This window comes from Shewanella sp. SP2S2-6, from assembly GCF_031931965.1.
In the GTDB taxonomy this organism is placed as follows: Bacteria; Pseudomonadota; Gammaproteobacteria; order Enterobacterales; family Shewanellaceae; genus Shewanella; species Shewanella baltica.
In genome coordinates this window covers 1-57,671 of the sequence record NZ_JAUOEQ010000023.1, presented here as the reverse complement: position 1 = coordinate 57,671, position 57,671 = coordinate 1, and the positions used below count along the sequence as shown (strand labels likewise).

Annotated in this window: 55 protein-coding genes and 1 rRNA gene (1 of these 56 running past the window's edge); 25 read left to right on the top strand and 31 right to left on the bottom strand. The window is 45.9% G+C overall.

All coding sequences use genetic code 11. The annotated features are described in order from the left end of the window. From atpE to mioC, 8 genes are all read right to left on the bottom strand, one after another. Positions 1–173, bottom strand: partial view of a F0F1 ATP synthase subunit C gene (gene atpE, locus Q4Q57_RS15325; protein WP_006083840.1) — the 5' portion only. 79 nt of this gene lie to the left of the window's left edge; only the first 173 of its 252 coding nucleotides appear in the window; the start codon lies at positions 171–173; the stop codon falls past the left edge of the window. Positions 174–237: 64 nt separating this feature from the next. Continuing rightward, positions 238–1,032, bottom strand: a complete 795-nt coding sequence (gene atpB, locus Q4Q57_RS15320) for a F0F1 ATP synthase subunit A (RefSeq protein ID WP_106648792.1) — start codon at positions 1,030–1,032, stop codon at positions 238–240. 12 nt (positions 1,033–1,044) lie between these two features. Beyond that, positions 1,045–1,428, bottom strand: a complete 384-nt coding sequence (locus Q4Q57_RS15315; protein ID WP_126493379.1) for an ATP synthase subunit I — start codon at positions 1,426–1,428, stop codon at positions 1,045–1,047. 225 nt (positions 1,429–1,653) lie between these two features. After that, the gene (locus Q4Q57_RS15310; RefSeq protein ID WP_006084765.1) at positions 1,654–2,532 is read right to left on the bottom strand and encodes a ParB/RepB/Spo0J family partition protein; all 879 of its coding nucleotides are present in this window, start codon (positions 2,530–2,532) and stop codon (positions 1,654–1,656) included. Positions 2,533–2,541: 9 nt separating this feature from the next. Continuing rightward, positions 2,542–3,330 carry a ParA family protein gene (locus tag Q4Q57_RS15305; protein ID WP_006083836.1) on the bottom strand — a complete coding sequence of 263 codons (789 nt, stop codon included), beginning with the start codon at positions 3,328–3,330 and terminating at the stop codon, positions 2,542–2,544. A 73-nt stretch (positions 3,331–3,403) separates the two neighbouring features. Continuing rightward, positions 3,404–4,024 carry a 16S rRNA (guanine(527)-N(7))-methyltransferase RsmG gene (gene rsmG / locus Q4Q57_RS15300; RefSeq protein ID WP_006083835.1) on the bottom strand — a complete coding sequence of 207 codons (621 nt, stop codon included), beginning with the start codon at positions 4,022–4,024 and terminating at the stop codon, positions 3,404–3,406. A gap of 117 nt (positions 4,025–4,141) precedes the next feature. Continuing rightward, positions 4,142–6,031 (bottom strand): tRNA uridine-5-carboxymethylaminomethyl(34) synthesis enzyme MnmG, encoded by a 1,890-nt coding sequence (mnmG, locus tag Q4Q57_RS15295; protein WP_311891288.1) that lies wholly within the window; start codon positions 6,029–6,031, stop codon positions 4,142–4,144. A gap of 439 nt (positions 6,032–6,470) precedes the next feature. After that, positions 6,471–6,911 (bottom strand): FMN-binding protein MioC, encoded by a 441-nt coding sequence (mioC, locus tag Q4Q57_RS15290; RefSeq protein ID WP_006083832.1) that lies wholly within the window; start codon positions 6,909–6,911, stop codon positions 6,471–6,473. Positions 6,912–7,161: 250 nt separating this feature from the next. On the opposite strand from mioC, the gene Q4Q57_RS15285 reads away from it, so the two are divergent. Next, positions 7,162–8,715 carry an oligopeptide:H+ symporter gene (locus tag Q4Q57_RS15285; protein WP_311891287.1) on the top strand — a complete coding sequence of 518 codons (1,554 nt, stop codon included), beginning with the start codon at positions 7,162–7,164 and terminating at the stop codon, positions 8,713–8,715. 81 nt (positions 8,716–8,796) lie between these two features. On the opposite strand, the gene mnmE is transcribed toward Q4Q57_RS15285, so the two are convergent. From mnmE to rpmH, 5 genes are all read right to left on the bottom strand, one after another. After that, on the bottom strand, positions 8,797–10,158 hold the full coding sequence (gene mnmE, locus Q4Q57_RS15280) for a tRNA uridine-5-carboxymethylaminomethyl(34) synthesis GTPase MnmE (protein WP_311891286.1): 1,362 nt from the start codon (positions 10,156–10,158) through the stop codon (positions 8,797–8,799). A 127-nt stretch (positions 10,159–10,285) separates the two neighbouring features. After that, the gene (yidC, locus tag Q4Q57_RS15275) at positions 10,286–11,911 is read right to left on the bottom strand and encodes a membrane protein insertase YidC (protein WP_311891285.1); all 1,626 of its coding nucleotides are present in this window, start codon (positions 11,909–11,911) and stop codon (positions 10,286–10,288) included. A 3-nt stretch (positions 11,912–11,914) separates the two neighbouring features. Then, positions 11,915–12,169 carry a membrane protein insertion efficiency factor YidD gene (yidD, locus tag Q4Q57_RS15270; RefSeq protein ID WP_006083829.1) on the bottom strand — a complete coding sequence of 85 codons (255 nt, stop codon included), beginning with the start codon at positions 12,167–12,169 and terminating at the stop codon, positions 11,915–11,917. Then, a complete protein-coding gene (rnpA, locus tag Q4Q57_RS15265) occupies positions 12,136–12,492 on the bottom strand; it encodes a ribonuclease P protein component (protein ID WP_006083828.1) in 357 nt (118 codons plus the stop codon). Before rnpA ends, yidD begins: the two co-directional genes overlap by 34 nt. 15 nt (positions 12,493–12,507) lie before the next feature. Beyond that, positions 12,508–12,645, bottom strand: a complete 138-nt coding sequence (rpmH, locus tag Q4Q57_RS15260; RefSeq protein ID WP_006083827.1) for a 50S ribosomal protein L34 — start codon at positions 12,643–12,645, stop codon at positions 12,508–12,510. A 446-nt stretch (positions 12,646–13,091) separates the two neighbouring features. Between rpmH and dnaA the strand changes: the two genes are divergently transcribed. The 4 genes from dnaA to gyrB all read left to right on the top strand — a co-directional run bounded on the left by dnaA (position 13,092) and on the right by gyrB (position 19,318). Continuing rightward, complete coding sequence (gene dnaA / locus Q4Q57_RS15255) at positions 13,092–14,480, top strand: chromosomal replication initiator protein DnaA (RefSeq protein ID WP_006083826.1); 1,389 nt, start codon at positions 13,092–13,094, stop codon at positions 14,478–14,480. Positions 14,481–14,499: 19 nt separating this feature from the next. Next, on the top strand, positions 14,500–15,600 hold the full coding sequence (dnaN, locus tag Q4Q57_RS15250) for a DNA polymerase III subunit beta (protein ID WP_311891284.1): 1,101 nt from the start codon (positions 14,500–14,502) through the stop codon (positions 15,598–15,600). A 201-nt stretch (positions 15,601–15,801) separates the two neighbouring features. Continuing rightward, complete coding sequence (gene recF / locus Q4Q57_RS15245) at positions 15,802–16,884, top strand: DNA replication/repair protein RecF (RefSeq protein WP_311891283.1); 1,083 nt, start codon at positions 15,802–15,804, stop codon at positions 16,882–16,884. A 16-nt stretch (positions 16,885–16,900) separates the two neighbouring features. Next, positions 16,901–19,318, top strand: coding sequence for a DNA topoisomerase (ATP-hydrolyzing) subunit B (gene gyrB / locus Q4Q57_RS15240; protein WP_311891282.1), 2,418 nt, complete (start codon positions 16,901–16,903; stop codon positions 19,316–19,318). An 81-nt stretch (positions 19,319–19,399) separates the two neighbouring features. Here the strand turns inward: gyrB and Q4Q57_RS15235 are convergent, their stop codons facing one another. Then, a complete protein-coding gene (locus Q4Q57_RS15235; protein ID WP_311891281.1) occupies positions 19,400–20,062 on the bottom strand; it encodes a glutathione S-transferase family protein in 663 nt (220 codons plus the stop codon). Positions 20,063–20,303: 241 nt separating this feature from the next. On the opposite strand from Q4Q57_RS15235, the gene Q4Q57_RS15230 reads away from it, so the two are divergent. From Q4Q57_RS15230 to Q4Q57_RS15215, 4 genes are read left to right on the top strand one after another with little or no spacing between them, the layout of a single operon-like run. Next, positions 20,304–20,606 carry a cytochrome C gene (locus tag Q4Q57_RS15230; RefSeq protein WP_220592983.1) on the top strand — a complete coding sequence of 101 codons (303 nt, stop codon included), beginning with the start codon at positions 20,304–20,306 and terminating at the stop codon, positions 20,604–20,606. Between the two features lies 1 nt (position 20,607). Further along, on the top strand, positions 20,608–21,834 hold the full coding sequence (locus Q4Q57_RS15225; protein ID WP_311891280.1) for a sulfite oxidase: 1,227 nt from the start codon (positions 20,608–20,610) through the stop codon (positions 21,832–21,834). Next, positions 21,834–22,217, top strand: coding sequence for a cytochrome C (locus Q4Q57_RS15220; protein WP_261273072.1), 384 nt, complete (start codon positions 21,834–21,836; stop codon positions 22,215–22,217). Before Q4Q57_RS15225 ends, Q4Q57_RS15220 begins: the two co-directional genes overlap by 1 nt. Next, on the top strand, positions 22,214–22,546 hold the full coding sequence (locus tag Q4Q57_RS15215) for a c-type cytochrome (RefSeq protein WP_311891279.1): 333 nt from the start codon (positions 22,214–22,216) through the stop codon (positions 22,544–22,546). The genes Q4Q57_RS15220 and Q4Q57_RS15215 overlap by 4 nt, the downstream gene beginning before the upstream one ends. A 91-nt stretch (positions 22,547–22,637) precedes the next feature. Here Q4Q57_RS15215 and Q4Q57_RS15210 read toward each other — a convergent pair whose 3' ends face one another. After that, the gene (locus Q4Q57_RS15210; RefSeq protein ID WP_006084778.1) at positions 22,638–23,558 is read right to left on the bottom strand and encodes a biotin-dependent carboxyltransferase family protein; all 921 of its coding nucleotides are present in this window, start codon (positions 23,556–23,558) and stop codon (positions 22,638–22,640) included. A gap of 334 nt (positions 23,559–23,892) precedes the next feature. Between Q4Q57_RS15210 and Q4Q57_RS15205 the strand changes: the two genes are divergently transcribed. Next, positions 23,893–24,933 carry an HDOD domain-containing protein gene (locus Q4Q57_RS15205; protein ID WP_311891278.1) on the top strand — a complete coding sequence of 347 codons (1,041 nt, stop codon included), beginning with the start codon at positions 23,893–23,895 and terminating at the stop codon, positions 24,931–24,933. Positions 24,934–25,033: 100 nt separating this feature from the next. Here the strand turns inward: Q4Q57_RS15205 and glyS are convergent, their stop codons facing one another. Next, positions 25,034–27,103, bottom strand: a complete 2,070-nt coding sequence (gene glyS / locus Q4Q57_RS15200; RefSeq protein ID WP_311891277.1) for a glycine--tRNA ligase subunit beta — start codon at positions 27,101–27,103, stop codon at positions 25,034–25,036. Positions 27,104–27,113: 10 nt separating this feature from the next. Next, positions 27,114–28,019, bottom strand: coding sequence for a glycine--tRNA ligase subunit alpha (gene glyQ, locus Q4Q57_RS15195; protein WP_006083814.1), 906 nt, complete (start codon positions 28,017–28,019; stop codon positions 27,114–27,116). A gap of 117 nt (positions 28,020–28,136) precedes the next feature. Between glyQ and Q4Q57_RS15190 the strand changes: the two genes are divergently transcribed. Beyond that, a complete protein-coding gene (locus tag Q4Q57_RS15190; protein ID WP_311891276.1) occupies positions 28,137–28,739 on the top strand; it encodes a DNA-3-methyladenine glycosylase I in 603 nt (200 codons plus the stop codon). 201 nt (positions 28,740–28,940) lie between these two features. Here the strand turns inward: Q4Q57_RS15190 and Q4Q57_RS15185 are convergent, their stop codons facing one another. The 6 genes from Q4Q57_RS15185 to fadB all read right to left on the bottom strand — a co-directional run bounded on the left by Q4Q57_RS15185 (position 28,941) and on the right by fadB (position 38,044). Beyond that, the gene (locus tag Q4Q57_RS15185; RefSeq protein ID WP_311891275.1) at positions 28,941–32,129 is read right to left on the bottom strand and encodes an amidohydrolase family protein; all 3,189 of its coding nucleotides are present in this window, start codon (positions 32,127–32,129) and stop codon (positions 28,941–28,943) included. Positions 32,130–32,390: 261 nt separating this feature from the next. Beyond that, positions 32,391–32,837, bottom strand: a complete 447-nt coding sequence (locus tag Q4Q57_RS15180; RefSeq protein ID WP_311891274.1) for an MOSC domain-containing protein — start codon at positions 32,835–32,837, stop codon at positions 32,391–32,393. Positions 32,838–32,884: 47 nt separating this feature from the next. After that, positions 32,885–33,130: a sulfurtransferase TusA gene (tusA, locus tag Q4Q57_RS15175; protein WP_006083810.1), complete on the bottom strand. Its 246-nt coding sequence runs from the start codon at positions 33,128–33,130 to the stop codon at positions 32,885–32,887. A gap of 171 nt (positions 33,131–33,301) precedes the next feature. Further along, positions 33,302–34,465, bottom strand: coding sequence for a diguanylate cyclase domain-containing protein (locus Q4Q57_RS15170; RefSeq protein WP_311891273.1), 1,164 nt, complete (start codon positions 34,463–34,465; stop codon positions 33,302–33,304). A gap of 242 nt (positions 34,466–34,707) precedes the next feature. Then, positions 34,708–35,871, bottom strand: coding sequence for an acetyl-CoA C-acyltransferase FadA (gene fadA / locus Q4Q57_RS15165; RefSeq protein ID WP_311891272.1), 1,164 nt, complete (start codon positions 35,869–35,871; stop codon positions 34,708–34,710). A gap of 22 nt (positions 35,872–35,893) precedes the next feature. Further along, on the bottom strand, positions 35,894–38,044 hold the full coding sequence (fadB, locus tag Q4Q57_RS15160; protein WP_311891271.1) for a fatty acid oxidation complex subunit alpha FadB: 2,151 nt from the start codon (positions 38,042–38,044) through the stop codon (positions 35,894–35,896). Between the two features lie 490 nt (positions 38,045–38,534). Here fadB and pepQ point away from each other — a divergent pair, with 490 nt between their 5' ends. The 4 genes from pepQ (at position 38,535) to hemG (Q4Q57_RS15140) (ending at position 42,561) form a co-directional block, all read left to right on the top strand. Then, complete coding sequence (pepQ, locus tag Q4Q57_RS15155; protein WP_006083806.1) at positions 38,535–39,857, top strand: Xaa-Pro dipeptidase; 1,323 nt, start codon at positions 38,535–38,537, stop codon at positions 39,855–39,857. Positions 39,858–39,884: 27 nt separating this feature from the next. Further along, positions 39,885–40,499, top strand: a complete 615-nt coding sequence (locus tag Q4Q57_RS15150; protein WP_311891270.1) for a YigZ family protein — start codon at positions 39,885–39,887, stop codon at positions 40,497–40,499. A 77-nt stretch (positions 40,500–40,576) separates the two neighbouring features. Next, positions 40,577–42,034 (top strand): TrkH family potassium uptake protein, encoded by a 1,458-nt coding sequence (locus Q4Q57_RS15145; RefSeq protein ID WP_006083804.1) that lies wholly within the window; start codon positions 40,577–40,579, stop codon positions 42,032–42,034. Positions 42,035–42,036: 2 nt separating this feature from the next. Further along, positions 42,037–42,561, top strand: coding sequence for a menaquinone-dependent protoporphyrinogen IX dehydrogenase (hemG, locus tag Q4Q57_RS15140; protein WP_063883869.1), 525 nt, complete (start codon positions 42,037–42,039; stop codon positions 42,559–42,561). A 63-nt stretch (positions 42,562–42,624) separates the two neighbouring features. On the opposite strand, the gene Q4Q57_RS15135 is transcribed toward hemG (Q4Q57_RS15140), so the two are convergent. Beyond that, positions 42,625–42,933, bottom strand: a complete 309-nt coding sequence (locus tag Q4Q57_RS15135) for an ArsR/SmtB family transcription factor (protein ID WP_006083802.1) — start codon at positions 42,931–42,933, stop codon at positions 42,625–42,627. A 200-nt stretch (positions 42,934–43,133) separates the two neighbouring features. On the opposite strand from Q4Q57_RS15135, the gene hemG (Q4Q57_RS15130) reads away from it, so the two are divergent. Continuing rightward, positions 43,134–43,685 (top strand): menaquinone-dependent protoporphyrinogen IX dehydrogenase, encoded by a 552-nt coding sequence (gene hemG / locus Q4Q57_RS15130; protein ID WP_071939880.1) that lies wholly within the window; start codon positions 43,134–43,136, stop codon positions 43,683–43,685. A 70-nt stretch (positions 43,686–43,755) separates the two neighbouring features. Here hemG (Q4Q57_RS15130) and Q4Q57_RS15125 read toward each other — a convergent pair whose 3' ends face one another. From Q4Q57_RS15125 to def, 5 genes are read right to left on the bottom strand one after another with little or no spacing between them, the layout of a single operon-like run. Then, positions 43,756–45,198, bottom strand: a complete 1,443-nt coding sequence (locus Q4Q57_RS15125) for a TrkH family potassium uptake protein (protein WP_006084792.1) — start codon at positions 45,196–45,198, stop codon at positions 43,756–43,758. Between the two features lie 20 nt (positions 45,199–45,218). Further along, positions 45,219–46,628: a Trk system potassium transporter TrkA gene (trkA, locus tag Q4Q57_RS15120; protein ID WP_006083799.1), complete on the bottom strand. Its 1,410-nt coding sequence runs from the start codon at positions 46,626–46,628 to the stop codon at positions 45,219–45,221. A 15-nt stretch (positions 46,629–46,643) separates the two neighbouring features. Beyond that, positions 46,644–47,930 (bottom strand): 16S rRNA (cytosine(967)-C(5))-methyltransferase RsmB, encoded by a 1,287-nt coding sequence (rsmB, locus tag Q4Q57_RS15115; protein WP_311891269.1) that lies wholly within the window; start codon positions 47,928–47,930, stop codon positions 46,644–46,646. A gap of 1 nt (position 47,931) precedes the next feature. Then, on the bottom strand, positions 47,932–48,888 hold the full coding sequence (fmt, locus tag Q4Q57_RS15110) for a methionyl-tRNA formyltransferase (protein ID WP_107403103.1): 957 nt from the start codon (positions 48,886–48,888) through the stop codon (positions 47,932–47,934). A gap of 8 nt (positions 48,889–48,896) precedes the next feature. Next, positions 48,897–49,409: a peptide deformylase gene (gene def / locus Q4Q57_RS15105; protein ID WP_259214423.1), complete on the bottom strand. Its 513-nt coding sequence runs from the start codon at positions 49,407–49,409 to the stop codon at positions 48,897–48,899. Between the two features lie 125 nt (positions 49,410–49,534). Between def and Q4Q57_RS15100 the strand changes: the two genes are divergently transcribed. The 6 genes from Q4Q57_RS15100 to hemF all read left to right on the top strand — a co-directional run bounded on the left by Q4Q57_RS15100 (position 49,535) and on the right by hemF (position 54,551). Continuing rightward, positions 49,535–50,665: a LysM peptidoglycan-binding domain-containing protein gene (locus Q4Q57_RS15100; protein WP_006084796.1), complete on the top strand. Its 1,131-nt coding sequence runs from the start codon at positions 49,535–49,537 to the stop codon at positions 50,663–50,665. A gap of 83 nt (positions 50,666–50,748) precedes the next feature. Continuing rightward, positions 50,749–51,765 carry a DNA-processing protein DprA gene (gene dprA / locus Q4Q57_RS15095; RefSeq protein WP_259214425.1) on the top strand — a complete coding sequence of 339 codons (1,017 nt, stop codon included), beginning with the start codon at positions 50,749–50,751 and terminating at the stop codon, positions 51,763–51,765. Between the two features lie 2 nt (positions 51,766–51,767). Beyond that, a complete protein-coding gene (locus tag Q4Q57_RS15090) occupies positions 51,768–52,241 on the top strand; it encodes a DUF494 family protein (protein ID WP_006083793.1) in 474 nt (157 codons plus the stop codon). Positions 52,242–52,360: 119 nt separating this feature from the next. After that, positions 52,361–52,924 carry a type I DNA topoisomerase gene (locus Q4Q57_RS15085; protein WP_259528478.1) on the top strand — a complete coding sequence of 188 codons (564 nt, stop codon included), beginning with the start codon at positions 52,361–52,363 and terminating at the stop codon, positions 52,922–52,924. A 126-nt stretch (positions 52,925–53,050) separates the two neighbouring features. Further along, complete coding sequence (locus tag Q4Q57_RS15080) at positions 53,051–53,617, top strand: L-threonylcarbamoyladenylate synthase (RefSeq protein ID WP_011845357.1); 567 nt, start codon at positions 53,051–53,053, stop codon at positions 53,615–53,617. A 25-nt stretch (positions 53,618–53,642) separates the two neighbouring features. Beyond that, entirely contained in the window at positions 53,643–54,551 is a 909-nt protein-coding gene (gene hemF, locus Q4Q57_RS15075) for an oxygen-dependent coproporphyrinogen oxidase (RefSeq protein WP_311891268.1), read from the top strand. 34 nt (positions 54,552–54,585) lie between these two features. Here hemF and Q4Q57_RS15070 read toward each other — a convergent pair whose 3' ends face one another. After that, a complete protein-coding gene (locus tag Q4Q57_RS15070) occupies positions 54,586–55,023 on the bottom strand; it encodes a group II truncated hemoglobin (protein ID WP_311891267.1) in 438 nt (145 codons plus the stop codon). Positions 55,024–55,176: 153 nt separating this feature from the next. Here Q4Q57_RS15070 and aroE point away from each other — a divergent pair, with 153 nt between their 5' ends. Then, a complete protein-coding gene (gene aroE / locus Q4Q57_RS15065) occupies positions 55,177–56,025 on the top strand; it encodes a shikimate dehydrogenase (protein ID WP_311891293.1) in 849 nt (282 codons plus the stop codon). A gap of 5 nt (positions 56,026–56,030) precedes the next feature. Next, positions 56,031–56,306, top strand: coding sequence for a DUF1488 domain-containing protein (locus Q4Q57_RS15060; protein ID WP_006083787.1), 276 nt, complete (start codon positions 56,031–56,033; stop codon positions 56,304–56,306). Positions 56,307–56,425: 119 nt separating this feature from the next. Here Q4Q57_RS15060 and Q4Q57_RS15055 read toward each other — a convergent pair whose 3' ends face one another. Beyond that, positions 56,426–56,974: a gamma carbonic anhydrase family protein gene (locus Q4Q57_RS15055; protein ID WP_006083786.1), complete on the bottom strand. Its 549-nt coding sequence runs from the start codon at positions 56,972–56,974 to the stop codon at positions 56,426–56,428. 587 nt (positions 56,975–57,561) lie between these two features. Here Q4Q57_RS15055 and Q4Q57_RS15050 point away from each other — a divergent pair. Further along, positions 57,562–57,671, top strand: a 16S ribosomal RNA gene (locus Q4Q57_RS15050); the annotation flags it as partial.

Genomic DNA, 57,671 nt, shown 5'->3' with positions numbered 1-57,671 from the left:
AGACCCGCTACGATGAACATTTTAACTTGTAGCATAGGAGCCATTTCTGGTTGACGCGCAGCGCCTTCCAAGAACTTGCCGCCTAATAAGCCGAAACCGATTGCAGTACCAAGAGCACCCATACCAATCAGCAGAGCAACAGCGATAGCTGTCATGCCTAAAATCGTTTCCATCTGTATCTCCAGTATCTAAATCTGTATTAGTTGATGATTTAGTTTAAAATTTCTTCAGCAATCCTTAATGATCTTCATGCGCCATGCTTAAATAAACAATGGTCAACATCATGAAGATAAACGCTTGCAGTGTGATAACCAAAATGTGGAATATTAACCAACCCAGTTGTAGAGTCACACCTAGGGAAGATAATAACAAGTTGGTACCATACATCAGCGCAATAAGGATGAAGATCAACTCACCTGCGTACAAATTACCAAAGAGTCGCAATGCCAATGAAATTGGCTTAGCTATCAAAGTAACTGTCTCTAATAGGAGGTTGACGGGTATCATTGCCTTATGGTTAAAGGGCTGTAGTGTCAGTTCTTTAACAAACCCAGACACACCTTTGACCTTAATGCTGTAGAAAATAATCAGCACGAACACACCAATAGCTAAGCTAAAGGTAATGTTAACGTCAGTCGTCGGAACCGCTTTAAGATATGGAATACCCATTAAACTTGCTGCGTGAGGCAGCCAATCTACCGGGATCATATCCATGAAGTTCATCATGAATACCCATACAAAAATGGTCAGAGCTAAAGGTGCGATCAGAGCATTGCGACCATGAAAACTTTCTTTCACGCTGTTATTTACGAACTCAACGATCATCTCAACAAAACATTGCAGTTTGCCAGGAACACCGGAAGTCGCTTTTTTACCAACGCTGCGGAAAATCCACAGGAACAGAACACCAAGACCAACCGAAAAGAACAACGAATCAATGTGCCATGTCCAAAAGCCTTCACCAACACTTAAGTTGGTAAGGTGATGTTGGATATAGCCCTGCGGTGTTAACGCTTCACCAGTTGCAGCCATGATTCATCCCACTTAACTTTGCTTGAAGTATAAAGGAGCTGTCCAATGCACGATTAGCGTCAGCACATAACAAACAAAAAGCGGCATAAAAGCGACCTTAATATTGATAAATACAAACGAAAACATTGCGATGGTTAACAGCAACTTTACCGCTTCCCCCCAGTAAAAAGTCTTTATGACTTTTGCAGCTGAACTTGCTCCCGTGTGGGAGAAAGCGAGGGTTGCGAATACAAAATTAGGGAGCACAGCGATTGAACCACCTGCTAACGCAGAATAGCCAAACTGAACTCCCCACACGGCGAAAAAGAGAATTGAAGCACCCCCAGCGACCGCCGCCTGCATCATCACCAATTTATAGGCTGACCACCGGCCACGACGCGCTAAAACCTTACTCAATTCATCCTCTCCGCATTCATACTTTTTGTTTCGATGACCGGATGACAAATACCCGTATTTATGTCGATGCACAAAAAGCTTGCGAAAGTATACCTTTTCACGCCTTCATTGCAACTTTGAGATAAGGAAAAACAACACTTTTAACGTGATCTAGCGCCAAACGAGTTAAAATGTAAGATTAGCATCTGTCACAAATTTACATTAAAAACTGTTAATCTACAGACATTAATGAATTTTACTAAGAATTCCGTCTAATTCAGCCAGATTCTGATAGTTAATTACAATTTTACCTGTGCCCTTACTGCTATGAGCGATAGAAACCTTGGCACCTAATCTTTCAATTAACTGCTGCTCTAAACGACAAACATCTTGATCTTTAGTCGTAGTTTCGGCTTGTTTAGGCGGATTTAAGGTTTGATTAATTAATCGTTCAGTTTCGCGAACGGTTAATTCCTTAGCGGCCACTAATCTCGCAAGATTTGTTTGTTCTTCTCCCTCAATTGCTAACAAAGCGCGAGCATGACCCATATCGATGTCGCCATACTCGAGTAGACGTTTTACTGGCTCATTTAAGCCGTTTAAACGTAACAAGTTAGATACACTCGCTCTGGATTTTCCCACAACATCGGCAACCTGTTGGTGAGTCAGTTCAAATTCTTGCATTAAACGTTGTAATGCTATGGCTTCTTCCATGGCATTTAAATCTTCACGCTGGATGTTTTCAATCAAAGCGATAGCAACGGCGGCCTCATCGGGTACTTGTTTGACTATGCAGGGAATTTTATTTAAGCCAGCAAGTTGAGAAGCACGCCAGCGACGTTCACCCGCAATGATCTCATACATGTCGTTTGCCACTTGTCTTACAACGATGGGCTGAATAATGCCTTGGTTGCGGATAGAATGCGCCAGTTCTTCCAACGCTTCGGGAGACATGTCTTTACGAGGTTGATACTTACCCGGTTGTAATAAGTCTAAATCGAGATGGATAAGCTCTTCTTTTTTATCGACAACATTAGCTTCGTCAGTGTGTTTTTTACTGGCGGCATGGCTGTTACTCAGTAGGGCATCTAACCCTTTGCCTAATCCTCTTTTCTTTAACGTCATGGTGATCCTTTACGCTTGCTTAGCCTGAGTTTGTTGTTCTGAACGACGGATCATTTCACCCGCAAGCGCTAGATACGCCTTAGCGCCGGCACTCGATTTATCGTAATACATAGCAGGCGCACCAAAACTTGGCGCCTCAGCCAGCCTCACATTACGTGGGATCACAGTACGATATACCTTGTCACCAAAATGCTGTTTTAGCTGATCGGACACATCATTAGATAAACGATTACGCGGATCGTACATAGTGCGTAAAATGCCTTCAATGCCAAGCCCTGGGTTAACCATAGCGGCAAGTTTAGTGATGGTATCAATCAGCGCCGTTAAGCCTTCTAGGGCATAGTATTCGCACTGCATAGGCACGAGCACAGAGTCAGCCGCTGACATAGCGTTCACAGTCAACATGTTCAATGAAGGAGGGCAGTCGATAAAGATATAATCATATTGATCTTTTATCGGTGCGAGCGCGTTACGCAAACGGATCTCACGCGCAAAAAACTCCATCAGTTTGATCTCTGCCGCTGTCACATCACCGTTACTGGCGATCAGATCATACTTACCCGCAGTGTTTTTAATGACGATCTCGTCGAAGGTTTTTTCTTCGACCAATAATTCGTAGGCCGTATTTTCGACCTCGTATTTATCGACACCACTACCCATAGTGGCATTACCTTGGGGATCGAGATCGATCAATAATACTTTACGTTTTGTTGCTGCTAACGAAGCGGCGAGGTTAACGCAAGTAGTTGTTTTTCCTACGCCACCTTTCTGGTTAGCCACGGCAATCACTTTACCCACAATATCACCCTGTATGTAAATGCTGGTTTATTGCCCTTACTTAAAAATGATTTATTCATCACTTTTAAGCCTGTTATTCTTTGATTATTTTCAATAAATGTCTTTGTTCATCGAGTTTAGGTACCTTAAGTTCGATGACTTCTTTCACTGCAAATCCACTTGGAATATGTTGCATTTCTTCATCATTTAACTGGCCTTTAAGCGCATAAAACTGCCCATGTTCGGCGGGTAAATGATGGCACCAAGTGAGCATATCTTGGATTGAAGCAAATGCACGACTTAATACGCCGTCGAATTTTTGCTCAGGTTGATAAGCTTCTACGCGGCTTTCAACTGAGCTGATGTTATGAATGCCTAATTCAAAGGACACTTGTTTTTGAAAACGAATGCGTTTACCTAAGCTGTCCAATAACACAAATTGTTTATCGGGATTCATAATCGCTAACGGGATCCCAGGTAAACCGGGTCCTGTGCCTACATCGATAAAACGTTCACCTTGTAGATGTTTTGAAACTACTAAGCTGTCCATGATATGGCGGATCAACATGGCTTCGGGATCTCTCACCGATGTCAGGTTATAGGCTTTATTCCATTTGTTGAGCATGCCAACAAAATCAATTAGTTGTTTTTTTTGCTCGGCGGTTGCGGGCAAATTAATTTCGGCTAAATAAGCCTCTAACTGGGCAGATAACACTGAGCAACCTCAACAAAGATACGATTATGAACGCGAAGGCTATTATGAAGCCCGAAAACGATGAAGGGAAGCCTGAATGCTTCCCTTCTATGACCTAAGCAGCGATTAAGCTAGCTTTTACGCACTCTTACGTAATAAGCCACGCTTTTTAAGGTGAACCAACAAAATTGAAATAGCCGCAGGGGTAATACCAGAGATCCGTGACGCTTGGCCTATAGTTTCTGGTTTGTGGTTATTTAACTTAGCAATCACTTCGTTCGACAAGCCCGGTACTTCTTTGTAATCGAGCGTCAAAGGTAAACCTGTGTTCTCATTACGCACGGCTTTGTTGATCTCTTCCTGCTGGCGTTGAATATAACCAGAGTACTTCACTTGGATCTGAACTTGTTCAGCTGCTTGTGGATCTTCAAGCCCAGGACCAAAACCTTCAATCTGCATTAACTTGCTGTAATCCATTTCTGGACGACGCAGTAACTCTTCAAATGACGCTTCGCGCGAGATCGGCGTATTCAAATGTGGATTCAACGCATGGATCAAAGGTGAATTTGGATGCACCCATTGGCCACGCAGTCTTTGCAGTTCAAGTTCAATGGATTCTAACTTCTCACTAAATGCTGCCCAGCGAGCGTCGTCGACTAAACCGAGTTCGCGACCTTTTGCCGTTAAGCGAATGTCGGCGTTATCTTCACGGAGTAACAAACGGTATTCGGCACGGCTAGTAAACATGCGGTACGGTTCTTTGGTACCCAGAGTCGACAGATCGTCAACCAGTACTCCAAGATACGCTTCATCGCGACGTGGACACCAAGCTTCTTTGCCTTGCACTTGCAAAGACGCATTCATGCCCGCTAATAAACCTTGAGCACCGGCTTCTTCATAACCTGTAGTACCGTTTATTTGGCCAGCAAAGAATAACCCGTTGATCGTTTTGGTTTCTAGTGAGTTTTTCAGATCCCTTGGATCGAAATAATCATATTCGATCGCATAACCTGGACGCATGATTTCTGCGTTTTCCATGCCCTTGATCGAACGTACTAAATTCAGCTGTACATCGAAAGGTAAGCTGGTCGAGATCCCGTTAGGGTAGATCTCATTGGTATTTAACCCTTCTGGTTCGATAAAGATCTGATGCGAAGATTTATCTGCAAAGCGATGGATCTTGTCTTCAATCGATGGGCAATAACGCGGGCCAATACCCTCGATTACGCCTGAATACATTGGGCTTCTGTCTAAACCACCCCGAATAATTTCATGGGTTTTTTCATTGGTATGAGTGATCCAGCAAGAAATTTGTTTTGGATGATGACTGACATCGCCCATAAACGACATCACAGGTAACGGAGAATCACCTTTTTGTTCAGCCATTTGAGAAAAATCGATCGTGTTTGCATCGATACGTGGCGGGGTACCGGTTTTTAAACGGCCAACACGGATCGGTAACTCACGTAAACGATTGGCTAAGGCAATGGCTGGTGGATCGCCTGCACGGCCACCGCTGTAGTTCTCTAACCCTATGTGGATTTTGCCGCTTAAGAATGTGCCTGTTGTTAACACAACGGCTGGAGATTCAAAGGCTAATCCCATTTGAGTCACTACGCCAACGACTTGATGATTTTCAACAATTAAGTCATCAACTGCCTGCTGGAAAATACGTAAATTAGGTTGGTTTTGTAATATGTTTTGGATCTTTTGACGATACAAGGCACGGTCAGCTTGTGCACGTGTTGCTCGTACGGCTGGGCCTTTGCTTGAATTCAAGGTTCTAAATTGGATCCCTGCATAATCGGTTGCGATCGCCATTGAACCACCTAAGGCGTCAATTTCTTTCACTAGGTGGCCTTTGCCTATGCCACCGATCGCTGGATTACATGACATTTGTCCTAACGTATCGATATTGTGCGTTAGTAATAATGTTTTTGATCCCATTCTTGCTGCTGCCAACGCGGCTTCAGTTCCGGCATGACCACCACCAACAACAATTACATCAAACCGTTCATGAAAATGCATGCCACTACCTTCAATTGCTAAGAGACTCAGTACGAGCCGAGTATTTTAGCATTTGCTTTGCCCTAGGTGAATGATCATTTTACGCTGTTCGATCGAGATGATCCGGACTAATAGATCTTAAGATCTTTATATAGATCTTCTTATTATGTTTACTATTATGATCGCGTTTTTCTGTGCATAACCCAAATTCAGTATATAAATCATTAATTAGCGCGATCCTGATCCTGTGATCTGATCGCGATCTAACGCCATTAAACATGGGGATAGATCGCCTACTTATCCACAGGGTGGATCATTAAGCAGATCGGAGTGTGAATAGTACAGAGGTTGATCAGATCTAAATAATAGCTTATCCACATGTTTATACTTTAAATAAGTAAAGTGTGGATAAATAGGATCTAAACTGTACATAGATCGCGACCTTATCCCATATGCGATCTTAAATCTCCTGTTGCCATTGTGCTAACCATGCAAGGGCTGGGTCTTCTGGCACGGGATCAAGCTGTACATCGATCTGGATCTTATCCACAAAGGCTTTAGCATCGCAGTCTTGAATGGCTGAAATTAATTTTTCAGGGCCTTGGCAAAAGGTGTCGTAACTTGAGTCGCCAATTGCACATAAGGCAAAGTTCACTTGGCTGAGATCCGGTTTTTGCTCGGTAATTTCATTGAAAAAGGGCTGGATATTATCTGGAAGATCACCTGCGCCGTGGGTAGATGACACGATAATCCACAGTGCATGGGTGTCGATTTCACACAGAGTTGGGGTTAAATGCACTTGAACTTGGTGCCCTTGATCCGTTAATTGCGCCATCATTTCGTCGGCGACATACTCTGCACTGCCCAATGTTGTGCCGACTATTACTTCAATCTTTGCCATTATGATTTCTCAGTGTGTTGTTGTTTTTAAAACAAATTTCAATTAAATAGATAGCTCAATGGCTATTATTATGTTCATCATAAAGGAAATGTGGATCGGACCACAGAAGCAATACGTGATTTTTGCAGTTTTTGCATCCTTTATATAATGTTGGTTTGGCTTACATGTTACCTTTAGCTTCTTGATACAAAATTAATATATTTACCAATTTAATTTCATTTTAAATCAAATAATTATAATAGGATGTTCTATGACAACACCCGTAAATGCGCCCCAGTGGCCACGGCAAATTCCTTACATCATCGCCAGTGAAGCTTGTGAACGTTTTAGCTTTTACGGTATGCGGAATATTCTTACCCCATTCTTGATGACAGCACTTTTGTTGTCTATTCCAGAAGAACTACGTGGAACTATGGCTAAGGATGTGTTCCATTCCTTTGTCATTGGAGTGTACTTTTTCCCATTACTCGGTGGTTGGATTGCTGATCGTTTTTTCGGTAAATACAATACTATCTTATGGTTAAGCTTAATTTACTGTGCTGGTCATGCGTTTCTCGCTATTTTTGAACACAGTATTCAAGGGTTTTATACGGGATTATTTTTAATTGCACTTGGATCGGGTGGTATTAAGCCCTTGGTTTCTTCCTTTATGGGAGATCAATTTGATCAAACCAATAAAACATTGGCGCAGAAAGCGTTTGATCTGTTTTATTTTACGATTAATTTTGGCTCCTTCTTTGCCTCGTTATCTATGCCATTACTATTGAAATATTATGGTGCTGCGGTCGCATTTGGGATCCCTGGTGTCTTGATGTTTATTGCAACTGTGTTCTTCTGGTTAGGTCGCAAACGTTATGTGCATATGCCACCCGAGCCGAAAAATCCCCATGGTTTTTTACCCGTTATTCGTACCGCATTGCTCACTAAAATCGCTGGCCAAGCCAACATAGGTTTAGTGTTAGCTTTAGTTGGGATCATTTCTGCAGCGTATGCCTTAGTCAATATTCCAACCTTAGGTATCGTTGCTGGTTTGTGCTGTGCGTTAGTGCTTGTGATGGGATTTGTTGGCGCTGGGGCTTCATTGCAACTCGAACGGGCTAGGGGGATCCATCCGGATATCGCCGTTGATGGGGTGCGTTCAGTACTACGGATCTTAATCTTATTTGCGTTAGTGACTCCCTTTTGGTCTTTGTTCGATCAGAAAGCGTCCACTTGGATATTGCAAGCCAATGACATGTCAAAACCGGCATGGTTTGAACCTGCCATGATGCAAGCGTTAAACCCATTATTAGTTATGTTACTGATCCCATTTAATAACTTTGTGTTATATCCGGCGATTGAGCGCATGGGGGTAAAGTTAACTGCTTTGCGTAAAATGGGGGCTGGGATTGCCATCACGGGAGTGAGTTGGATTGTCGTTGGTAGCATTCAATTGGTGATGGATGGCGGCTCAGCATTATCAATATTTTGGCAGATTGTGCCCTATGCTTTGCTCACCTTTGGTGAAGTATTAGTTTCAGCCACAGGGCTAGAGTTTGCCTACAGTCAAGCGCCTAAAGCTATGAAAGGCACTATCATGAGTTTTTGGACCTTATCTGTGACTGTCGGTAACTTATGGGTGTTATTGGCGAACGTCAGTGTGAAAAGTCCAGCGGTGACCGAACAAATTGCCCAGACAGGGATCAGCATTACCGCATTTCAGATGTTTTTCTTCGCAGGTTTTGCCATCTTGGCTGCATTGATATTTGCGCTTTATGCAAGGTCCTATCAAATGCAAGATCATTACCGCCACGTCGAATCATGAAGATGGATGGAAATATTCGGTTGTAGATAAAAAATCAGCCCATATTGTATGGGCTGATTTATATGGAACTAATAAGGTTAGTTATTTCCCGATACAGAAAGAGCTGAAAATCTTGCCGAGTAAATCGTCAGAAGTGAAGCGGCCAGTGATCTCAGATAGTGCTAATTGGCACATACGTAGCTCTTCTGCCAGTAGTTCTCCTGCAAGGTAAACCTCTAACTGCTCTTTACCTAATTGCAGGTGTCCTGCGGCTAATTCAAGGGCTTCTAAGTGACGACGACGGGCGATAAAGCCACCTTCGAGATTACTCTGATAACCCATAAGTGACTTCAAGTGTTGCTTTAATTCTTCAACACCTAAGCCTGTTTTTGCTGAGATCCGGTAGACGCTATAACCTTGTTCTTCGGTCATCATTAAGTCTTCGCCAGTGAGATCGGCTTTATTACGGATCACTGTCACGCCTAAATTGGAGGGCAGGCGATCGACAAAGTCAGGCCAAATAGCATGGGGATCGACGGCGGCGGTTGTCGTGCCGTCCACCATAAATAGCACGCGATCGGCGCTATTTATCTCATTCCATGCGCGTTCAATGCCAATTTGTTCTACCGTATCTGTGGTATCACGCAGGCCTGCGGTATCAATAATGTGCAGCGGCATACCATCTAAATGGATATGTTCACGTAATACGTCGCGTGTTGTACCAGCTATTTCAGTCACAATGGCCGACTCTTTACCCGCTAACGCATTTAATAAGCTTGATTTTCCGGCATTGGGGCGACCGGCAATTACCACTTTCATCCCTTCACGAATGATAGAACCTTGTTTAGCGCTGGCTTGCACTAGGTCAAGTTTGTCGATGATTTTATAGAGTGCATTGGCAATTTTGCCGTCACTTAAAAAGTCGACTTCTTCATCGGGGAAATCAATTGCGGCTTCAACGTATAAACGCAGGTTAGTGACTTGGTCCACCAGCTCATGGACTTCCTTAGAAAACTCACCTTGTAGCGATTGTAGTGCGCTTTTAGCGGCTTGCTCACTGGTTGCGTCGATAAGGTCGGCAATCGCTTCGGCTTGGGTTAAGTCGAGTTTATCGTTCATAAAGGCTTGTTCGCTAAATTCACCCGGTTTAGCGATACGAATGCCACCGACTTCCATTACCCGTTTGATCAGCATATCGAGGACGATTTGGCCGCCGTGGCCTTGAAGTTCCAGTACATCTTCGCCAGTAAAGGAATTAGGTCCTTTAAAGAATAGCGCTATGCCTTGGTCTATCACTTGGCCCGATGCACTTTTAAAATCGCAATAATCGGCATATCGGGTTTTAGGAAGATGACCTAATACGGCCATAGCGACATCACTGGCTTTGTCGCCTGAAATTCGAATGATGCCTACGCCGCCACATCCGGGCGCGGTGGCTTGAGCCACAATAGTGTCAGTTGTCATGGAAATACCCACCAAACTAATATCTACTAAATCATGTAAAGGAAAAGGCGGCCAATTAAGCCGCCTTTTAGTGTCATGCGTTCACATTAATCTGTAACGATGCGCTAGAGTCTTGGAAATCTTAGGCTTATTTTAAGCCTTTTTTCTCAAGACCTGCATAAATAATCTTCTGCTGCGTGATAGCAACTATGTTACCCACTAACCAGTACAGTACTAGACCTGCTGGGAACCAGAGGAAGAATACGGTAAAGATTACTGGCATCCACTGCATCATTTTCACTTGCATAGGGTCCATAGTCGGTGCAATAGGCTGCATCTTCTGCATCACAAACATAGATACGCCCATCAATAATGGCAGAATGTAGTAAGGATCTTGTACCGATAAATCGTGGATCCATAACATAAATGGGGCGTGACGTAATTCGAAGCTTTCTAACAATACCCAGTACAAGGCAATGAAGATTGGCATCTGTAAAATAATAGGTAAACAGCCACCCATAGGGTTAACTTTTTCTTTCTTATACAGTTCCATCATGGCCTGACCCATCTTTTGACGGTCATCACCAAAGCGTTCTTTCAAGTCAGTCAGTTTAGGTTGCAGGTTACGCATTTTCGCCATTGAGGTGTACTGCGCTTTTGTTAGCGGGAACAGTAAACCACGAACGGTTAAGGTGATCAGAATAATCGCCACACCCCAGTTACCGACGAATGATTGATAGAACATCAATAACCAGTGGATTGGTACGGCTAACCACCATAGGAAGCCGTAATCGACCACTAGGTTTAAGGTATCAGAGATGGCTGACAGTGCTTTTTGATCCTTAGGACCAACGTAGAACTGTGAGCTAATTTCTTGGGTCGCACCAGGTGCAATATCATATACCGCACCGCGGAAACCAATATTGGCTAAACCGCCCGCACTGACACTAGAGAAAATAGTGTTGCTGTCGGTAGCCGGTGGGATCCACGCCGAAACGAAGTAATGTTGTAGCATGGCAGCCCAACCACCCAACGTTGCTTGGTTCAGGTTGCTTTTCGCCATGTCATCAAATTTGTATTTCTCATAACGCACATCTTGCGTAGAGAATGCGCCGCCACGATAGGTAGGCATCATCATGCTGCTTTCAGATGGTTTAATCGTTTGTTTAATTTGACCGTACATCTGAACTTGCAGCGGAGCCGCTGAAGTGTTGTTGATTTTATAGTCAACATCGACGTTGAACTTACCGCGATGGAATACAAACACTTTAGTGTATGTCACGCCATTGTCGGCTACATAAGTTAACGGCACTTCTAAAGTGTCTTGACCTTCGGCTAAGGTATATTCAGTCGCTGCAGAGCTAAATGCGGCACGGCCTTTGGCGCTACTGTCGATACCATCGCGACCTATAAGACCGCTCTGGGCTATATAAGTGAAATCTTTCGTTTGCTCAAGCAACACGAAGGGTTGATCTTTATCCTGTTCCATTTTGTGCGAAACTAACGCAGCAAAAACAATGTCGCCACCGATTGGATTAATTTGAACATCCAACTGGTCGGTTTTCACGGTAATCAGTTTGCTGGTTGCTGTCACTGCTGCAGGAACACCTGTATCAGCTTCTGGAACATCGGCACTGTGTGAGTTTGCCGCGTTCGCCACTAAGGACGATTCGGTTGCAACTGGTTTAGGAGCTTTGTCTGCTTGCCACTGTTGCCACAGCAAAAAGCTGACAAACAGTAGTCCTATGAGCAATATATTGCGTTGAGATTCCATAGCCTATTTATTACACCTGTCATTTTTAGGGGGGACGGGATCACTACCGCCGGGATGTAAAGGGTGACATTTTAATATGCGTTTCAATGCAAACCAACAACCTTTCGCGGTTCCATGCACTTTTATTGCTTCAATAGCGTAGTGAGAGCAGGTGGGATTGAAACGGCATCGAGGGCCCAGTATAGGGCTTATGAATACTTGATAGCCACGAATTAACGTGGTCGCTAGCCATTGTAGCGGCGACTGAGTTTGCGCCATAGCTTTTCTATCAATTTGTTGATTTCAGCGTTTTCCATTTCCATCACGCCATTTCTGACAAGCACAACAATATCAAGATGAGGAATGTCGTGTTGATTTAAGCGAAAACTATCTCTGATCACACGCTTAATACGGTTACGTTGATTGGCGCGTTTTACAAAGCGTTTGGCAACAGTAAGGCCCATACGCGGATGTTGTTCCGTGTTAGGAATAGCGAGCAAGGTAATTTCAGCAGAAGATGCTTTGATGGGATTGGAAAATACAGATTTAAATTGCGCGGGAGTTAACAAACGTAACTCCCGCGAAAAGGTATAGCTAGTCAACTAGTTACCCACTTATTAAGCAGATAAACGAGCGCGACCTTTCGCACGACGACGTGCAAGCACCTTACGGCCGCCTACAGTAGCCATACGAGCGCGGAAGCCGTGAGAACGCTTGCGCTTCAGGTTGCTAGGTTGAAAAGTACGTTTACTCATGATGGCAATCCGTCTTTGTTAATTAGTGAACATATCCTTATCTCTAGGATAGAGGTAAGGGCAAAAAAGAGGCCGAATTGTAATCACAATACTTAGTCACGTCAACAACGAAAGTAAGTAAGTGCTTTATTTCTGCCAGCGTATCCTTTGATCAATCCCCAGAATACACCATAAGATGTGGATAACTCTGTGTACGGACACTACATATAGTAGTGCAGGGGATCTTCGAACCGATCGAAGGGGCGCCATTATAGATCAATGTGGATCGCTTAATAAAGCAGGATTTGCGGATAGTGCAGAATAAAAGGATCGTTTTGGATCTTTGATGATCGAGGATATCCACACAGAATGATCTCGCTGGGGATAAATATTTTTTAAGGATAGCGATCCTTGAGATCTCGCTATAGAATACACCTCTTTTTTGATGATCTTTTGGGGATAACTAAGTGGCTGTTTCACTTTGGCAACAATGTATCGGACGATTGCAAGATGAGCTTTCTGCTCAGCAGTTCAGTATGTGGATCAGACCGTTACAAGCCGAAATGGATGGAGATACTCTGGTGCTTTATGCGCCCAACCGCTTCGTGCTTGATTGGGTCAGAGATAAGTACATCAATATCATTAATCAGTTCTTTACTGAGCAGATGGGCAGCGATGCACCTAAATTGCGTTTCGATATTGGTAGTCGTCCTTCGGCGAAAAAGCCAAGTGTGCCAGCACCTATAGCGCCAACTCGTGTAGCAAATACCCAAACTAAAGCGACAGTAGGCACGACGTTTAACGTCCAAGCCGAGCCGATGGCGAACGCGAATCACCGCAGTAACATCAATCCTAGCTACCAGTTTGATAACTTCGTAGAAGGTAAGTCGAACCAATTAGGTAAGGCTGCTGCGTTGCAAGTGGCTGAAAATCCAGGTGGTGCTTATAACCCATTATTCTTATATGGCGGAACAGGTCTAGGTAAGACTCACTTGTTGCACGCTGTCGGTAACGGGATCATTAAAAATAATCCGAATGCCAAAGTGGTTTACATGCATTCCGAGCGTTTTGTTCAAGACATGGTTAAAGCGCTACAAAACAATGCGATCGAAGAATTTAAACGTTACTACCGTAGCGTCGATGCCTTGTTTATCGATGATATTCAATTTTTTGCTAATAAAGACAGATCCCAAGAAGAATTCTTCCATACCTTCAACGCCTTGCTGGAGGGGAATCATCAAATTATTTTGACTTCAGATCGTTATCCAAAAGAGATCGACGGTGTTGAAGACAGATTGAAATCGCGTTTTGGTTGGGGTTTAACTGTGGCTATTGAGCCACCAGAGTTAGAAACCCGCGTGGCGATTTTGATGCGTAAAGCCCAAGAGAGCGGCATTAACTTGCCCGATGAAGTGGCCTTCTTTATTGCTAAACGTTTACGTTCAAACGTGCGTGAGCTAGAAGGGGCGTTAAACCGCGTTATCGCTAACGCTAACTTTACTGGTCGACCAATTACCATTGATTTTGTTCGTGAAGCTTTACGTGACCTCTTGGCACTTCAAGAAAAATTAGTCACTATAGACAATATTCAGAAAACCGTAGCTGAATACTACAAGATCAAGATGGCTGATATGTTGTCTAAGCGCCGTTCACGCAGTGTCGCGCGGCCTAGACAAGTGGCAATGGCGTTATCCAAAGAATTAACTAACCAAAGCTTGCCGGAAATTGGTGATGCTTTTGGTGGTAGAGATCACACCACAGTGTTGCATGCCTGTCGTAAGATTGCTCAGCTACGGGAAGAGAGCCACGACATTAAAGAAGATTATGCTAATTTGATTAGAACCTTATCTTCTTAGAACAAGGAATTTGGACACTATGAAATTCTCCATTGATAGGGATGCCCTATTAAAGCCGTTGCAATTGGTGTGTGGTGCGGTAGAAAGACGCCATAATTTGCCCATTTTGTCTAACCTCCTTGTAGAAGTAAGTGGTCACTCACTTAAGCTGACTGGTACAGATTTAGAAGTTGAACTGGTGGGCCAAGCTGTGGTTCACGGTGATATTGAAGAAGGTCGTACTACGGTTCCGGCTAAAAAGCTGCTCGATATTGTTAAATCTTTGCCAGAACAAAGCGAACTGAAAGTCGAACAACAAGATAATAAATGGTTGCTGCGTTCGGGCCGTAGCCGTTTTTCCTTAGCGACCTTGCCCGCAGAAGAATATCCTAACGTTGAAGCCTTCCAAGCTGAGATTGAATTTAGCTTAAAGCAGGGCGTATTGAAGTCGATTATCGACTCAACGCAATTTTCGATGGCTAACCAAGATGTGCGTTATTACCTCAACGGTTTATTGTTTGAAACTGAAGGTAACGTATTGCGCGCTATTGCGACCGACGGCCACCGTTTAGCCTTAAGCCACCGCACGATTGAAGCACTATTACCTGAAAAACAAGTCATTGTTCCGCGCAAAGGCGTAATGGAAATGGCGCGTTTATTGGAGTCGGACGATCTCGATATTGCGATTGCCATTGGTGATAATGCCATTCGTGCCACTACGGCTAACACTGTATTTACCAGTAAATTAGTTGATGGCCGCTTCCCTGATTATCGCCGTGTATTGCCAAAGGGCGGTGATAAAATCGTGATTGCGAGTCGTAATCACCTGAAGCAAGCGCTGACCCGTGCATCGATTTTATCGAACGAAAAATTCCGTGGTGTGCGTATTCAACTCGAAAATGGTTTGCTCAAGATCACCGCTAACAATCCTGAACAGGAGGAGGCGGAAGAGATCATCGATGTGGAATATAACAACCAAGCCTTAGAAATTGGTTTTAACGTCAGTTATTTGCTCGACGTGCTCAACAACCTAAAGTCCGATGATGTGCGTATTACGCTCATTGATGGTAACTCCAGCGCCTTAATCGAAAACCATTTGGAAGAAGATTCCATGTATGTGGTTATGCCGATGCGCTTATAAACCATCGACTTTTACGTTACCCGTGTCTGTAGCTCAGTCTCCGATAGCTATGCCGCTTAATTGCGGCACAGTGTTTAATACGCAGCATTGGCCATTCCTTCACTCATTTACCGATAGCCTTAGCCTGTGGCAGCGATTGAGTTGCCTGTTAAGTGTTATGAATCCTTGCCTTCGCCGTTTACGCGGCTTAATGAGTAATGCATGAGCCTGACCCGTCTCAATATCGAAGCGTTTCGCAACATTCAGTCCGCACAGTTAATCCCTGCACCTGGGATTAACTTGATTTATGGCCAAAATGGCAGTGGCAAAACCAGTATTCTTGAGGCGATATATTTCCTCGGTATGGGGCGTTCGTTTCGCAGCCATTTATCCCAGCGAGTGATTAATAACGACGACGATAATTTAACCCTGTTTGCGACCTTAAATTTAGCGCGCGGTGACAGTAAAATCGGTTTACGCCGATTTCGCAGTGGTGAGACTGAAGTAAGAATCGATGGTGAAAAAGTCAAACGTCTGTCGACTTTAGCCGAAACCTTACCTATCCAAGTGATCACGCCTGAAAGCTTTTCGCTGCTGTTTGAAGGTCCAAAATCCCGCCGACAATTTATCGATTGGGGCGCATTTCATGCTGACCCACAGTTTTATGGCGCTTGGACGAATGTTCGCCGCGTTCTTAAACAAAGAAATCAATTACTTAGAAATGGCTCAGCCTACAGTAATATTCAATTTTGGGACCAAGAGTTTGTGCGTTATGCCGAGCAGGTTACAGAAATACGAAACCATTATGTAGACTCGTTAAATGAGCTACTTAAGGGTATAATCGGGGAGTTTTTACCGAGTGTAGATGTGAAGGTTTCATTTACGCGCGGCTGGGATAGTAAAACGGATTTTGCAGAACTACTCGAAAACCAATATTCCAGAGATTTGGCCACAGGTCATACCGTCAGCGGTCCCCATAAAGCTGACCTTAGACTTCGTGTAGGCACTTTGCCGGCGCAGGATGCCCTGTCCCGTGGTCAATTAAAATTATTAGTCTGTGCACTGCGTATTGCACAGGGAAAGTTGCTCAAACAACAAATAGATAAACACAGTATTTATCTTGTGGATGATCTTCCATCCGAGTTGGATGCACAGCATAGGCAGCTATTGCTAAAGCAGTTAGTGGATACAGGTGCACAAGTGTTTGTCACTGCCATTGAGCCTGCAGCAATAGTCGATTCGTTACACACACCTCCCAGTAGGATGTTTCATGTGGAACAGGGACGTGTAACGGTAATTGAATAACCATTGAGAGAATAATATGTCAGAGAATAGTTACGATTCTTCGAGTATTAAGGTCCTTAAGGGCCTTGATGCAGTACGTAAGAGACCTGGGATGTATATTGGTGACACCGACGACGGTACGGGTCTACATCATATGGTGTTCGAAGTAGTCGATAACTCTATCGATGAAGCCTTAGCCGGCCACTGCAGCGATATTACCATTACTATCCATGTCGATGGTTCGGTTTCTGTTAAAGATGACGGCCGTGGTATTCCGGTTTCTATCCATGAGGAAGAAGGCGTATCGGCTGCTGAAGTTATCATGACGGTATTGCATGCCGGTGGTAAGTTCGACGATAACTCTTATAAAGTGTCTGGCGGCCTCCACGGCGTGGGGGTCTCGGTTGTAAACGCTTTATCTAAAAAGCTGCAAATGACTATTCGCCGTGCGGGCAAAGTGTACGAGCAGTTTTATACCCACGGTGTGCCTGATGCGCCAATCAAAGAGATTGGTGATGCGACTAAAACCGGTACTGAAATCCGTTTTTGGCCAAGTGAAGATACCTTCAGCGATGTTGAGTTTCACTTTGAAATTTTGGCAAAACGCGTACGTGAACTGTCATTCCTGAACTCAGGCGTCGGTATTCGTTTAGTTGATGAACGTGACAACAAGAATGAATTCTTCAAATACGAAGGCGGTATTAGCGCATTCGTTGATTATTTGAACCGTAATAAAACTCCCGTCAATAAAGACGTATTCCACTTTATGCAAGAGCGTGAGGATGGTATTACCGTTGAAGTGGCGATGCAGTGGAATGATGGTTATCAAGAAAATATTTTCTGTTTTACCAACAATATTCCACAGCGTGATGGTGGTACTCACCTAGCGGGTTTCCGTGGCGCCTTAACGCGTAACTTAAACAACTACATGGAAAACGAAGGCTATAACAAGAAAGGCAAAACTAACGCGACAGGCGATGACGCCCGTGAAGGTTTGACCGCCGTTATCTCTGTTAAAGTGCCCGATCCTAAGTTCAGCTCACAAACTAAAGATAAGTTAGTTTCGAGTGAAGTGAAATCTGCGGTTGAACAAACCATGGGTGAGAAGCTGAACGATTATCTGCTGGAAAACCCAGCCGATGCTAAGTTGATTGTCGGTAAAATTGTCGATGCGGCCCGTGCCCGTGAAGCGGCGCGTAAAGCCCGTGAAATGACTCGTCGAAAAGGCGCGCTCGATTTAGGTGGTTTGCCAGGTAAGCTGGCCGATTGCCAAGAGAAGGACCCTGGTCTTTCCGAAATTTACATAGTGGAAGGTGACTCTGCTGGCGGTAGCGCTAAGCAGGGACGTAACCGTAAGAACCAAGCGATTCTGCCACTGAAAGGTAAAATTCTAAACGTTGAGAAGGCCCGCTTCGATAAGATGTTGTCTTCTCAAGAAGTGGCCACACTGATCACCGCTCTTGGCTGTGGTATTGGTCGTGACGAATACAATCCAGATAAGACGCGTTATCACAACATCATCATCATGACGGATGCTGACGTCGACGGCTCGCACATTCGTACCTTGCTGTTGACCTTCTTCTTCCGTCAAATGCCTGAATTGATTGAACGTGGTTATGTGTATATTGCTCAGCCACCACTATTTAAAGTGAAAAAGGGCAAGCAAGAACAGTATTTGAAAGACGAGCCTGCATTGACTCAATATCTTACGACTCAAGCGTTGGATGGCACTATTGTGTACCCAACGCAAGGTGCGATTGGTATGTCAGGTGAGCCGTTAGAGCGTTTAGTGACTCAGTATCGTGAAGTGGAAGCGATTGTTGCCCGTTTAGAGCAACGCTACCCAACGCACATTACTAACCGTATGCTTTACCACCCAATGATCACCAACGAGATGTTGGCCGATGAAGGCAAGATGAAGGACTGGATCGATGCCTTTATCCATGAGCTGGTGGAAATGGAAAGCAGTGGCGTACTGTATTCTGCTGAGCCGATTCTCGATCCTGAACGTAAAGTGTATTTGCCTAAGATCACTATTCGTAAACACGGTATCGATACTAACTATCTGTTTACTTATGACTTCTTCCAATCAAGTGACTATCAACGCATCGGTAAGTTAGGTGCGGCGTTAGATGGCATGATTGAAGAAGGCGGTTATGTGCAACGCGGTGAACGTGTGAAAGAAGTCGGCAGCTTCCTTGAAGCGCTAGATTGGACGATTTCTGAAGCCAAACGCGGCTTATACATTCAACGTTATAAAGGATTGGGTGAGATGAACCCTGAGCAATTGTGGGAAACTACAATGGATCCTGAATCACGCCGTATGTTGCAAGTCACGATTGATGATGCCGTGGGTGCCGATCAGTTGTTCACTTGTTTGATGGGTGATCAAGTTGAACCTCGTCGTGAGTTCATCGAAGCGAACGCATTGAACGTGGCTAACTTAGACGTTTAATGCGCGTTAAGTGATTAGCAGTACGTAAATGATTAAGGGAAAGCCAAGGCTTTCCCTTTTTTATTTCTATGATTTATCCCTTTATCGATCAATACCCGCTTCATCCGCTGCAACAATTTCAGTCTCAGCTTTAGCCGCACTTATCCACGCCTGCATTTCCGGACAGCTGATCACATGCTGCATATAGGCACGGCTTGCCTGCGAGACTTCAACACCGTAGGTGATAAAGCGCATGACCACAGGGGCAAACATCATGTCGGCAATCGACCACTCGCCAAATAACCAAGTACCTTCGGCATTTGATGGGGCAAACTCGGCCATTTGTGCTGACCAAATCGCATCAATGCGCTCAATGTCTTTGCGGACTGCATCAGTGAGCTCAACATAACGGCTCGCGCGTATGTTCATTGGTAGAGCGTTACGCACGGCATTAAAGCCAGAATGCATTTCACTGGCTATCGATCTAGCCTTGGCTTTTTGTTTAGGATCTTGCGGCCATGCGCTACCGGCAAGATAGGTGTCGTTGAGGTATTCACAAATTGAGAGTGAATCCCATACCGTGATATCGCCATCGACTAATGTCGGTACTTTTAACGTCGGCGAAATGGCTTTGAGTTGCTGATAAAAGCTGTCGGTATCGAGTTGCAGTAATATTTCGTTGAACTGCACGCCAGATTTCGCGGCCATTAACCAAGCCCGTAGTGACCAGCTAGAGTAGTTTTTATTGCCAATATAAAGATCCATTGTTTGTCCTTGAGTGAAATGCCGAGTGTTTCTGCAAAGCTACTATATGGGCTCATTTCACCTATGACTAATGAATATTTTACCCATTCTATATCCGCTAATACGCGTCATTTCTCTTGAGCTTTCGAATCACTTTTATTGAATTTAAATCACTAACCGCATTGAGATAATTTAACCATATCTTAATTACTTCGTTCGATGGGAACTCGTCGGGATGAAGACTAACTGGCGAGATAAATGGATGTGGCAGCGAGTGATCTATCCGGTGAGCGTGCTGATGTTAATGTTACCAGCGGTGGCAAACGCCGATGAAGCTAATAAGTTATTGAATATGTGTAAGGCCTGTCATGGCGAGTCCGGTGTGAGTCGTTTTGAGCATATCCCTAATATCGGATGGCAAAACTCGGATTACCTGTTGAAACAACTGCGAGCCTTTAAGGCGGAAAATCGCCAAGATCCCACAATGACTAAAGTCGCTCAATTGTTGAGTGAGGCTGATATGCAGCTGATGGCGGATTACTTTTACCTCGGAAAGGATAAATAACATGGATCTTAATCGTCGGGTTTTTATTAAAGGGGCGGTAGCGACGTCTGTGTTATCTGCCTTACCCGTTAAGTGGGTATTTGCCGATCAGCTTCCCGCAGCCGTCACTCCTCTGGATATATCAGCATTAACTTGGACTAAGGCTGAGGATTTACCGAGTTACTTCAACGTGCTAAACACTCATCCACTGAATGCGTTTCCGCCGGAGCATAAACTCGCTCCTGCCGTGACGCCTGCTGATGCCTCATTTATCCGCTGGAATGGCATAGTGCCTGATTTTAAGGCGCTAGATGCTAAGACTTGGACTTTTAAAGTGGATGGCGAATCTGTTATTACTCCAAAAACCTACACAATCGATGAACTTAAGCGCCGTTTTAAGCATTACACATTACAGTTACTGATTGAATGTGGTGGCAATAGCCGTTCAGGCTTCTTTCCTAGCACCAAAGGCAATCAATGGAATAATGCTGGGGTATTTTGTTCCGAGTGGACGGGTGTGTTAGTGAGTGACGTGCTTAAGGATTGCGGTATTAAAGCCGATGCTGTTTATACGGGTCATCACGGTGTTGATCGGCATTTGAGCGGTAAAGGTGAGGCGATTTCACGCGGTGTGCCAATAAAGGCGGCGCTCGAAGAACTGGGACTCATTGCATGGTCGATGAACGGCGAGGACATTCCTTATCTACATGGATATCCCTTGCGTATTGTGTTTGGTGGACGGCCGGGCTCCGTTTCGCAAAAAGCCGCTACGGGGATCAGTGTGCGCAATAAAGTGCATGATGGACATAAAATGGCAGCGCCAGCGTATCAACTCCCTAAATATCCGATAGCGCCAGGTGAGTCCGTTGATGATAAAGACTATAAAATCATAGAAGAAATGATAGTGAAGTCCTTGATTACCGATCCTCAATCGGGAACAGAATTAGCCGTGGGCCAGAAGATAGCCATCGCAGGCCATGCTTGGGCGGGATTGCGGGAAGTCGTTAAAGTGGAAGTGAGTTATGACTATGGAACCCGCTGGTTTACCGCTGAGTTAGAAAAACCTAAAAACGTAGCGGCATGGCAGCAGTGGAAGATTGAATTGCAATTACCGTCGCAGGGATATTATGAAATCTGGGCAAAAGCGACTGATAGTAAAGGTGATAGTCAGCCTGTCGTACAACCGCAATGGAATCCTAAGGGATATATGTTTAATGGTTGCCATCGTATTGCCGTTAGAGTGGTGTAATGAGAGTACTGAACAAGCTATTTATTTTTCTTGGGCTAGTGGCATCCAGTATTTCGCTAGCCGCTGAGTATCCAGTGGACCCTAAATCGGGTTTGATCATGGCTCCTGGTTGGGAGTTAGTGAATTATCAGTGTAATGCTTGCCATACCAGCATGATAGTCGTGCAAAATCATGGCGATAAAGCCTTTTGGAAAGAGACTCTGCAGTGGATGGTAGACACTCAAGGCCTGTGGGACTTGTCGGATACTTGGGAGCCAACCTTGAGTTATCTAAGCACTTATTATGGCCAAGTTGAAATGGATATGGCGCTTTTTAGGCGTCTTCCCTTAGAACCTAGCCTGCAGCCTGCGCTAGTTAAACCTTTCCCTAAGGAGCCAAAATGAATGCGATTATCATAATGATTGCGCTATGTGGCTTATCCGCAGAGGTCTTTGGAGCGGTTTATCAAGCAGATAGTGAACGTGGTCAGGCGTTGGCTACGGCTCAGTGTGAGTCGTGTCATGGTAATGCAGTGATCGCTATGGCCAAGCAATTCCCAAACTTAAAGGGACAGAAATTAGCTTATCTCAATAAACAGCTTGTCGATTTTAAAGCAGGTTTACGACTCGATCCTTTGATGCGGTCGCAAGTCAGCGCGTTAAGCTCTGAGCAATTACAAGATGTGGCGCTGTTTTATAGCCAGCAAGTTACACCAAACTTAAGTGCGAATTAGCATTATTGTGGGGGGACTATTTGAATGAAGTCGAATGCGGCTTGCTAGGAATGCGGGATGAGTTTTTTGGCCGCTATGATTAAGCGGCTCGTTAACCTAGACTGCGTTGTAAGCGATAGAAGTAGTCATGCCATTCCGCTTGTGCCGTTGCCGCTTGTTCATCGTCAACTAATTCGAATTTAACTGTTTGTCCTGGGCGAGTTTGCGCGAGTTTCCACAGATCGGCTTCAATAATCACGGCGATTTGAGGATGACTGCTGGTGGTTTGCGCATCGGCAAGGAGCACGAGTGGTTGCCCTGAAGCGGACACTTGAACCACTCCGGGCGTGACTGTGTGTGATTGCACAGGGAATGGCTTCGCCAATGTTAACGTATCACCTTTGAGTATTGCACTCGCACGATCACTTTCAGCTGAAAGTTGCCACTGTGTTTGCCAGAATGTTTGCTGAGATTTCAATGAGAAGGCTTGAGTGTGCTTGGTCGCGAGTGCGCGAATATGCCCATCCCAACTTTTTTGAATTGCGCCAACTTGCCTTCTTAGTGGATGAGCTGAACCTAAGGTCAGTCGATCGCCCGCTTCTAATGCGCGGCCATGAAATCCACCGATACCTGAGGTTAAATCGGTAGCGGCAGAATTCATCACTAGCGGTACTTTAACGCCGCCATCAACGGCAATATAAGCACGCATGCCTTTATTTCCCCCTCTAAGACTGAGTTTTTGCCCTGCCTTAATGGAGTAACGCCAGCCGCAAACTATGGGCTTATTGTCTATACGAGCATCGAAATCGGCACCGGTTAAGGCAATCCAAGCGTCGCGTTTAAACAAAAAAATCGATTGGCCAAAGGTTAATTCCAATACGGGTGTATTGTCTGGGTTTGATAATAGGCGGTTTGCTAAACACAGGGCTGGTCTATCTAAGGCGCCAGCTTGGGTTACACCTAAATGTCTATATCCCATGCGTCCGAGATCTTGAACTGTGGTTAGTGCACCCGCTTTTATTACCTCGATCATCAAATATTCCGTCGTTAGCTGGCGAGTATGTCGTGAATGACTTAAAGGGAGACGAAATACGTATCACTTTATGAAGGGTGGACATATTGTCAGCTAAATGCTGCAAGAATGTAAGTTTTTTGAGGTTTCAAGTTGTAACCAAGATTGTCTTTATAAAGGCAGCAATAGCGGGATTGTAGACATCAGAAATGAATTGAATATGTTACACTTAAGCGAGCCATTAGCATGTCTGTAACGTGTTTATGTATCGCTTAAGCTTGATCAAAATGGATTTGAGATGGGCAATATTTAACTGACTTTTTAACAATTATCTATAATGACAGGTTGATGCTTCTTGATTAAATCACTTTTTAATAAGCTGTTTAATATTCGTGATTCGGCGACGGTAGAGAGACCCAAAAGTTTTTCAACGACGGACTTAGGTAAGTCGTTTGAACCTGCGCGAAAGCCAGCTAAACCTCTCGAAGATATTAGCGTGGTATCTGTTGATTTATCTGCTCTCTTTTATAGTTTGTTATTTCCGACACGGGTTAAGGACACTGGCGGCGTAGCCAATAATCTTGAACGTCGAGTCATGGCGGAGATAGAGCAGGCCTTGGCATCACCACAAGTGATCGCCGAGAAAGTGTTAAAGCTACCGTCAAAAGTATTGGAATTAGATCGTAAACTGGCCGATCCACAATTTGATATTAAGGACCTATTAGCGCTCATCGAGCAAGATCCTTTACTGAGTATTGAGGTGCTTAAGTTATGTAATTCCCCTGCATTTAAACGTAGCGATAGGGATATCACCAGTTTGCAGCAGGCTTTGGTACAGCTTGGTCGTGAACAGTTGAGAAAGTTTGTTACCACTTGTCTAGTGCGTGAAATGTTGGATATCAAGCCAATCTATTTCCGTCGTTTTGGGGCTGAAATTTGGCGCCATTCGATGCAGGTTGCTTTTCTTGCCAGTGAGTTAAGCGATGAAGATCAAGATACGGCTTTTTTATTGGGCTTATTACACGATGTCGGCAAGTTGGCCATTTTTAAAATGCTTCTCGATGCATTTGTACAGGCAGAGCCGGGAGAACAGCCTAATTCTGGTTTATTTAGACAAGTGATGACGACGAAATCGTTAGCCTTAAGTTCATTGCTCGCTAAGCATTGGCAGTTACCCAATACCTTTGAAACAGAATTAGACAAGCTTGCCAGTGTGAACTCGCGCCCGCAAGCTGGGCTAGCTGCTGTGGTATGGCGGGCGAATGTGATCAGCGAGATTTCTATGCTGCATCAAGCAGGGCAATTGTCCCCTGAGATTCTGGCGAATTTACTGCAGCAAGTTAACTTAGATCAAACACAATTTGATGGCTTACATCAAAAACTACTGCAGTTTTGATTAGGCCATGTAATACGTTGGATATAAGAAATCAGGGCAATAAAAAACGCGCTAATGAGCGCGTTTTTTATAAAGCGATAATTTAAAAACGTTAGTATCGTTATTGCAGTAGTGAGATATCCGCGACGTGCAGGAACTGCTCGCGTAGATTATTCAACAATGCCAACCGATTGTTTTTCAACGCTTCATCATCCGCCATTACCATCACATCTTCGAAGAACTGATCCACGCTTTCACGTAGGCCAGCTAACAAGGTTAAGGCTTGTTGGTAATCGGCATTGGCAAACAAAGGCGCCAACTTCGGCTGTAGCTCGTTCAACTTGGCCGCTAATGCTTGCTCTGCGGCTTCGGTCAACAAACTTGCATTGATCGTTGTCGGTAAAGCGCCTTCAACCTTAGCCAGAATATTAGATACACGTTTGTTCGCTGCTGCAAGGGCGCCAGAAGCTTCTAGGCTTCTAAAGTGTGATACCGCATTGATACGACTATCAAAATCAGCAGGGCGTGTTGGGCGACGTGCTAGCACGGCTAAGATCACATCAACACCAATGCCTTTATCTTGATACCAAGCGCGGAAACGAGCCATTAAGAATTCAAGTACTTCCTCTGCAGCGTTTGCGTTGCTTAAGTTAGTACCATGGAGTTCCTGAGCTTTAGCTATCAGCGTTACTAAATCCAGTGGCAGTTTGTTCTCAACGATAATACGCAGCACGCCAATGGCTGCGCGGCGTAGGGCAAAGGGATCGGCTGCGCCTTTAGGTGCTTGGCCAATACCAAAGATGCCGACTAAGGTGTCGAGCTTGTCTGCTAATGCGACAGCGCAAGATACACCGGCACTAGGCACTGTATCGCCAGAGAACTTAGGCTTGTATTGCTCTTCCATCGCAACCGCAACGGCTTCGGTTTCACCATCGAGGCGGGCGTAGTGCATGCCCATAGTGCCTTGAGTGTCGGTAAACTCCATCACCATATTGGTCATCAAATCGGTTTTAGATAACAAACCTGCACGGGCTGCATCAACCGCATTCGCGCCAGTTTGCTCGGCAATAAAGGCGGCGAGGGCAGAGATACGATTTACTTTGTCTTTTAATGTACCCAGCTGCTGTTGGAACAATACTGTTTCTAAGCTAGGTAAACGTGATTCCAGCGTATGTTTTTTATCGGTATTAAAGAAGAATTCGGCGTCGGCAAGACGTGGACGAACGACTTTCTCGTTACCAGAGATAATTTGCGCAGGATCTTTAGATTCTATGTTGGTCACAAAGATAAAGTTTGGCAGTAACTTGCCCGCGTCATCAAAGACGGGGAAGTATTTTTGATCGCCCTTCATGGTGTAGACCAAAGCTTCAGACGGTACGGCTAGGAATTTTTCTTCGAAGCTGGCGGTCAATACCACTGGCCATTCAACTAAAGAGGCGACCTCTTCAAGTAGGCTATCTTCGATATCGGCTGTACCACCAATCTTAGCGGCGGCTTTTTCGGCATCGGCTTTGATCAATGCTTTACGGCTTTCGTAATCGGCGATGACTTTGCCTTTTTCTTTCAGGTCGGCAAGGTAGTGATCAGCATGGGCTAATTCAAACTGCTTGAGTCCCATAAAGCGGTGACCGCGAACAGTGCGTGCCGATTTGATACCCAGCAATTCCCCTTCAATCAACTCACTGCCTAACAACATAGTCGCGGTGTGCACAGGGCGAATAAATTGGGTTTTATTATTACCCCAACGCATTGGCTTAGGAATGGGCAATTTATCGAGTGCACGTTGAGCCATAGCAGCGATCAAACTTTTGGTTTCGACGCCTTCAACTTTAGCGTTATGGACTAACCATTCGCCTTTATCAGTGACTAAACGTTCGGCTTGTTCAACTGTAATACCATTACCACGTGCCCAACCTTCGGCGGCTTTAGTTGGCTTACCTTCAGCATCAAAGGCTGAGCTCACGGCAGGACCGCGTTTCTCAACCACTTTGTCGGCTTGTGCAAGCGCAAGTTCAGTGACGTTAATCGCCAGACGACGTGGCGCTGCGTACCAAACTGCTGAGCTAAATGCTAAATCGGCTTTGGTGAGTTCTTCGGTAAAGTTAGCTAAAAAGGATTCAGCCAGTTTACGCAGTGACTTAGGTGGTAACTCTTCTGTGCCTAACTCTATGAGTAAGTTTTCAAAATTCATGTTTTTACCTCTACTTACACATTGGGAAGCCAAGCGCTTCGCGTGCCTGATAATAAGATTCAGCGACCGCTTTCGCCATAGTACGAACGCGTAAGATGTAGCGTTGGCGCTCGGTCACTGAAATTGCATGGCGGGCATCGAGTAAGTTGAAGGCGTGCGAGGCTTTCATCACTTGCTCGTAGGCGGGCAGAGGTAAAGGTTTTTCCAGTGACAATAAATGCTGACACATTTTTTCGCACTGATCGAACAGGGTGAACATAAAGTCCACATCGGCGTGCTCGAAGTTATAGGTCGATTGCTCGACTTCGTTTTGATGGAACACATCGCCATAGGTGATGCGCCCAAGTGGACCATCGGTCCAAACGAGATCATAAACGCTATCAACACCTTGGATATACATAGCCAGACGCTCTAGGCCATAGGTGATTTCACCTGTGACTGGGCTGCATTCGATGCCGCCAACCTGTTGGAAGTAAGTAAACTGAGTTACTTCCATACCATTAAGCCAGATTTCCCAGCCTAAGCCCCAAGCACCTAGTGTTGGTGATTCCCAGTTATCTTCTACAAAGCGGATATCGTGGATTTGAGTATCGATACCCAGCGCTTGCAGTGAGCCTAAATACAGCTCTTGAATATTGTCAGGTGAAGGCTTCAACACGACTTGGAATTGGTAGTAGTGCTGCAGACGGTTAGGGTTTTCACCGTAACGACCGTCCGTAGGGCGGCGCGATGGCTGCACATAGGCACTGCTCATAGGTTCTGGCCCTAGAGAACGTAGGAAAGTTTGTGGGTGGAATGTTCCCGCGCCGACTTCCATATCTAGAGGTTGAACGATTGCACAGCCTTGCTGTGCCCAATATTCCTGCAGGGTAAGAATGAAACCCTGAAATGTTTTTACGTCGTGTTTTGTCGTCATGTCTACTTGTCTACTGCCGTCAGCCTGAATAGAAAATGGGTTCGATTATACCTTGTAGATATCTGCTTATGTAGGTTATTTTTTACCTTCTTAATTAAAACAAGAAGGTTATATACCATGGAAGAGATCCGTTGTGGCTGGGTAAGTGATGATCCCTTGTATCGTGAGTATCATGACAAAGTGTGGGGGCGACCAGTTTATGATCCTAAGGAGCTGTTTGCTAAGTTGTGTTTAGACGGTCAACAGGCAGGATTATCTTGGATAACTATCCTGAAGAAGCAACAAAACTATGAACAGGCCTTTGCTAATTTTGAACCAGAAGTGATTGCCGGCTTTGATGAGGCGAAAGTGGAGGAACTTATGTTGAATCCCGGCATAGTGCGCAATCGCTTGAAGGTGAACTCTATCATCAAGAATGCCAAAGGATATTTAGCCTATACTGCCGATGGAAAGGATTTCTCTGCCTTCTTATGGAGCTTTGTGGGTGGTAAGCCCATAGTGAATCAGTTTACAGCCATGTCACAGGTTCCTGCACAAACGCCAGAATCTGAAGCCATGTCAAAAGCGTTAAAGAAGCTTGGATTTAATTTCGTCGGCCCAACAATTTGTTATGCCTTTATGCAGGCGGTGGGTATGGTAAATGACCACCTTGTAGAGTGTATTTCCTACCAGGCTTGTGTTGATTCCTGTGCCGGACTGCATCACCGCGAACATCAGTAATCGCTCATCTTGCTGATGTGATGTAGGGCAGTACTCATAGCAATATTCGAGTTCTTGTCCATATACACAAGAAACAATGCACAAAATGTAAAAAAGCATGTTCCACGTGGAACATGCTTTTATCTTTATTGGTGATATCTGGTTAAACCAAATAATTAAAACAGTAAAGCAACTCTCCCATTCTAGCCTTGAGGATAGAGTTTAGATTTTCTCAAAGAAAAATGGCTTACGTTTTTCCTTATCCCCATTAAGCTCATTCATTGTCTCAGCATTAAAAAGCTTGCCGTTGACCATGGTATAAGTGACTTTATCTGTGACGCGTATATCCGCCAATGGATCACCATCAATAACGATTAAGTCTGCGAGCTTACCTTCTTTGATAGAACCGAGTTGCTGTTCCATGCCAAAGGTCTTCGCTGGATTAATGGTGGCCGTTTTCAAAACTTCCATATTGCTCATGCCGCCTTGGGCGAACATCCACATTTCCCAATGCGCCGCTAAACCTTCGCGCTGACCGTGGGCGCCAATATTTGGGTAAACCCCTAACTTATTGAGCTCATTAGCGACTTTTGCAACATTGAAATGATTGTAGTGGCCATCTGGTGCATGCGGGCGTCGCATGGATCTCGCCTGCAAGATATCGGCGGGGACATACATAGACAGACGTGGATGCGCCCACACATCGGTTTTATCGTACCAGTAGTTTTCGCCTGAAATACCGCCATAGGCAACCACTAAGGTTGGCGTGTAACCGACTTTAGTTTGGCTCCAGAATTGTTTGATATCGTTATAAATCGCCGCGACAGGCAAAGAGTGCTCAACCGTTGTATGGCCATCGGCGACCATAGTGAGATTGTGTTGTAGCAAACTGCCACCCTCAGGCACGACCATCATTTCAAGTTCACGAGCGGCAGCGATGACTTGTTGCCTCTGATTACGGCGTGGTTGGTTGTAGCTTTTTACGCTAAAGGCTCCGACTTTTTTCAGACGTTCAAGATGAAACTTGGCATCATCGAGTGAGTCTATGTGTGATGTGTAGCCTGGCGCATTGGCACCATACAATATGGTACCAGTAGAGAAAATACGCGGGCCAACTATGTGTCCTGCTTTTTGTTGTTCGGAAGCGGCAAAAATCTCTGTCGTGTCATTCGAGGGATCGTGAATCGTGGTGACACCCAAAGATAAACCAGAATAAAGCGCCCAGTTCTGTTGTGGCACAATTTCATCATCTGCTTGCGGTCCATGGGCGTGGGCATCGAATAGCCCTGGCATGATCGATTTTCCTTTGATGTCGATGATCTGTGCATCTTTTGGAATCGCGATATTGGCATCACCTACGGCCACAATATGATTGTCTTTGACTATGACCACGCCATTGTCGATGACTTGGTCATTTTCCATTGTAATCACTTTGCCACCGATGAAGGCGATTGTTCCACGTGGAACATCGGCCTTTTCGGTAAAGCCTAAATTGATAATACTTGGTTGAGCCTTTTCTTCTTTATTGAGATATTGAGTATCAACCTTGGCTTGATAAAGTTCTGGGCCAAGCGTCCAATACAGTTGGTTGCTTTTACTGTTCCAACTGATACTTTCACCGGCGCGGACACTCAATTGACTTACGGGTAGATTGTTGGCATTGGGTCCAATCTCAACGGTTTCGCCGTGTTTAGCAAAAGGAGTCACCCAAACCTTAAAGCGTTCGGCGAAGGCGAGTTGCTCACCATCGGGTGAAACCCTAAACTCAGTCGCATGCTTGCTGCTGTAATGAACCCGTTTATCGAAGCCATCTAAGTTGATAGATGATAACTGTGGCGTTTCATCTTCGCTGCTATTCATAAAAAAGACGCGATCGGCATTGGCACCAAATTGAGCTTGGTAGCCATCGGCACTGATCTTCTTATTTTGTTTGCCTTTGATATCGACTTTATATAGTCCAGGCTCCTGCGACCAAGTTCTAGGTGTGAGGTTACCGCCTTGAGTTTTTCGATACACCACAAGTTCACCATCGGGTGAAAAGGTGGGTTCTACGTACTTTCCTGGCTCAGATGTTAGCTGCTTAGGTTTGCCACCTTTGGCGCTAATGACTTGTACTGTTCCTTGGTCTTGGTCATTCCAAGTGGTGAAAACAATATTTTTGCCATCGCGTGACCATTGTGGATACAGTTCTTCAATCCCATTATTGAGTTCAGTTAAGCGCGACATTTTTCCATCGGGTATTGATTTTAACCAAATCTTACCCAGCGCTTCGAAGGCCACTTTATTGCCATCGGGAGAGACCTGCGCCATACGTAGCATTTTGACATCGAAAACATCTTTATCTATATCTTGCTTAAAGCGCACTGAGGGTTGTACTGCTAACTCAGTTTTTACGCTAAAGGGGATATCTGTGAGTGTTTTGCTGGCAACATTCAGGCGGTTAATCTTTCCCTTCGCCCAGAAGAAAATATCCTTGTTATCTTGAGTCCACGCCATTGTCGGGTAGACGCCATGAATCGCCCAAGTCTCTTGCATATCACGGTCTAGTTCGCCAAACAGTTTAGTAGTTTCACCAGACTTGAGGTCGAGTAGGTAGAGTGATGAATTAAAATCATCGCGCTTTATATAGGCGAGCTTAGTGCCATCAGGACTTGGTGTTGGTCGAATTGCGCCACCGGTACCTTCAATCAAAATTTCAATGTCACCGGTTTGGGTATCATAACGTTTGATTTTGTAGATACCGTTAACTGAGTCCTTTGAATAGTGAAATGTTTTGCCTGGTGTATCATCTTGGCTAAAGTAGATATAACGGCCATCGGGCGAGTACGCGGGTTCGCCTAAATCTTTCTGATCATTTGGGCGTTCAGTTAGTTTGACGCCTTCGCCGCCCGCTACGTGGTATAGCCACACTTCACCCGCACCTAAACTGCGGCTGGCGGTAAAATGCTTACGTGCAACAAGATACTGAGAGTCAGGGCTCCATGCGGGACTGTTTAGCAGCCTGAATGTTTCTTGGGTGACGGTTCGTGGATTGCTACCATCGGCATCCATGATCCAAATGTTATCACCACCATCGCCATCCGAGGTAAATGCGATGTGTTTGCCATCTGGGCTATAGACGGGCTGCATCTGCCAAGCAATACCTTGGGCTAATGGCTTAGCTTCACCGCCAGATACTGGGATTTGATAAATGTCGCCGAGTAAGTCGAAGACGATATGCTTGCCATCTGGACTGACACTAAGGTTCATCCAAGTGCCTTCATTAACATCAATTTTGACTTGCTCTAAGGGCGCATTCGCTGGAGCGTTAACATTCCATTCGGCCTCCTTAGTTTCTGCTGCGTTAACGGCGAGGGTATTCATCCCTAGAGCGAGGGCGATATAAAGCGGGGTAAGTTTAGATTTCAACATGTCACTTCCTGTTATCGTTCTTATGGACTGCTTGAGTGGTATTAATTTTAAGATGAACTTTTGTTAATACTCAGTCTAGTTATCGCATAAATAGATAAGAAGGAAAACGTAAATACTGTTTCAATTGATGACCGAGCAAGGGATAAGTATGGCTATATGGAATGAGAGTTGGCGCAGCAGAAATAGAACCAAGTCACTTGGTTCTATTTACTGAGGAGTATGGATATTTTGCTAAGAGTGGCTGAATAGCTGGGAATAAAATTAGCTTGGAATAACCAGAGTGATCTCATCGCCTAAGTGGATCATGGCATCATTCAATACTCGGCAGGTTACACCACCTCGCCAATCTGGCGTGAGCGCGGCCTCTAAACCGACATGTGCTATTTCCATTTTTTTACAGGGGTCGGTCTCACCCGTTATTTCAAGTCGCAACTCGCCGATCTGTAAATGTTTACCAACATCGGCACTGCTAAATACGAGATCATCAACCAGAAGATTTGCTCTGCGAGTCGTCCAAGGTAAATCTGCCTCGATACTATGGCAGGCCTGTTGCCACTGAATTTTAGAAAGCACAGTTACTTGGCGTTTGCCTGGGCGACCAAACACATCTTTCTCTACGCCACTGAGTTGGGTGACATTGGCACAGAGAACTTCATTCATTGGGCCGCGTTTTACAGTTTTATAGGCAATCGCCAGCAGTTTTGGCATAGTTTCTCACATCCGTTGTTTTATGATTAAGTCGTTAACAATACGACTTAAAGTCCTTTTTTGATCAAATATTGATATGGCGTTTGCGTGGTTTCACTGGCAATTAAGGTGTGATCCATAAACTCACAAAAGCTCGGAATATCGCGCGTCGTTGCAGGGTCATCAGCAATGATCAGCAACGTCTCGCCGGCAGCCATTTGTCTTACTGTTTTACGCACCATCATTACAGGCTCTGGGCAGCGTAAACCAAGAGCATCGAGTCTATGCTGTGCGGTTGAGAAAGCGTCGTTCATATTACCTCTACTGAACGGTTAAGCAGAATTAGCTAATGTTACTCCAGCCCCCATGATAAACCAAGTTGGCGGTTTCAATTTGTGATCTGGTTTCATTGAGATGTTCTATCAATACGAATGTTAGATATTTAATGTTCCACGTGGAACATTGATGACGAATGGGTTTCAAAATTACTCGACGGCTTTATCAACGCTTTGAGATTGAGAGATTGAATGGACATCTGCGGTACTATTCTCAGGTGCTAAATCATTTGCTGCCGCCATAGTTTGTTGCTGCTGTTTGGATGCACGTTTGTAGCTATACATTCGCTGATCGGCTTTATGAATTAAGCTATTGGCTTCTTCGTACTCATAGGGTCCAGTATCAATAATGCCAAAGCTTAAGGAAATATTGTTTAAACTGAGTTTTATTTTTTGATTGAATCGAGTGATGAAATTATCCCGAGCTTGTTCTTCACGGCAGTTAGGCATAATGATACAGAACTCATCTCCACCATATCGAAAGCAATGGTCCTCGGCCCGAGTGGTTTCTTTAATCGCTTTTGCTACAGCGCGCAGTACTTCATCCCCAGATCTATGGCCTTGAGTGTCGTTGAATGACTTAAAATCATCTACGTCTAAGTAGATCACGCTGACGGGTTCGGCACGCCTTTGGGCGGCCCTGAGTATGCGCGTTGCCGTTTCTTGTAAATGCCTAACGTTGAGCAGGCCTGTTAAGGGATCGGTTTGCGACAGTTCTTCTAACTGCTGTGTCCGCTCTTTGACTTTGCTTTCCATGCTTTGGGCATATTTTTCGGCTTTATCCTTAGCGTTCTCAATTTCGGATACTAAGCTGCGAATATAAGTATCGAATACTAACGTGACATCAAACAGCACCAGTTTATCAATCGCGACACGGATACATTCGCCTTGATGTGTATCTTGCACTGAACTGTTGATCACGGCGTAGATAAGCTCTTTTAGTGTGTGTACCGCAGACAGGTAAAGCTTAGGTTCAACACCAATGCGTTTATGGACTAACCCAATCCGCAGGCGATTGTTTACGTACTCAAGATCATAAACACCATTAAATAAATCGAGCACATACCTTCTCTGTGCAGTACGTAAGCGGGCAAGGGTGTCTGAGTCTCCGATCAGCAGCGCAATTTCTGAAACGCTGGTTTGTAAGCCATAAAAGTCATCGACGATTTTATCTATGTTTTCTTCAATGATGGGCTTAAAGGATTGCAGGGCCTTTACGTCCGCCGCAGTAAAAGAGAAGAGCGCCTTACGAGACTCGATCTCCAGCTCAGTGATCCGCATTTGTTCGAAAAGGGTCTGTTCCGTTTGTAGCATCAGGCATTCCTCTGGTAAAACAACAAATTGCATCCTTGCACTACACTGCCTAGATTTGGCTGATGATTACTTGTCTGTGGTTGACACAATAGCCAGTGATGCCCTTGTAGTTAAGTTGATAACGGACTGATTTTCAAATGAACAGCAGAAGAAATGAGAAATATTAATATTTACGCTGGCAGAATATTTGGCATAAAAAAGCCGGAACGAGTTCCGGCTTTGACCATTATTCGAGTAATGAATTAAACGCGTTCGAACACGGTTGCGATACCTTGGCCTAAACCAATACACATGGTCGCTAAACCTAAGGTTGCGTCTTTGTCTTCCATCAGGTTGATCAGTGTCGTAGAGATACGTGCGCCTGAACAACCCAGTGGGTGACCGAGTGCAATCGCGCCGCCGTTGAGGTTGATTTTGTCATCAACCACATCCGCTAAACCTAAGTCTTTCACGCAAGGTAAAGACTGAGCAGCGAATGCTTCGTTAAGTTCAATCACATCTAAATCGGCAACGGTAATACCGGCGCGAGCCAGTGCTTTTTGCGTGGCTGGCACAGGACCGTAACCCATAATCGCCGCGTCACAACCTGCAACCGCCATGGAGCGAATGCGTGCTCGAATTGGCAAGCCAAGTGCGCGCGCTTTAGATTCTTCCATGATTAACATGGCCGAAGCGCCGTCAGACAGGGCTGAAGACGTACCCGCAGTCACTGTACCGTTGACTGGATCAAATACGGGGCGCAGTGCAGCCAAAGATTCCATGGTGGTTTCTGGGCGGATCACTTCGTCTTGCAGGACCTTGATTAGCGCGCCGTTAGCATCGTGACCTTCAATGCCATAAATTTCTTTGGCAAAGCGGCCTTCAACTGTTGCTGCATAGGCACGTTGGTGTGAACGTACAGCAAACGCATCTTGCTGTTCACGGCTAATACCGTGCAATTTGCCAAGCATTTCAGCGGTTAAACCCATCATGCCAGAGGCTTTGGCCACGTTGTTAGCCAAACCTGGGTGGAAGTCGACACCATGGCTCATTGGCACGTGGCCCATGTGTTCTACGCCACCAATAATAAAGGTGTCGCCCATGCCTGTCATAATCGCACGTGCAGCTTGATGGATAGCATCCATTGATGAACCACATAGGCGGTTAACCGTCACAGCGCCAGCGGTCTTTGGAATGCCCGCTAATAGCGAAGCGTTACGGGCGATGTTGAAGCCTTGCTCTAGGGTTTGTTGCACACAACCCCAAATCACGTCTTCAATCAGGTTTGGGTCGAGTTGCGGGTTACGCAGCAACAGACCTTTCATTAGTTCGGCAGACAAAGTTTCTGCACGTACATTACGAAATACGCCAGCCTTTGAGCGGCCCATCGGAGTACGGATACAGTCTACGATAACAGCTTGTTTCATGATTAAATTCCTTTCCCGCTAATTAGGCTTGGTAGTAGCTACCGTTATTGGCTGCGAGTGCTCGCATCGCATCGGTCACTTGATACAGACCGCCCAAGTGAGCGTACTTGTCTGCTAAGGCGACAAAGTTCGCGACACCCATGGTATCCAAGTAACGGAACACGCCGCCTCTGAATGGCGGGAATCCTAAGCCATAAACTAGGCCCATATCCGCTTCGGCAGGCGATGCGACAATACCTTCTTCTAAACAGCGCACGGTTTCGATGATCATAGGGATCATAGTACGGGCAATAATGTCATCGGCTTCAAAGGCTTTTAACTCGCCAAAGGCATCTTTCAATAGGCCGTAGCTCGTTGGATCGACATCTTTTTTCGGCTTGCCACGGCTATCGACTGAATAGACATAGAAACCTTTACCATTTTTCTGGCCAAGACGTTTGTTCTCAAACATCACATCAATCGCGTCAGTACCTGATTTACCCATGCGATCAGGGAAACCTTCAGCCATTACAGCTTGGGCGTGATGACCTGTGTCTAAACCGACTACGTCGAGCAGGTAAGCTGGACCCATTGGCCAACCGAACTGTTTTTCCATCACTTTGTCGATTGCAGCAAAGTCGCCACCTTCGGCAAGTAAGCCGTTAAAGCCTGCAAAGTAAGGGAAGAGTACGCGGTTAACGAAGAAGCCTGGGCAATCATTAACAACGATTGGGGTCTTACCCATTTTGCTGGCATAAGCCACAACAGAGGCGATGGTTTCTTCAGAGCTGTGCTCGCCACGGATAACTTCGACCAACGGCATTTTGTGCACTGGGTTGAAGAAATGCATACCGCAGAAACGCTCTGGTTTCTTCATGCTCTTAGCGAGCAAGTTGATTGAAATCGTTGAGGTGTTTGAGGCGATAATTGCATCTTCACTTACATAGCCTTCAACTTCGGCTAAAACCTGTGCTTTAATTTTTGGATGTTCAACAACGGCTTCAACGACGACATCACTGTGTTTGAGCGCAGCATAATCTAATGAAGGTGTGATGTTGTTGAGCACTTTGGCCATTTTTTCTGGCGTTGAACGGCCACGGGCGACTTGGGCAGACAGCAGTTTAGCGGCTTCATTGAGACCCAAATCTAATGCTGGCTGGGCAATGTCTTTCATGACAATCGGTGTGCCTTTGCTGGCGCTTTGGTAAGCGATGCCGCCGCCCATAATACCTGCGCCTAATACGGCCGCGTTGTTGACTTCTTTCGCTAACTTGCCGGCTTTCTTCGCTTTACCTTTAACGAATTGATCATTAAGGAAAATACCGATAAGCGCTTTAGCAACGTCGGTTTTCGCTAGCTTGATAAAGGCTTGATGTTCGATTTGTAATGCTTCAGCACGACCTTTAGTCGATGCTTGCTCAATCACGCTTACAGCAGCCATTGGTGCAGGGTAGTGTTTACCCGCAACCGCAAACACCATGCCTTTGGCTGTGGTGAATGACATCATAGCTTCAAGTTTTGGCAGTGTTAGTGCAGACAGTTTACGGTTACGACGTGCTTGCCAATCCAGCTTTTCAGCAACAGCATCTTTCAGCATTTGAATCGCAGCAGCTTCTAACGCTTGTGGTGCAACCACGGCATCAACAGCGCCGACTTTCAGTGCATCTTCAGCGCGTTGGTCTTTACCTGTGGTGATCCACTCAAGTGCATTATCTGCACCAATCACACGTGGCAGACGAACTGTGCCGCCAAAACCTGGGATGATGCCGAGTTTAGTTTCAGGTAAACCGATTTTGGCTGTGGTGTCTGCGATACGGAAATCGGTTGCCAGAATGGTTTCACAGCCGCCACCTAAGGCAAAGCCTTTGATTGCTGATGCGGTTGGGAAAGGCAAGTCTTCGAGTTTGTTGAAGACTGCGTTGGCTTGTTCAACCCAAGAGAGCAATACGGCGTCATCTTGTGCGAACAGGCCTAAAAATTCGGTAATGTCGGCGCCCACAATAAAGGTATCTTTACTTGAGGTCAGCACTAACGCTTTGATATTGGAATCTTGCTTGATGCTGTCTAATGCCGCATCGAGCGAGGCGAGGGTTTCTCTGTCGAATTTGTTCACCGAACCGGGTGCGTTAAAGCACAGCTTGGCAATATTATCCTCGAGTAACTCAACCTGAATTGTAGGACTTTGGTAGATCATTGCTTGCTTCCTTTTGGCTTAAAAGTGATACCCACCATTATGTGTTGGTGCTAGTACGACTCTCTATCTCACAGCAGCTTCGGCCATCATTTGACCAGTTGTGTGCCAGTGTGCTTCGAAATTCGATAAATTACAACACCCAATTTAAACGACTGTTTAATTTCTTGTCGGCTAGAGTGATTTTTCACCTTTGTGATACACTGCACAGAGTGTAGAACACCTAGAATGCGTTAAATCACTTTGCGGATAAATAGGTCTTTGTGGCTGTTTACCTTAGACGTTTAAACGCTGCAGCCATGCTAGGGTTGAACATAACTCTTAAAGATAATCATGATGTTATCGCTTTAATGTTGTTTGTTCAGTGGCCATGTATTTTAGATTGAGTGACAGTTTAGTGTTTTGATTGAATCTGTTGTTCATGATCAGATTAAGAATATGTGAGCAAATTCGGCTCATATTGTTAACTTTTATTCATTGCAGGAGATGACAAATGGATCAGTTGGCTCATCACTATCGTGCCCATATTGCCGAGTTAAACCGTCGAGTCGCAGAGATTTTGTCTCGAGAAGCCTTGTCTGGTTTAGTGATCCATTCGGGTCAGCCGCATCGGATGTTTTTGGATGATATCAATTATCCCTTTAAGGCAAACCCGCACTTCAAGGCATGGTTGCCTGTGTTGGATAATCCGAATTGTTGGTTAGTGGTCAACGGCCGTGATAAGCCGCAACTGATTTTTTATCGTCCTGTGGATTTTTGGCACAAAGTGTCTGATGTGCCTGATATGTTTTGGACTGAGTATTTCGATATTAAGCTGCTGACCAAGGCTGATAAGGTCGCTGAGTTTTTACCGACAGATATCGCTAATTGGGCCTATTTAGGTGAGCATTTAGATGTGGCCGAAGTGTTGGGTTTTACCAGTCGTAATCCCGATGCTGTGATGAGTTATCTGCATTACCATAGAACCACTAAAACCGAATATGAGCTGGAATGTATGCGCCGCGCGAATCAAATTGCGGTGCAGGGACATTTGGCGGCTAAAAATGCCTTTTATAATGGTGCGAGCGAGTTCGAAATCCAGCAGCACTATTTATCTGCAGTTGGCCAGAGCGAGAATGAGGTGCCCTATGGCAATATCATCGCCCTTAACCAAAATGCGGCGATTTTGCATTACACCGCACTTGAACACCAAAGCCCTGCGAAACGTTTGTCATTTCTTATCGATGCGGGCGCGAGTTACTTTGGCTATGCCTCTGATATCACCAGAACCTACGCATTTGAGAAGAATCGTTTCGATGAATTGATCACTGCGATGAACAAGGCGCAGCTAGAGCTTATCGACATGATGCGTCCGGGTGTGCGTTATCCCGATTTACACTTGGCCACCCATGCTAAAGTCGCGCAAATGCTATTGGATTTTGATTTAGCCACAGGTGATGTCCAAGGTTTGGTCGATCAAGGCATAACCAGTGCTTTCTTCCCCCATGGCTTAGGTCACATGTTAGGCCTACAAGTGCATGATGTTGGCGGCTTTTCCCACGATGAACGCGGTACTCATATCGCGGCGCCAGAGGCCCATCCATTCCTACGTTGCACCCGCATTTTAGCGCCAAACCAAGTGCTGACCATGGAACCTGGGTTATACATTATCGATACTCTGCTCAATGAGCTTAAACAAGATAGTCGTGGCCAACAGATCAACTGGCAAACGGTTGATGAGTTAAGACCTTTTGGCGGTATTCGCATCGAAGATAACGTCATAGTGCATCAAGATAGAAACGAGAACATGACCCGTGAACTCGGCTTGACCGATTGATCATAGGGTAAAGATTAGGGCGGATGTGTGCTCGAAAGTTATAGCGTTCCCTGTGCAGATATCGTGATTGAAGAAGAGATAAAGCATAGCCGCTTTATCTCTTTTCTGTTTCATTGCGATAGCTTTGATAAATTTAAGTTAGTACTCACTGACATAAAGCGTGACTATCCCGGCGCAAGCCATTATTGCTCTGCTTTTGTGGCTGGCGCACCGGATGATAGCGTCTTGATTGGTTCGAGTGATGACGGCGAACCTGCCGGCAGTGCTGGTCGCCCTATGTTAGCTGTGTTGCAAGGGGCGAATATCGGCGAAGTGGGTGCTGTTGTGGTGCGTTATTATGGCGGAACTAAGCTAGGCGTAGGTGGACTGGTTCGGGCTTATACGTCGGGCTTGCGGCAAGGTTTGGTTCAATTACCGACGCGACTAAAACAGTTACGTTATCCCGCCAAGTTGCATTGTGATTATGCGCAGCTGCGCGATGTTGAGCATCTATTACAGCAAGTCGATGCCGTGATAATCGATAAGCAATTTGCCGAAGCGGTCGATATTGTGTTCGAGATAGGCAGGCAGCAACAGGCATTACTGTGTGAGTCGCTGGCGACGCTCAGTCAGGGAAGTTTGAGGCCTGAGTTTGAGCTGTGATGCCTGCGTAAATTATGCCAAAATAGCCCAAATGCTGAAAATACCTTTGCAGCCAATGGAATGATTGAACTCGCTTAATGCAATATAAAACCATAATACGAATCATAGGCCTGCTGATTGGTTTATTTTCAATCACTATGCTGCCACCAGCACTGATCGCAGTTTGGTATAACGATGGCGGCGGTACGGCGTTTATGCAGGCATTTTTTGTCAGCCTATTTATTGGTTTCTGGCTCTGGTATCCCAATCGCCACTGTAAAGAAGAATTGCGTACCCGAGAGGGTTTCTTGATTGTGGTCCTGTTCTGGACCGTACTGGGTTCTATCGGTGCTTTGCCGTTTATCTTCTCGAGTCAACCCGACCTTAGCTGGACCGATAGTTTCTTCGAATCTTTCTCTGCGTTAACCACCACCGGAGCCACAGTGATTGTCGGGCTCGACTTCTTACCTAAAGCCATTCTGTTTTATCGTCATATGCTGCAATGGCTCGGCGGTATGGGGATTATTGTGCTCGCCGTGGCGATTTTACCTGTGCTTGGCGTCGGGGGAATGCAGCTCTATCGCGCTGAAATTCCGGGCCCAGTGAAAGACAGTAAGATGACCCCGCGGATCGCCGAAACCGCTAAGGCACTGTGGTATATCTATTTATTGTTAACTATTTCCTGTGCGACCGCTTATTGGCTGGCGGGCATGAGTGTGTTCGATGCGGTTTGCCATTCATTTTCAACTATCGCTATTGGCGGTTTTTCGACCCACGATGCTAGCATGGGGTATTTCGATAGTTCAGTGATTAACCTTATTTGTGTGTTCTTTTTAATCGTTTCTGCAGTTAACTTTAGCGTGCATTTTGCGGCATTTTCGCGGCGAGGGATTAACGTTAGAGTCTATTTTAAAGATGCCGAATTTAAGATGCTGGTGGCGATTCAACTCATTCTTACCGCGATTTGTTTCCTCACGCTTTATCATTCGGGCATTTATGATTCGCCGGAAGAAACCTTAGATCATGCCTTATTTCAGGCGGTTTCCGTGGCCACTACCGCAGGGTTTGGTACTGAAAGCTTCCATATGTGGCCGTTGTTTTTACCGATCTTATTGATATTTTCGAGCTTTATCGGTGGCTGTGGTGGCTCAACGGCGGGCGGGATTAAGGTGATTCGGGTCATTTTGCTGCTGTTACAGGGCTCGCGTGAATTAAAGCGACTGGTTCATCCTAAGGCGATGTTCTCTATCCGTATCGGTTCTAAAGCCTTGCCCGATCGCGTTGTCGATGCCGTGTGGGGATTCTTCTCTGCCTATGCGCTGGTGTTTGTGATCTGTATGCTTGCACTCATGGCGATGGGATTAGATGATATTACCGCCTTTAGTGCCACCGCAGCTTGCTTAAACAACCTAGGCCCAGGCTTAGGTGCGGTAGCCAGTAACTACGCCAGTATTGGCGATGGCGCCAAATGGGTATTGGTCGCGGCTATGCTGTTTGGTCGCCTCGAAGTATTTACCTTACTGATTTTGTTTACGCCAACTTTTTGGAAGAATTAATCATGCAGACGTTAATAATCTATTCGACGATTGATGGCCAAACATTGGCAATTTGCCAAAAAATGAAGACGATTGCAGAGCAGGCGGGAGAACAGGTTTCGCTGGTCACATTAGCGCAGGCTGAAGCGTTGAGCTTAGCTGATTTTGATAAAGTGCTGATCGGCGCCAGTATTCGTTATGGTAAACATAGACCTGAACTTTACCAGTTTGTGAACCGCCACCATGCGGTGCTCGATACTAAGATTAATGGCTTTTTTACCGTTAATGTCGTGGCGCGCAAACCCTTAAAGAATACGCCTGAAACCAATCCTTATATGCAAAAGTTCCTGCAATTATCACTATGGCAGCCACAGTTGCTTGAAGTGTTTGCGGGCAAGATTGATTATCCTAAATACGGTTTCTTCGATCGTACTATGATACGTTTCATCATGTGGATGACTAAAGGGCCAACCGATATCACAGGCACCTTTGAGTTTACCGATTGGGAAAAAGTCGACGCCTTCGGTAACCGCTTTAGCCAGCACTAAAAACCATTAAGCCCTAATCACTTGCAAGCGATTAGGGCTTAAATTTAAGCTAGCTTTACCGTGTTATACTGCGCAGTAGCGGCTATGCAGAATCGAAATCACTTGGGTGACTTGTTCGTTCTTGAGCTTGTAGTAAACAATTTGCGAGCTCTTACGGGTATCCACCAGATCTTCAGCGCGTAATACGGCTAAATGCTGGGATAGTGCCGACTGGCTTAATGGCACTGTGGCATTGAGTTCAGTTACGCTCAACTCTTTGTCTAGTAATAGGCATAAAATCATTAGGCGATAAGGGTTCGCTATGGCCTTAAGCCATTTAGCCGCACTTTCCGCATTAGTTACCATTGCAGCTACATCTATGTCATTTTGCATAAGGTCACTCACTTCATCGCTTTTGATTAGATAATTCTAATTGAACACCTGTGTTTACGCAATCATACTGCTCAGCCATGCAGATCTCAATTTTTGCATCTCAGAATATGAGATACGGCTGATTTGTGATCCTATCAGAGGTTTATTTAACGTAATCTTGCCACAATGGTGACATTAACTCAGTGGATCGGTAATTTCCTATGACACGCGTTCTCGTACTTTATTTTACCCGTGGTGGCCACACAGGCAAGATTGCCAATGCAATTGCCGACCAATTAACCTTTCGTGGCGCTAAGGTCGACCTTGTCGATATCAATAGTGCTGCCGCGACTTGTATCAATTGGCCCGATTACGAGGTCGTCGCCTTAGGTGCCTGCGTACTCTATGGCACCTATGATAAGAGTGTGTTCAAGTTTATCGAGCAACATGCAGAGGCTTTGGGTGCATTGCCAAACAGTTTCTTCTGCGTCAACGTGGTGGCGAGAAATCCAGAAAAACGTATTCCTGAGAATAATAAATATCTGCAAAAGTTCATCGCCTTATCGCCGTGGACGCCAGCCGATCTTAAAATTATTGCGGGGAAAGTGGATTATCCTTCATGGCCTTGGTACGACAGGTGGATGATCCAGTTGATTATGAAGATGACCAAAGGCCCAACCGATCCTAAGTCGGTTATCGATTACACCGACTGGGCAGATGTGAAGATCTATGCCGATCATCTGTTGGAATTAGCTGACGTTACCGCTATTTAGGACGAGTCAGGCTTAATAAAAAAGGCGCTTAACAAGTTAAGCGCCTTTTTTATATCCAAGCTCTACAGAATTAATACTTCCAGAAACTCGGGTGGAATAACACTGCTACGGTCAGAATTTCTAAACGACCGAGTAACATGCCGAGTGACAACGCCCATTTCGCCACGTCGGGTAGGGTTGAGAAGTTACCCGCAGGGCCAATAATTGGGCCTAAACCTGGACCTACGTTCGTGACTGCCGTGATAGCGCCAGTAAAACTGGTCATAGGGTCGAGCCCCGTGAGCACTAAAATCACCGACAAGCCTACAATCACCATTACAAACAACAGCACGAAAGTGATCAGCGAGCGCACGATATCTTCACTGATGATGCGATTGTTGTAGCGTTCCCTAAAGATTCCGTTTGGATGACATTGTTGTTTCAATTGCTCGCGCATAATGGCGCCAGCGATTTGAAACCGGAAGATTTTAATCCCGCCTGAAGTTGAGCCAGAGCAGCTACCGACAAACATTAAGAACATAAAGGCGATGTTGGCAAAGGCGCCCCAAGCACCGTAATCCGTTAAGCCATAACCTGTAGTGGTCACCACAGAAACCACGTTAAAGCTGGATAAACGCAGCGCATCGAGGAGTTCAATGTCGCGGGTTTGCCACAGCCAAAAGCCAATAGAACAAGACACGAAAGTCAGGAAAAACAAGAAGCCTTTGACCTGAGCATCGTTCCAAATCCGCAGATCCCTTTGCTGTATGGTGTGCACAAACATAAGCAGCGGTAAGCCTCCCGCCGCCATAAAGAACACGCCAACCCAGTGAGCCGAGTGCGAAAACGCGGCCATTGAGCTATCAGATGTTGAGTAGCCGCCGGTCGATAGGGTGGTCATGGCATGGTTGATGGCTTGAAACCAAGTCATTCCCGCCAGATGATAGGCAACGCAGCAGGCAACAGTCAGCAAAATATAAATAAAGAATAAGTACTTAGCCATGCTCTGGGTACGTGGTACGGCTTTATCGCTCCAATCTGAAGATTCAGTGCGGAACAGCCGCATACCACCGACGTTCAAGAAGGGCAGAATGGCCACCGCCATCACGATAAAACCAATTCCGCCAAGCCACTGCAATAAAGAGCGCCAGATTAAGATACTGTGATCCATGGTATCCAACCCCGAGAGCACAGTAGAACCTGTGGTCGTGATGCCGGACATAGTCTCAAAGAAGGCGTCGGTATAGCCAATCCCGTGATACAGGGTAAAGGGCATGGCCGCAAACAGGCTCACGATCAACCACGTCAAGCTGGTTAACAGGAACATATCGCGGATATTGAGGTTAATAGTCTTGCTCTGGCCATTGTGTAAACACAAGCTGGCACTAATGCCTGTCACTAACGCCGACAGCATGAAAGAGCCCACGGTTTCCTCGGCATTGAACACGGCGAGGAGCAGTGGGATCAACATGAAGGCTGTCAGCATGGACAAAAACAGCCCTAAAATAAACAATAGTGGTCTAAAGTTCAGCATAAGTTGGCTTACTTAGGTTCTTAGAAGAAGAAAGCACTTGGTTGGAAAAGCTTCTCGACTTCGCCGACAAACTTTTTATTCACTAGGAATAAGATCACGTGATCCCCTTGCTCTATCACGGTTTTGTCGTGAGCCATTAATACTTCGTCGTTGCGGACAATAGCACCAATGGTGGTTCCCGGTGGCAACTTAATATCGCCAATGGCTTTGCCAACCACTTTAGACGTGCTGGCATCCCCGTGGGCAATCGCTTCAATTGCCTCGGCGGCGCCGCGACGTAGGGAGTAAACGTTACAGATATCACCCTGACGGATATGGGTTAACAGTGCCGAAATGGTGGCTTGCTGGGGTGAGATAGCAATGTCGATATTAGCTTCTTGGACGATATCCACATAGGCTTCGCGCTGGATCAGCACCATGACCTTTTTCGCGCCCATACGTTTTGCCAGCAATGCCGACATAATATTGGCTTCATCGTCATTGGTCACCGCAATAAATACGTCGGTTTGATCTATGTGTTCTTCGAGCAGTAATTCTTGATCCGAAGCGTCACCGCAGAACACGGTAGTATTTTCCAGCTGCTCCGATAAGGCTTCAGCTCGCTCATACTTATGCTCAATCAGTTTAACTGAGTGGGTGCGCTCAAGGCGTTTGGCTAAACCTAAGCCTATGTTACCGCCACCGGCGATCATAATATTGCGGTAGGAGTTATCGAGCTTTTGCATTTCGCTCATAACAGCGCGAATGTGGCGACTGTCGGCGACGAAGAAGACTTCATCATCGGCTTCGATAATCGTGGTACCGCGAGGCATGATAGGGCGGCCTTGGCGGAAAATCGCCGCAACCCGGGTATCAATATTCGGCATGTGTTCGCGCAGTGCCGCTAACGCATTACCCACCAGTGGACCGCCATAATAGGCGCGAACGGCCACTAGGCTTAGCCGTCCTTCGGCAAATTCGAGTACTTGTAGCGCGCCGGGATATTCAACAAGTCGCTGAATGTAAGCGGTCACTAACTGTTCAGGGGCGATTAATTCATCGATCACGAAGCCGCCGCGGGGGCGACCGTCGCTATTTTTGGTTTCACTGTCGATAAAGAGTTTATCGCGCATCGCCAGATAAGGTTCTGAGCGAATACGGGCAATTTTTGTTGGCGTGCCGAAAAGGGTGTAAGCAATCTGGCAGGCGGCCATGTTGCATTCATCGCTATTGGTTACCGCGATCAGCATGTCGGCATCTTCTGCGCCCGCTTCTCTGAGCACATCAGGGTGGGCTGCATGGCCCGCCACAACGCGAAGGTCATATTTATCTTGCAGGGCGCGTAGTCTGGATTTGTCATGATCGACTATGGTGATGTCATTATTCTCACCTACCAAATTCTCGGCCAAGGTTCCCCCGACTTGACCCGCACCTAATATGATAATTTTCATGGCCTTGCTTACTTCCTAATCGGTCGCTTTTAATAAACGGGCGTAATAGAACCCATCCATATTGTCTTGTCCTGGCGTGATTTGCCAACCTATATCCTGTGGCGAATTTTGCTGGGAGAGTGTGTCTAGCTTAGCATCTGCCGTTCTCTCTAAAAACGCACTGATCTGGTCGCGGTTTTCCTGCGGTAAAATCGAGCAAGTAGCATAAAGAAGCGTGCCACCGGGTTTGAGCCACTTCCAGCAATGATCGAGAATTTGCTGTTGTAGTTCAGCCAGTTCTTCGATGTCATGGTTTTTACGTAACCATTTAATATCGGGATGGCGGCGGATCACTCCCGTGGCCGAGCATGGCGCGTCCAGTAAGATACGATCAAATTGTCCACCTTGCCACCATGAGTCAATATTGGCCGCATCGCCATGGATAAGCTCCGCTTTTAATGACAAGCGGTCAAGGTTCTGTTGCACGCGCTCGAGGCGTTTGGCATCAAAGTCGACGGCAACCAGTTTAATGCTTGGTTCAAGTTCGAGTAGATGACAGCTTTTGCCACCGGGCGCCGCGCAGGCATCGAGGATTAACTCATTCGCATGTGGCGCCAGTAATGTCGCCGCCCATTGCGCCGCGCCATCTTGCACTGAGGCTGCGCCTTCATGGAAGCGTGGCAGTGTGGCGACATCTTTTGGATGCGCTAAAAGGATGGCATCGGCACTGCTGCCTTCGCTCGCTTCAATCTCGAGTTCGGCTAAGGCAGCGATGTATTCGGTACGACTCTGGGATAAGCGATTATTACGCAGCCACATAGGCGGGCGTTCATGGCTTTGTTGAATAATGTCTTGCCACTGCTCGGGATAGGCATCTTTCAAGCGCTTAATTAACCAAGCGGGCGTGTTGTAGCTTAAGGTATCTGATTCAGTGCTTAGCGGCGAAAGCTGACGCTGAATGTTGCGCAGTACACCGTTAACGACCTTGACCATGCCTTCAAATTTTAATTGGCGACAGGCTTCGGCGGTTTCTGAAATCGCGGCGTGGCTTGGAATGCGAGTGAAGTAAAGTTGATAGCAACCTATGATAAGCAGCTGGTGGATAATCCTTTGCTTACCTTTGAGTGGTTTTGCTAGGCATTCACTGATGCGTTTCTCTATTTGCGGCAGAGTGCGCATCACGCCGTAGCAGAGTTCGGCGAGTAGGGCTTTATCTTTGCCGCTGGCAAGGTGCTTTTGTTGATCGGGCAATGCCACTGAGAGTGACATGCCTTTTTCTAATACTTCGAAGATGGCTTTCGCAGCCAGCGCGCGCAAGTTCATACTATTGAGCCTCGTTTGCGAGGCGAGTATTCGGGCTAAACCATTCACCTCGAGCATTGAGAATATCGGCAACATTGAGCGGCTTTTTCCCCGGCAGCTGCATACTCAGCAGGGTTAATACGCCGTCGGCGGTGGCGACTTCTATGCCTTTTTTGCTGGCGCTGATAATAGTGCCGGGAGCGGCTGTGCTGGTGGTTTCGCTAACTTGGGTCTGCCACACTTTAATAGTATTGCCTTGGTGCTCAAAGTAACTCACTGGCCAAGGATTAAAGGCTCGGACTTCTTGCCAGAGTTGTTTGGCAGATTTATTCCAATCGAGTCTGGCTTCTTCTTTACTGAGTTTTTCTGCGTAGTTTGCTAAGGCTTCATCTTGTTTTTCTGCGGCTAAGGTGCCGTTTGCTAGACCTTCGAGGGCTTGCAATAGGGCAACAGGACCTTGTTCCGCCAGTTTCTCGTAAAGGCTGGCTGAGGTGTCGCTATCTTCAATCGGCAGAGTGGTTTTCAGTAGCATATCGCCAGTATCTAAACCCACATCCATCTGCATAACGGTCACGCCGGTTTCTTTGTCGCCGGCCCAAAGTGCGCGTTGGATCGGTGCGGCACCACGCCAGCGTGGCAAAATAGAACCATGAACGTTAATACAACCTAAACGCGGTGTATCTAATACGACTTTTGGCAGGATCAGACCATAGGCAACCACCACCATGATATCGGCATTCAGCGCAGCTAGTTCTTGTTGCGCGGGTTCTTTACGTAATGAACCGGGTTGATACACAGGAATGTTGTTGGCGACGGCGAGTTCTTTTACTGGGCTGGCGGTCAGTTTCTTGCCGCGGCCAGCGGGTCTATCGGGCTGAGTGTAAACGCCAATCACATTATGGTGTGAGTTCAACAGTGCTTGTAAGTGGCGAGCGGCAAAATCCGGTGTTCCGGCAAAGATGATGTTGAGTGGTTTCAAATCTGATCCTATGCTTCTTTGGCGTCCAATCGGGCCGCTTTTTCAAGTTTTTGTTTGATCCGCTGACGTTTTAGCGGCGACAGATAATCGACAAACAATTTGCCTTTGAGGTGATCCATTTCGTGTTGAATACAGATAGCAAAAAGCTCATCGGCCTCAACAATAAATTCGTTGCCGTGCCTGTCTAAGGCTTTTACCGTAACAAATTCGGCGCGATCGACTTTGGCATAAATGCCCGGCACCGACAGGCAACCTTCTTCATTGCAGAAGTCGCCGCTGCTGGCGATAATTTCGGGATTAATAAACACTTTAGGTCGTTCGACTTCATCTTGTAAGTCCATGACAATAAGTTGTTTATGGTAATCCACTTGGGTCGCGGCCAGACCGATACCTTTTTCTTGGTACATGGTTTCGAACATATCATCAATTTGAGTTTGCAGCTCGGCATTAAACTCTGTGATGGGTGTGGCTCGTGTCCGCAATCTTTCGTCAGGAAATTGTAATACTTTTAATTGTGCCATACATAAACTCTTAACAAGTCTGTCAAATCTCTGCCAGTTAGTTATACTGACTGATGCTAATGGGTTAATTTTAATCTTTAGTGCCTATCAATAACAGTAAAAGCTCAAACTAAGAGCCAAACAACATGGAAATACCCATGAAACGGTTAATTTTACTCGCGTTAATGACATTCAATTGCACGTTTGTTGCCGCCGATACCCTTACGCTGAAAGCGGGGCATCCTGAGTCATATGTGGTGAAAAAGGGCGATACTCTTTGGGATATCTCCGCAGCGTTTCTAAATGATCCATGGAAATGGCCACGTCTTTGGGATGTAAACCCACAGATTGCCAATCCCCATCTTATTTATCCTGGCGATCAACTCACGCTCGTGTTTGTCGATGGTCAGCCTCGGCTTGTGCGCAACGGCGACATGGTCGACAGTGCTAAACCCCATGTGAAGAAGAGTCCTGAAGGACGGATTATTGCCAAGAGCAATGCCATTCCTGCCGTCGACTTGGCTTTGATTGAACAGTATTTAGTGCAGAATCGCGTTGTCGCAACCGACTGGCTTGCCGAGCAACCTATGGTATTGGCAGGTGAAAGCCCATCGCGTCACCATATTGTGGGTGATGTGATTTATATCGATGCTGAACTGCCGATGAATCAAAAGTACGGTGTTTACGAACGTGGTCGCGAGTTTTTCAATAAAGCGTCAGGCGAAGCGATAGGACAAGAGGCCATTTTAGCCTCTACTGGGCAAGTGGTTGAGTCTGGTAAGGTTTCAAAAATTAAGTTGTTAACCAGCTTTCGTGAAACCAAAGCGGGTTTCAGAGTCATGCCGATGGAAAGTGATTCCTTGATGTCAGCTTACTTTACGCCAAAACCGGCAGAGTTAAAGACGCCAGCCGTCGTGCTTGCAATCGAATCAAAGATGCGTGAAGCGGGTAAGTTAGATGTGGTGTACTTAGATAAAGGCACCCAAGATGGGGTTGAGCCCGGAGTCGTGTTTTCTATTTACCGTGATGGTGAAGTCATCGTCATCAACAATGATGGTATGCCAGTGCCTGCCACTGAGCGCACCGCCTACGATAACTTAATGGCATCTGTCTCATCGGATCGCGCTATTCAAATGCCAGATATCTATCATGGCAAACTGTTGGTGTTCAAAGTATTCGACAAAGCGAGCTTAGGTTTGATTGTCTCCACCGAGCGGCCTGTGCGTGTCGACGATAAGTTAATTGCCCCTGAGTCTTTAGCCTTAAGAGGTCAGTAATATCTGAACATTTGGTCGATTGGTTAGTTGTTTGCGCTGTATCTGGGCTGGGACCCGCTCGGATCCAACAATTATTAACGCACATGGAAGTGGACGACCTCAGGCAAAGGTTAGAGCACGAGAGAGAAGCGCTACCTTTATCTGACCATCTGCTCCATAGTCTTGCTATTGATTATCAAAAAGTCGATGTCGCCCTCGAATGGCAGCAGCAAGCCGCTGACAATTATCTTGTTTGTTTCTCCGATCCGCTTTATCCGCCGTTATTAAAACAACTCTCAGATCCGCCCGCGGTCCTGTTCGTTAAAGGTTGTTTGGAGGCGTTAGCCCTTCCTTATCTTGCAATTGTCGGCAGTCGTAATGCTTCACCTGGCGGATTGCAGGTCGCTTATCAGCTGGCTGCGGAGATGTCCTCAATGGGATTTGGTATCTGCAGCGGTATGGCGATGGGGATTGACGGCGCTGCCCATAAAGCCTGTGTTGAACATCAAGGGCGAACTGTTGCTGTGCTCGGGACTGGTATTGAGACTGTTTATCCACGAAAACATCGGCAGCTTTATCATGATATTCAGCAGCAAGGCTGTATACTTAGCGAGTTTTGGCCAGATGTCGGTCCCTTTGCGGGGAATTTCCCGAAACGAAATCGGATTATTAGCGGTCTTTCTTTAGGGACTCTTGTGGTTGAAGCCTGTCGTAAAAGCGGTTCTTTAATCACAGCTAGGTTGGCGATGGAGCAAGGGCGTGAGGTATTTGCCGTTCCGGGCTCAATCTTGGGCGGTTACCATCAAGGCTGTCATGATTTATTACGTGATGGGGCAAAACTTGTGGAAACAGCCGCCGATATAGTGGAGGAGTTGGCAAGTTTAACCGCTTACCACCTTGAAGAATTGAAGTTATGCCACCATATACAGCAAGGTGAGATTTGTAATTTGCCATTTTCGTCTCTGTTAGCTAGTGTAGGTTATGAAACTACATCCATTGATGCAGTAGTTGAACATAGTGGGAAAACGATAGATCTGGTGTTAGAACAAATGCTTGAACTTGAGTTGCAAGGTTGGGTGATTGCAGTACCCGGTGGTTACGTCAGAGTAAAGAGGAGCTAGCCATGTTTGATATCCTCATGTATCTATTTGAAAACTATGTTCACAGTGAAGTTGAACTACTAGTTGATGAAGACGAGTTAACCAAGGAACTCACTCGTGCCGGATTTCATCAATCCGAGATTTTAAAAGCGTTAACTTGGTTAGAGCGCTTAGCAGAATTACAAGAAGGGGATAAACCTTATCTTTGTAATCACGATCAGCATTCGTTTCGTATCTATACAAAGGACGAAATGGACAAGCTGGATGTGGAATCCCGCGGTTTCTTGCTGTTTTTAGAGCAAGTTAAAGTGCTGAATGTCGAAACCCGTGAAATGGTGATCGATAGAGTCATGGAGTTGGATGAGCCAACCCTGATTTTAGAAGATCTCAAATGGGTTATCTTAATGGTGTTGTTTAACGCTCCTGGTCATGAGTCCGCTTATGAGCAAATGGAAGATTTAATCTTCGAACAGCCAGAAGGCCGACTACATTCTTAATCGTTGTGAAAGATGAATTATGAGAGAAAGGAGGCTAAGACCTCCTTTTTTGATGCCATAAATTCCTTGATGGCACTGCGCTTGATATCCTAATGCGCTACGACAGGTGGTGAATGATTATGTCTAAGATTGATGAACAATTATTTAGTGCCCACGAACACGCACTGGAAAAAGAATACGAACTTTGCCCTGAATGTGGCAGCGAGTTATCGGTCAAACACAGTAAGCACGGCGGTTTTATTGGCTGTAATAATTACCCTAGCTGTAATTACACTCGTCCCTTAGTGCAGCACGAATCCATTGAAACTCAAGTGATTGAAGGTTCTGTATGTCCTGAATGCGGCCACGAACTGGCGGTAAAGTCTGGTCGATTTGGGATCTTTATCGGTTGCACTCAATACCCTAGCTGCACGCATATTGAAAAACAGGATCAAGCGAGCGACAAGCCTGATATCTCTTGCCCAGAATGTAAAACGGGTAAACTGGAGCACAGAACGAGCCGCTTCGGAAAGAGTTTTTATGCCTGTAGCGCTTACCCTAAGTGCAAGTTTATTGTGAATTATCCTCCGGTTGCTGAAGCTTGCCCGAGCTGTGGTTTTGGGATCTTAGTCGAGCGTAAAGGTGCGGCGGGGATGCGTTTAGAATGTCCGCAAAAAACCTGCAAGTACAAGCGCCCCTTGTAGCGAGGCCATTGCATAATATTTGTTGCCTTAGTGCGGCTTGAGTATAATCCCCAACCGACCGTTAGATGGGGCGGCGAAGATTCGGGTAATGACAAAAACTGACAAGACGCATAAGGTGATTTGATAATGTTGCAGCTACACCCATCCGATATAAAAGACATCATTCTTCAAGGTGGCGTTATCGCTTATCCAACCGAGGCGGTTTATGGCCTTGGTTGCGACCCAGATAACGACACTGCTATCCAAAAGTTATTGGCGGTAAAACAGCGCCCATGGCAGAAAGGACTGATCTTAGTCGCCAGTGATTTTCAGCAGCTTTTAGCTTATGTTGATGAATCGCAATTAACGGCTGAGCAGCTCGAATTTGCATTTTCCAAGTGGCCAGGGCCTTTTACCTTTGTCATGCCAATCAAAGCGCATGTTTCAAAATACCTCTGTGGCGAATTTGACTCTATCGCAGTGCGAGTGTCGGCCCATGCTGGGGTACAAGCCCTGTGCCGCGCGCTTAATAAACCTTTAGTGTCGACCAGTGCTAACCTTGCAGGTGAAGATCCCGCATTAACTGCCGCTGAAATCCTCGCTGATTTTACCGGTAAAATCGATGCACTGGTATTAGGCGAACTCGGCGAACAACGTCAGCCCTCGACCATTATCGATGCACGAAGCGGCAAAATTTTACGAAATGGACAATGAGCAAACCAATAATAAGGATAACAAGATGAGTGTGCCTGATGCTGCAGTGGTAAAAGCGTTTTTACTCGATTTACAAAACCGAATTTGTGCCGGTTTACAGGCTCTGGATGGCCAAGCAAGGTTTGCTGCCGATTCATGGACTCGCGCCGAAGGCGGTGGTGGTACGAGCCGAGTATTAACCCAAGGTGCAGTGTTCGAGCAAGCTGGGGTTAACTTTTCCCATGTGACTGGCGCAGCTATGCCTGCGTCGGCTACGGCGCATCGCCCTGAGTTAGCGGGCCGTAGTTTTGAAGCTATGGGCGTTTCTTTAGTGATTCATCCTAATAATCCTTATATCCCAACGACTCATGCCAATGTGCGTTTCTTTATTGCTCAAAAAGAGGGTGCCGATCCCGCGTGGTGGTTTGGCGGTGGCTTTGATCTAACGCCTTATTATCCTTTCGAGGAAGATGTGCGCGAGTGGCACCAGACGTCTAAGGATATTTGCGCGCCTTTCGGGGATGAGGTTTATCCCAAGTATAAGAAATGGTGCGATGAGTATTTCTTCCTGCCGCATCGTAATGAAACCCGCGGTGTGGGCGGACTGTTTTTCGATGACTTGAATCAAGCAGGATTTGATCAAAGCTTTAGCTTTATGCAAGCCGTGGGCAATGGCTTCTTAACCGCCTATGCGCCGATTGTTGAGCGTCGTAAGGATACTGAGTTCGGTGAGCGTGAGCGTCAGTTCCAACTCTATCGCCGTGGTCGTTATGTTGAGTTCAACTTAGTCTACGACAGAGGCACTTTATTTGGTCTGCAGACAGGTGGACGTACCGAGTCTATCTTAATGTCGATGCCGCCATTAGTGCGTTGGCAATATGCTTATACGCCAGAGGCGGGAAGCCCAGAGGCAGATTTGTACGATAACTACCTCAAACCACGCGATTGGGTTTAGCCGTTAATCATAAAAAGTGGATGCCATATCCACTTTATTGATTACGCATATGATCGGCCAGAGTTGAAATCGCCTCAAAGATGGCGGCTCGATGCTCTGGCTTTTTAATGTGTTCTTCAATCGCAAATTTCATACAAAACAGCCATTGATCGCGCATCGCCTCATCGACGGCGAAATGCATGTGTCGTGCTCGCAATGCCGGATGACCATATTTTTGCTGATAAAGCTGCGGCCCGCCGAGCCAACCACTTAAAAATTCGAATAGCTTCTGCTCAGACTCCGCAATGGGCGCCCTATGAATGGCAAGCAGTGTTGTCGTTTCTGTTGAGCTTGCCATCTTCTGATAAAAACATTTAGTGATAGCGCGGATCACCTTTTCGCCGCCGATTAAGTCATAGGCGTTAGATTGACTCGGATCGCGATCATCCTGCGGCGGAGTGTGTTTACTAAAAATCTTTTTAAGCCAGTTCATTGGAATAGTCGTTCACTAAAGTAGAGTGTATTGAGCCGATGGCGCATTATAGCGTGAAACCTAGCGTGAAATTTAGTTGAGCATAATTCGTCTTGCGTGGGCTCAAAAGCGCGGTAGACTGCAAAGCCATTGAACCTAAAATTTCATATCGCTATGACAGACAGATACGCAGTGTTTGGCAATCCAATTAGCCACAGTAAATCGCCGTTCATCCATGGACAATTTGCCGCGCCCACCCAAGAGTCATTAACCTATGAGGCCATTCTTGCTCCGGTCGATGGTTTTGAAGCCTCATTGACGGCGTTTTTCAATGCGGGCGGCAAGGGCGCAAATGTGACAGTGCCTTTTAAGGAGCAAGCTTTTGCGCTGTGTGACAGTATTAGCCCAGAAGCCAAACTCGCTGGCGCAGTCAACACCTTAAGTTTATTGGCCGATGGCACTATTCGCGGTGATAACACCGACGGCTTAGGGCTGGTGGCCGATCTCATCGCTAACTTAGGTAGCTTGCAAGATCAGCGCGTGTTAATCATTGGCGCTGGTGGCGCGGCGCGCGGTTGTATTCTGCCGTTATTAAATGCGCGAATTGCGCAGCTGACCATCAGCAATCGCACTCACGCAAAGGCGCAGCATTTGGTCGATATCTTTACTTCTGTGGATAACGGCGCTTACGCGAGTAAAGTCACCGCCGTAGAAATGAGTGAGCTTGCGGGCGAGTTCGATATCATTATTAATTCAACCTCGGCTAGCCTTGCGGGCGAGTTGCCACCTTTGCCAGCACATATCATCACCACCCAAACCGTTTGTTATGACATGATGTATGGCGCCTCGGTCACCGCGTTTAACCAATGGGCACTCTCCCAAGGTGCGGCGAAAGTCATTGATGGGCTAGGTATGTTAGTCGGACAAGCGGCTAAGAGTTTTACCTTATGGCGAGGTATTGAGCCCGACACCCAAGTGGTGTTGACGCTTTTGCGGGACAAACTAATGGCAGAGCCTAAGTAGGAAGCATGAATCAAAGTATTCTTTTCCCCGATCTGCAATATTGGGACGATGCCCAAGGGCAAATCTGTTTTATGGCGCAATCGCAGGGGATGAACATCAAGTGCTATATCAGTGCTGCTAAATTACGTGAGCTGAATGATTTCTCTGAACAGCCGAGCACCGATGAAGCGGCTGCTATGCTGGCATTATTTGATGCGGTGAGATTTGACGCCGAAGAAATGGCAGAAGACTTAATCGAAGCTGAAGAGTTTGATGAGTTTGGGGCAGTACGCCTAGGCTAGTTTGATAGCGAGTTTCAGTGGATAGATTTTGAATCAATAAATAGCAAAAGGCGGCAGAGACTGAATGAGTCTCTGCCGCCTTTCTTATATAGCGATACTAAGCGACTAACGCTAACCGACTAGATGTTTTGTAACTCAACTAAGTACTCGTTTTTCAGTCTGACATAGTTGTCGGCAGATTCTGGCAAAAAGGCCATTTCGGCAGGCGTTAATGGACGAGCCTGCTTAGCTGGGCTGCCTACATATAAATAGCCGCTCTGTAATACCTTGCCCGGTGGCACTAAAGAGCCCGCACCTAAGATCACATCATCTTCTAAAATCGCACCGTCAAGAATAATCGCGCCCATACCCACTAATACTCGGTTACCGACTTTGCAACCGTGAAGCATTGCCTTGTGACCGATAGTCACATCATCACCAATAATCAGTGGATGACCATCGGGACGAGCAGCTGACTTGCGCGTCACATGCAATATGCTACCGTCTTGCACGTTCGAGCGCTTACCAATACGAATATGGTTAACATCACCACGCGCCGCCACCATAGGCCAAATACTGGCATCAGTATCTAACGCAATATCGCCAACAAGCACCGAAGCTTCATCTACATACACATTATTGCCTAATTGAGGATGAATACCTTGGTAAGTTCTGAGTGGCCCTGACATAGAAAAGTCCCTAATTGAGTGGTTTTTTGCATTATAAAGGTTAAAAACTAGCTGGTCAGGTCAAATATCCAACGAACAGTGAGAAAATGACAATTATCTTAAAAATAGGGGTTGCGCACTTTCTCAATCTCCCTATAATGCGCATCCACTGACACGGCAGACAGCGAAAGCAAGCTGACGAGTTAGGTTGAATTGAATGGCTTACTCTCTGTTGAGAATGGCACTTAATTCAACCGCAGCAAGAAGTTAAAAATACTCCTTGACGTGAAACGGGAAATGCGTAGAATACGCAGCCCTAGCCAACTGGAAGCGTTCGGCGCTCAGTGTGGTACTCAAGTCCTCTTACGGATATTGAGTTGCTCTTTAACAAGATAAAACAAGAAATCTGTGTGGACACTCACAGGTGTTGAGTTAATCGAAACTGCTTAACCTTCGGGTTGGCAGTCAAAAATTTAAATCAATGTAACAATGAGTGTTCATAGCAATATGTACAGTTTGTTTCAGCCCTTCTTTTATAAGGAGTGCGAGAAACAAAAAATCAGAATTCATTGAGCCGCTGAAGTCGCAAGACGGAAGCAACAAAACTTTAATTGAAGAGTTTGATCATGGCTCAGATTGAACGCTGGCGGCAGGCCTAACACATGCAAGTCGAGCGGCAGCACAAGGGAGTTTACTTCTGAGGTGGCGAGCGGCGGAC

Excerpts from the sequence above, each read along its gene's own strand:
- glyS (WP_311891277.1), bottom strand. The coding sequence starts at position 27,103 with ATGAATTTTGAAAACTTACTCATAGAGTTAGGCACAGAAGAGTTACCA.
- mnmE (WP_311891286.1), bottom strand. The coding sequence starts at position 10,158 with ATGACAACTGACACTATTGTGGCTCAAGCCACCGCGCCCGGATGTGGC.
- Q4Q57_RS15100 (WP_006084796.1), top strand. The coding sequence starts at position 49,535 with ATGGAAATACCCATGAAACGGTTAATTTTACTCGCGTTAATGACATTC.
- Q4Q57_RS15210 (WP_006084778.1), bottom strand. The coding sequence starts at position 23,558 with ATGATCGAGGTAATAAAAGCGGGTGCACTAACCACAGTTCAAGATCTC.
- pepQ (WP_006083806.1), top strand. The coding sequence starts at position 38,535 with ATGGATCAGTTGGCTCATCACTATCGTGCCCATATTGCCGAGTTAAAC.
- hemG (WP_063883869.1), top strand. The coding sequence starts at position 42,037 with ATGCAGACGTTAATAATCTATTCGACGATTGATGGCCAAACATTGGCA.
- Q4Q57_RS15125 (WP_006084792.1), bottom strand. The coding sequence starts at position 45,198 with ATGCTGAACTTTAGACCACTATTGTTTATTTTAGGGCTGTTTTTGTCC.
- gyrB (WP_311891282.1), top strand. The coding sequence starts at position 16,901 with ATGTCAGAGAATAGTTACGATTCTTCGAGTATTAAGGTCCTTAAGGGC.
- fadB (WP_311891271.1), bottom strand. The coding sequence starts at position 38,044 with ATGATCTACCAAAGTCCTACAATTCAGGTTGAGTTACTCGAGGATAAT.
- Q4Q57_RS15060 (WP_006083787.1), top strand. The coding sequence starts at position 56,031 with ATGAATCAAAGTATTCTTTTCCCCGATCTGCAATATTGGGACGATGCC.
- Q4Q57_RS15225 (WP_311891280.1), top strand. The coding sequence starts at position 20,608 with ATGGATCTTAATCGTCGGGTTTTTATTAAAGGGGCGGTAGCGACGTCT.
- mnmG (WP_311891288.1), bottom strand. The coding sequence starts at position 6,031 with ATGCATTTTCATGAACGGTTTGATGTAATTGTTGTTGGTGGTGGTCAT.
- Q4Q57_RS15180 (WP_311891274.1), bottom strand. The coding sequence starts at position 32,837 with ATGCCAAAACTGCTGGCGATTGCCTATAAAACTGTAAAACGCGGCCCA.
- Q4Q57_RS15220 (WP_261273072.1), top strand. The coding sequence starts at position 21,834 with ATGAGAGTACTGAACAAGCTATTTATTTTTCTTGGGCTAGTGGCATCC.
- Q4Q57_RS15215 (WP_311891279.1), top strand. The coding sequence starts at position 22,214 with ATGAATGCGATTATCATAATGATTGCGCTATGTGGCTTATCCGCAGAG.
- rsmB (WP_311891269.1), bottom strand. The coding sequence starts at position 47,930 with ATGAACTTGCGCGCGCTGGCTGCGAAAGCCATCTTCGAAGTATTAGAA.
- fadA (WP_311891272.1), bottom strand. The coding sequence starts at position 35,871 with ATGAAACAAGCTGTTATCGTAGACTGTATCCGTACTCCGATGGGCCGC.
- Q4Q57_RS15310 (WP_006084765.1), bottom strand. The coding sequence starts at position 2,532 with ATGACGTTAAAGAAAAGAGGATTAGGCAAAGGGTTAGATGCCCTACTG.
- Q4Q57_RS15170 (WP_311891273.1), bottom strand. The coding sequence starts at position 34,465 with ATGCTACAAACGGAACAGACCCTTTTCGAACAAATGCGGATCACTGAG.
- aroE (WP_311891293.1), top strand. The coding sequence starts at position 55,177 with ATGACAGACAGATACGCAGTGTTTGGCAATCCAATTAGCCACAGTAAA.
- glyQ (WP_006083814.1), bottom strand. The coding sequence starts at position 28,019 with ATGACGACAAAACACGACGTAAAAACATTTCAGGGTTTCATTCTTACC.
- Q4Q57_RS15235 (WP_311891281.1), bottom strand. The coding sequence starts at position 20,062 with ATGGATCTTTATATTGGCAATAAAAACTACTCTAGCTGGTCACTACGG.
- mioC (WP_006083832.1), bottom strand. The coding sequence starts at position 6,911 with ATGGCAAAGATTGAAGTAATAGTCGGCACAACATTGGGCAGTGCAGAG.
- hemG (WP_071939880.1), top strand. The coding sequence starts at position 43,134 with ATGACACGCGTTCTCGTACTTTATTTTACCCGTGGTGGCCACACAGGC.
- Q4Q57_RS15070 (WP_311891267.1), bottom strand. The coding sequence starts at position 55,023 with ATGAACTGGCTTAAAAAGATTTTTAGTAAACACACTCCGCCGCAGGAT.
- Q4Q57_RS15135 (WP_006083802.1), bottom strand. The coding sequence starts at position 42,933 with ATGCAAAATGACATAGATGTAGCTGCAATGGTAACTAATGCGGAAAGT.
- recF (WP_311891283.1), top strand. The coding sequence starts at position 15,802 with ATGAGCCTGACCCGTCTCAATATCGAAGCGTTTCGCAACATTCAGTCC.
- def (WP_259214423.1), bottom strand. The coding sequence starts at position 49,409 with ATGGCACAATTAAAAGTATTACAATTTCCTGACGAAAGATTGCGGACA.
- tusA (WP_006083810.1), bottom strand. The coding sequence starts at position 33,130 with ATGAACGACGCTTTCTCAACCGCACAGCATAGACTCGATGCTCTTGGT.
- Q4Q57_RS15080 (WP_011845357.1), top strand. The coding sequence starts at position 53,051 with ATGTTGCAGCTACACCCATCCGATATAAAAGACATCATTCTTCAAGGT.
- dnaN (WP_311891284.1), top strand. The coding sequence starts at position 14,500 with ATGAAATTCTCCATTGATAGGGATGCCCTATTAAAGCCGTTGCAATTG.
- hemF (WP_311891268.1), top strand. The coding sequence starts at position 53,643 with ATGAGTGTGCCTGATGCTGCAGTGGTAAAAGCGTTTTTACTCGATTTA.
- Q4Q57_RS15055 (WP_006083786.1), bottom strand. The coding sequence starts at position 56,974 with ATGTCAGGGCCACTCAGAACTTACCAAGGTATTCATCCTCAATTAGGC.
- dprA (WP_259214425.1), top strand. The coding sequence starts at position 50,749 with ATGGAAGTGGACGACCTCAGGCAAAGGTTAGAGCACGAGAGAGAAGCG.
- Q4Q57_RS15230 (WP_220592983.1), top strand. The coding sequence starts at position 20,304 with ATGTGGCAGCGAGTGATCTATCCGGTGAGCGTGCTGATGTTAATGTTA.
- trkA (WP_006083799.1), bottom strand. The coding sequence starts at position 46,628 with ATGAAAATTATCATATTAGGTGCGGGTCAAGTCGGGGGAACCTTGGCC.
- atpB (WP_106648792.1), bottom strand. The coding sequence starts at position 1,032 with ATGGCTGCAACTGGTGAAGCGTTAACACCGCAGGGCTATATCCAACAT.
- rpmH (WP_006083827.1), bottom strand. The coding sequence starts at position 12,645 with ATGAGTAAACGTACTTTTCAACCTAGCAACCTGAAGCGCAAGCGTTCT.
- Q4Q57_RS15145 (WP_006083804.1), top strand. The coding sequence starts at position 40,577 with ATGCAATATAAAACCATAATACGAATCATAGGCCTGCTGATTGGTTTA.
- Q4Q57_RS15190 (WP_311891276.1), top strand. The coding sequence starts at position 28,137 with ATGGAAGAGATCCGTTGTGGCTGGGTAAGTGATGATCCCTTGTATCGT.
- Q4Q57_RS15185 (WP_311891275.1), bottom strand. The coding sequence starts at position 32,129 with ATGTTGAAATCTAAACTTACCCCGCTTTATATCGCCCTCGCTCTAGGG.
- Q4Q57_RS15090 (WP_006083793.1), top strand. The coding sequence starts at position 51,768 with ATGTTTGATATCCTCATGTATCTATTTGAAAACTATGTTCACAGTGAA.
- Q4Q57_RS15085 (WP_259528478.1), top strand. The coding sequence starts at position 52,361 with ATGTCTAAGATTGATGAACAATTATTTAGTGCCCACGAACACGCACTG.
- Q4Q57_RS15285 (WP_311891287.1), top strand. The coding sequence starts at position 7,162 with ATGACAACACCCGTAAATGCGCCCCAGTGGCCACGGCAAATTCCTTAC.
- yidD (WP_006083829.1), bottom strand. The coding sequence starts at position 12,169 with ATGGCGCAAACTCAGTCGCCGCTACAATGGCTAGCGACCACGTTAATT.
- yidC (WP_311891285.1), bottom strand. The coding sequence starts at position 11,911 with ATGGAATCTCAACGCAATATATTGCTCATAGGACTACTGTTTGTCAGC.